Raw genomic sequence first — 57671 nt, forward strand, 5'->3', positions numbered from 1 at the left:
TCCACCTCGCGATGGACACCCTTGGTCTTGGCTGTACACTTCCCACTATCAGGGTGTGTTAGGGACTTTCACCCTTTAGACTATGCCCATGCAGGGCAAACCACAAAAACCCCGCAATTACTTGCGGGGTCTCGCTTTCCTATGGAGCCGATGGTCGGAATCGAACCGACGACCTGCTCATTACGAGTGAGCTGCTCTACCTCTGAGCCACATCGGCATTTTACGGACGATAGTAATCTTACTTTATTTTAGCGGTTTCGTCAATATTATTTTCACATTATTTATGTAAAATTGAGTTTAATCTTCTCTTTTAGGAAATAATATCCTTTCAAGGAGGATTAGATATGTTAAGCCGACGTGACTTTCTCAAATTAGTGGTCAAAGGTGCTGTATTAGGAAATTTTTATCAGCTTATCTCTCCTCCTCTAGCAGAAGCCGTAGCAACTGGTGAGGTGAAAAAACTTCCCGTGATCTTGATTGAGACTGGTACTTGTACCGGAGACAGTATCTCTCTTGATAATATTTGGACACCTACCTTTTCTGATATTCTTACCAACATAGTCGATTGGCGCTATGATTGGAGCATGAATCAAGCTCAAGGAGATGCTGTCTATGGCGTCCTTCAGGAAACCTATGAAAAAATGCCCAACGAATATATTCTTCTTGTTCAAGGATCCATGATCCAGCGTGACAACGGTAATTATAACCATGTTGCGTATGATGATGGTAAGTTTATCACTGGAATTGATCTTGTTCGCCGCATAGGACTAAAAGCAAAATACGTTGTTGCCATCGGCAGTTGTGCTACCTACGGCGGACCGGTTGCCGGTTATCCCAACCCAACTCAGGCAACTGGAGTTCAAAATATTCTGCCTGAACGAAAAGTCATTAATGTTTCCGGTTGCCCAGCTCATCCAGATTGGATCATGGGCACCTTGCTCCATTTGGCCTTATATGGTGAACCTGAGCTTGAGAAGTTTGGACGGCCAAAACTCTTTTACGGTGAAACTGTGCATAACCGCTGCCCTCGCAGGCGCGATTATGATCAGGGGATTTTTGCCACAGATATCGGGCAGAAAGAATGCCTTTTTCGCATTGGCTGTAAAGGTCCGGTGACCTATGCAGATTGCCCGATTCGCCGTTGGAATGACCGATTCAATTGGCCGATTGGCTGTAATACGCCGTGTATCGGTTGCACTGAACCCGGTTATCCCGATCTTATGTCCCCGTTTACAGCGCACTTGCCCGACATCCCCTTTCCGGGAGGGACAAAAGTAAACACGGACAAGATTGGGCTTGGGGTTTTAGGATTAACCTCCGCAGCTATTACTGGACATGTCGCAACATCTCTCTATAAAGGTCGCATCCAGAAGAATTTACTTAGAACCTCTGTCAAAGCTCAACATCGACCTATCGTTAAAAAAGTCAAGACTTCCCATCAGTATCGGCTCAAAAGACTTAAATAATTAGGAGTGAATATGCTAGAAAAGAAAATTATCTTTCCGATTTCTCGAATCCACAATCCTATGTTATTGGAAGCTTGGCTCGAAGAAGGAGAAATCAAAGACGCCTTCATTTCCGATACACTTTATCGTGGGTTTGAACAAATTCTAATTGGCCGCTCCGCCATGGACATGCCGTATTATACTCAACGCATCTGTGGCATTTGTTCGTCTGCCCATGCTATTACATCGGCACTGGCTGTAGAACAAGCTTTAGGCATGCACGTCCCTCCTAATGGGCTACTAATACGAAATCTGATTTTAGCCAGTGACTTTATTCAAAACCATATTCGTCACATCTATCTGTATACCTTACCCGACTATTTCCGCGGTCCAGATATTGGTCCATTTCTTCCCCATTCAGAAGCAGATTTGCGTTTATCAAGTAAAGAAAATACAACAATGACTGAGCACTATTTTAAGGCTTTAGAAGTCTCCCGAGATGCCCATGCAGCCTTTGCGGTTTTCGGAGGCAAAGCCCCTCATGGCCATGGTATCGTTCCCGGTGGGGCCAGTATGGAGGTCGATGCCGATAAAGTAAACCGTTATCGAGGATATATGATGATGATCCTCAGTTTTATCGACGATGTCCTGCTTCCGGATGTTACCCTGATTATGGAACGTTATCCTGAATACATTGACCTTGGCAAAGGAATCGGGAACTATATGTCAGTCGGGGGTTTTACAAGTCCAGAAGGAAGCACACTTTTCCCTCAAGGGGTCATTCTTCAGGGAAAACGAGAAAGCTTTGATGAAAAACATGTCACAGAAGATGTAACAAACGCTTGGTATAAACCTCACGGACCTCTTCATCCCATGGAAGAGGATACGGTTCCCGACAGAAGTCAAGCCAAAGGATACACCTGGGTTAAATCCCCTCGTTACCGAGGTCAACCCGTAGAAGTAGGTCCTTTGGCACGGGCCGTAATTAACAAGGAAAAGGTTATCGGCCATGGTGCACTCGGTCGGACATGGGTACGCGCACTTGAACTCAAAAAAATAGCTGAAACCACTTTAGAATGGCTTAAACGTCTCGAACCTGGGGCCGAAACCTTGGATCGAAAAATGGAACAAGACTCTGGGGTAGGTATCGGCCTCCATGAAGCCATGCGCGGTACCTTAGGACATTGGATTTCAGTAGAAAAAGGGCGGATCAAACACTATCAAATCATTACGCCCTCTGCCCTAAACTTTGGTGCACGTGATGAAGCCGGAACCCGTAGTGTCGGAGAAACATCATTACTCGGCTTAAAAATACAATCCGAAGATCTTAAGGAAGCAGGCCGAGTTATTCGCTCCTTCGACCCTTGCTTTTCTTGCAGTGTCCATATTATCGATGGAGAAAAAACACGCGCCTTAAAAATACAAGTCTGAATTGAATCAGAGTCCCAAACTCACCGTTCTACTGAGGCGTGAATCAACTATTCAAATAAAATGTACGTATAAGGCAAGGTAGTAACATGAAACACCATGTTAAATTAAGAAAACCTCTTATAAAAGAGCTTAAGAAAAGTAACGTGAAAGGAACAATTGTCCAATCTCAGCCCCTTTGGGTTAGAATTTTTCATTGGGGATTCGCCGTAAGTCTAACTATAGTAATTTTATCTGGCCTCCAGTTACATAAACCCGCGAGCTTCTTAGCCTTAAATTTTAGTAAAGTTTTGACTGCCCATATAGTTTTTGGCTGGTTTTCATTAGGATTTCTAGCAATACGCATTGCGGACGCTTTAATCCGTTGGGACGATTCTTTGATCCCTAAAGTCCAGGATCTCAGGCATTTCCCCCAACTCATGTCCTATTATTTTTTCCTGCGTTCTTCTCCGCCGCCAGCCAGAAAGTATAATAGTGGACAACTATTGATCTATTTCTCATGGTTCGTATTATTTCTATTGTCAAGTTTTCTCGGCCTGGTGTCTTATTGGCAAGGGGAACACCTTATATGGGTTTGGCGGCTAATAGGAGGTTTTCAGGTACTTCGATGGACTAAGTTTATTACCACAATCTATTTTCTAGCGACAATACCTGTCCACATTTATCTAAGTCTAACTGAGGATATTAGCCGTCTTCAAGCCATGGTCACTGGTTATGAACGAAAACCCTCGCCAAACAACCGTTAGTAAAAATTTTCCTCAAATAAAATGATACTTTTTGCTTAAAGTTTGGGTATAATGGGGGGTAGAGTTTTATACATGAAAGGGACGATTCGCCTTGGCATTACATATTCATTTTGTTGGTATTAAAGGGACCGGGATGAGCGCCTTAGCTCAAATCAGCACTCAGATTGACGGAGCAACTATTACCGGGTCAGATGTAGAAGAAAGTTTTTATACAGATAGTGTCTTAAAACGTGCTAATATTCCTGTTTTGGGTTTTTCTCCGACCAACGTAGAAAACGCTGATTTGGTTGTCACCTCTGCCGCCTATACCAATCAGCATCCAGAAATCGCCCGGGCTTTGGAGTTAAATATCCCCGTCTTGAGTTATCCACAATATCTTGGGCATTTACTTGCCAAAAAACGCGGGATTTGTGTTACTGGAACGCATGGAAAAACTACAACAACAGCCATGATGGGCCTTGTTATGTTGAAAGCCGGATTCGATCCAACGATTGTTGTCGGCAGTGATGTCCCCAGCATCGGTGGAAATGCACATACTGGAAAAGGGGAATTTTTCTTAGCAGAATCCTGTGAGTATCGACGCCATTTCCTTAATTACTCTCCAGAACATTTAATCATTACGAACATAGAATTTGATCATCCCGATTACTTTAAGGATCTCGAGGATGTCATCTCTGCATTTGCCGAACTGGCTGTAAAGGTACCTGAACACGGTCATATCTACGTATGGGATGAAGATCCAAATCGGAAATCCCTAAAATCAGATGCGCCTGTCACGACTTTTGGTCTGTCTGAATCTGCAGATATACGAGCAACGGAAATCCTGTTTAAAGACGAAAAGAGCTCTATGAAAATCATTATAAAAGGTCAGTATGTGGGGGATCTGGATCTGCATGTCGCGGGAAGACACAACATTGTAAATGCTTTGGCAACGATTGCTCTATGCTATGAAATTGGTATTCCCATTAAAGAAATCTTATCTAGTCTGAGTCAATTCAATGGGACGAAACGCCGTTTTGAACATGTCGGCAGTAATACAAATGGGGCCCTAATCGTTGATGACTATGCCCATCACCCAACAGAAATTCGCACGACCTTAGAGGGGGCTCGCCTTTCTTTCCCTGATCGTCGCATCCGTGCTATTTTCCAACCTCATACTTTTAGCCGAACGGAAAAACTCTTACTTGAGTTCTCGCAAGCTTTTCAGGGGGCAGACGAAGTTGTTATTGCAGATATCTTTGCCTCAGCGCGAGAACTTGATCATTACACTGTTTCTGCCCCAAATCTGGCCGAAATGATCTTAAAGCAAGGTATTCAGGCCCGCTACATTGGAACGTTGGATGACATTAAGCTTTATCTTAATGAAACTCTCGCACCCGAGGATCTTGTCCTTACTTTAGGGGCTGGGGATATCTACAAAGTGGGCTTAGAAATCGTTAGTTAATATTAGATTTATGATAAAGCAAAGGCCTTTCATACACTTCACAATAAAGTGGCGAAAGGCCTTTTAAACGTTAAAGATTTTTCGGGCAGAGTTCTTGTATGCCTGTAATTATTTCCTCCCAACTATGGCAACGGGTAATGCCTGGAGGAAGCTCTTCTTGATTATAACTTGCATTTAATAGAAACACTGGCACCCCACATTCCGCTATTAATTTAGCATTTACTTGGTAATCTTCGATAAAGGCCTCGATTCCCCATTCTTTAACGAAGTCCACCTTACTGCCAAACCCTGTGAAGAGCACATGCTTATGATGGATTTCTCTTAACGCAAACCAGCGCACTGTGAGATCCTTTTGTTCAGGGGTTCGGGCTGTGATATAAATTATTTCATGTCCTTCTTGAAGAAGAGTTTCTATCCCTTCTTTTGCGCCAGGTACAGGTTCTGGCATCATGAGCAAACGTTCTATATTGGTCTCGAAAAAGTCGTTCATATCCTCAGTTGTTACATCAAAAGCTACATGCATATTATAATCGTCGATGAACGGTATATTCTTACCGTAGTGGCGATTTAACTCCTGTAACCAAATTGGATAGCTATCGGAAATTACTCCGTCAATGTCTACTCCTATACGCACGTTAATCTAACCTCTTAAGTTTCGGAAGCTCAAGGCTTGGCGGCATATTACGTTTATGTTCACTCTGACGATGGAGAGACTCAATACGTTCTTGAACTTCAGGCGAGACCTCTTCCCCCAGCAGATAGCGATCTATCTGATCATAGGTAATTCCTAATTCAGATTCATCTGTCTGACCCGGCCATAGCCCCGCAGTCGGTACACGGGTAGCAATTCTCATAGGCAATCCCAACATCCTCGCCCAAGCGCGCACTTCTGTCTTTGTGAGTGAACTGATCGGTAAGAGATCGACACCGCCGTCACCATATTTAGTAAAATATCCGGTGTAGCTCTCAGGTGCATTGTCCGTTCCTACTACCATATAATTCATGGCATTAGCCACGGCATACAGTGTGGACATACGTAAACGAGCCTTCAAATTCCCTTGGCTCATCTTTTCAGCCACTAAATTACAACTTATACTTTCCAAGCCCTTTTTGACTTGCCCCATGACCTGTGTATGGGCACCGCTCAGGTTTACCTCTATTGTTCTTATTTCGAAGCCTTCTGCAATCCATAATGCATCTTCTGTATCATCTGGATTAGAATGACTGGGCATAACTACTCCAATGCAATTTTCCGAAAATGCTCGACTGCAGAGCCCCGCGACTACAGCAGAGTCTACCCCCCCAGAAATTCCCACCACTACTCCCTTAGCCTTGGCTTCAGTAACTTTTTTTTGTAACCATTCCACCGTTTGATCAATTCGTGCTGATAATTCATTATCTGTCCACATTCTTACTCCACTCCTTGTTCGTTTCTTTAATATCATTGTGAATCGTCAAAAGTAATTGTTGTTTTAACTCAAAGAGATTGGTCGACAAATCTACAATATAGCGGTGGGGATTCGTCAATCGTTTCACTTCATCCCAGAAAGAGTCTAATTCTTTTCGAGCATAAAGTTGAATTTCTTTGAGATTCGGTAAGTCATACACTCGTTTTCCATCTCTAAAGACAGGCTTCAAAAGTTCTTTGGTTCGGAAATTTTTCAATGTCTTTCTTTTCCACGTCTGAATAGGATCGAAAATTGTCAGCGGTTTATCTTCTTCAAAAACTTCATCTTCCAAGGCAATAAGATCTGCCATAGCTTTGCCTGCTCTATCGTAAAAGCGCACAACTTTCTTAATTCCAGGATTAGTGATCTTAGTAATGTTTTCCGAGACCTTCAAACGAGGATGGAAATTACCCGGTTCTCCTTCAGCGGCCAGTTTGTAGACCCCCCCTAAAGAAGGGTTATCCTTGGATGTAATGAGATTCGTTCCAACGCCCCAGGAATTAATCGCTGCCCCTTGGGCTCGAATGGCGAAGATAGTTTCCTCATCTAAATCATTTGATGCAACAATAATAGCATTCTTAAGTCCTGCTTCATCAAGCATGCGACGGGCTTCTTTAGACAAATACGTTAAATCTCCACTGTCCAGACGAATACCTAGGAAATGATGCCCTTCTGCCTCAAGCTCAAGCCCTACTTTAATCGCGTTAGGAACTCCAGATTTGAGGACATTGTATGTATCTACAAGCAACAAACAGAGATCCGGAAAAGTATGGGCATAGGCTCGAAATGCTTCCAGTTCTGTTGGAAAACATTGAATCCAACTGTGCGCCTGGGTTCCTGCCACAGGGATACCATAACGCATCCCTGCTAAGACATTGGAGGTGGATTGACATCCACCGATGAAGGCTGCCCTTGCGCCTAAGACCCCTGCGTCCGGGCCCTGGGCTCTCCGCAAGCCAAACTCCATCACTGGGCCACCATCTGCAGCCGTAACTACACGGGAGGCTTTTGTAGCAATGAGAGTTTCAAAATTAACTAAGTTAAGAATAGTAGTCTCCAACAACTGAGTTTCAAAAATACGCCCTTTAACACGCAATAGCGGTTCATACGGAAAGACAGGAGTCCCCTCTGGAATCGCATCGATGTCCCCCGTGAAGCGAAAGTTACTCAGCTCACTAATAAACTCCTCGTTAAATAAGTTTAGACTTCTCAGATACTTCAAATCCGCTTCCCCAAAGGTGAGGTTCTCAATATATTCAACGACTTGTTCAAGCCCTGCCGCCAAAGCATATCCCCCTTTAAACGGCAACGAGCGAAAGTAGACATCAAATACTGCCTCTTTATTCTGACAACCATTAACTAAATAACCCTGCATCATAGTTAATTGATAAAGATCTGTGAGCATTGTTCGGTTTTCCATTGATTATGCCTCGCTTCGTACTTTCAAACATAGTTCGATTTATTTCTATATAACTATAGGATGCAATATCTTTTTAAAATCATGCGTGAGAATTTCGACCTCTATGCAGGATTTTCCTGCTTTACGCTAAAAATAAAGAAACTTGACACGTTCTATGCCGACAAAAAAGGACCGCCAGCGCTACCAAGTTACATTTATACTAGCAAAAGAAGTGATATTTTCCTGACTGTTAACAGTAAACTTTTACTTTATGCTAGATATAAAAGGAAACCTAAAGGCCTTGCTTTAGGTTTTTGTGTTTTTATGTCGGATTTTCGCGTACAAGAAAAATAGTTATCCACAAGAAAAGTCTAATTGTCCACTTTTCATCCCATGCTTATCCACCATAAATACATTGAATTTCGACCTTATCCACAGGTTTATCCACACTGTACACAGTTATTATCCTCATTCTGTTGAAAAGCATTGGTTTATATCCTTTGATGGTGCTTGGTACAGACTTTTCTAAAACCCCATACCGGTATGAATACTCCTTTTAAGTACACAATTCCAAGTTAAGACTTATTTTCCGCGCATATCCTCTATTAACAATTATTCAGTTTATTCCGTTCGACATAATATTTCGTTTAGTCAAGACCTGGTAACCTAAGTCAGTAGACCCTACCAAAGCAAGTTTTCTAAAGCTTTACGACTAACCTTGATTGCCTCAGCAACAGTTTCTGGTGAAGGGCCGCCTGTAATCTTTCGAGCACGAACGCAATATTCGATTCCAATCGATCTAAACAGATCCTCTTCAAAAATTGGGGAGAGTTCTTGGTAGTCGCTTAAACTTAAGTCTTCCAAGCCAATTCCTTTTTTGCTGCACTGTAAAACTATGCGACCGACTAACTCATGAGCTTCCCGGAAGGGTATCCCTTTCTTAGCCATGTAATCTGCTAAATCTGTGGCATTGGTAAACCCGCCTTTTGCCCCAAAGGCCATCGTGTCTCGATTTACCTGCATAGTCCTTATCATTGGTTCTACAACCAATAAGCATTTTTGAATTGTATCCACTGCATCAAAGACCTGTTCTTTATCTTCTTGCATATCTTTGTTATAAGCGAGCGGAAGCCCTTTCATAACGGTTAGGAGTGCTACTAAATCACCATAAACGCGTCCGGTTTTTCCCCTCACTAATTCTGCGACATCAGGATTTTTCTTTTGAGGCATGATACTGGACCCTGTTGAATACCCGTCATCCATCGAGATAAACTGGAATTCTCCGCTGGACCAAATAACCAGTTCTTCACACAGTCGGCTCAAATGCATCATGAGGATCGACGCGCTTGCTAAAAATTCCAGCGCAAAATCCCGATCGCTCACTCCGTCGAGACTGTTTAAGGTGACTCCATCTAATCCCAGTTCTATGGCCACTTGCTCTCGGTCAAGTGGAAACGTCGTTCCAGCCATAGCGCCTGAACCCAGTGGGGATATATTTAACCGTTTCCGTGTATCTTTAAGTCGACCCAAGTCACGTAAAAACATTTGCACGTAGGCCATCAGATGATGCGCCAGCGTAATAGGCTGTGCCTTTTGCAAATGAGTATACCCAGGCATCCATGTTTCAAGATGCTCTTCTGATAATAGGAGAAGAGTTTGAATTAGCTGTTCTGCCAGGTTCTTAGTTTGGTCGATTTCACTTTTTAAAAAGAGTCTTAAATCTAAAGCAACCTGATCATTTCGACTGCGTCCCGTATGCAGTTTTTTTCCTACGGGCCCAATCCGCTCGGTTAAAAGCTTTTCGACATTCATGTGGATGTCTTCTGCACCAATCTCAAACTCAACTTTTCCCGCTTGAATGTCTTCTAGTATTCCAGTCAACCCCTGTATCAATTGGTTTGCTTCCACTTCAGAGATAACTCCGACCGTCCCAAGCATTCTTGCATGGGCTATACTTCCTTGAATATCTTGTTTGTACAGGCGTTGATCGAAACGAATTGAGGAATGAAAGTCTTCCACCAATCCCTCTGTACTTTTTTCAAAACGTCCGCCCCAAAGCTTCACGTTACATCTCCCTTTCATCTATTGTATTACTCCATTTAGTACTAAAAAGAAAGCGCCGGGTGCCGGCGCTACTCTTTCACTGCTCTTATTTACGCAACCCTGATTCTTTCTCCATTAAAGCTCTTACTTTAAGTGGCAACCCGAAGAGGTTAATAAAGCCTCCCGCATCTTTTTGATCATACACACCATCTTCTCCAAAGGTTGCATATGCCTCATTATAGAGAGAATAAGGAGATTTCACACCTGCTAAAGTGCAGTTTCCTTTGTATAATTTCACCCGTACTGTCCCTGTAACATTTTTCTGGGTCACATTAACAAAGGCATCCAAGGCTTCGCGCAACGGAGAATACCACACTCCATCATACACGATTTCAGCATATTTTAAAGCAATTTGTTCTTTATAATGGAGCGTTAAGCGATCAAGCGTGAGACGTTCCAGCGCTTGGTGAGCCATATAGAGAATCGTTCCGCCTGGAGTCTCATAGACACCGCGCGATTTCATGCCCACAAGCCGATTTTCAACCATATCAACGATTCCGACCCCATTTTTGCCGCCTAGTTCGTTGAGGGTTTCCAATAAAGCTACAGGGGCGATTTTCTGGCCATTCAAAGATGTAGGAACCCCTTGTTCAAATCCCAGTTCGAGATAGGTTGCCTCATCTGGTGCATCCTCGGGAGAAACTCCTAATAAATATAAGTCACGTTTTGGTTCATTCCAAGGATCTTCTAAATCCCCTCCCTCGTGGCTTAAATGCCAAAGGTTGCGGTCCATGCTATACGGACGGTCCTTAGTCACTGGAACAGGAATTCCACGTGCTTGGGCATAGTCAATGCAATCCTCGCGAGACTTGAGATCCCAAATCCGCCATGGTGCAATGATCTCCAAGTCTGGATTAAGCGCTTTGACACTCAGTTCAAAACGGACTTGGTCATTCCCCTTGCCTGTTGCTCCATGGGCAATCGCCACCGCGCCTTCCTTTGCCGCGATTTCTACTAAACGACGAGCAATCAACGGACGGGCAAACGAGGTCCCTAAGAGATAGCTTCCTTCATAAACTGCTCCAGCCTTTAGCGTTGGAAAAATAAACTCCGTAAGAAATTCCTCTCTCAGATCTTCTATATACAGTTTGCTTGCACCGCTTTTAATCGCCTTTTCCTGTAGGGGAGCCAGCTCTTCTCCTTGCCCAAGATCAGCGGCCATAGCAATCACTTCATACCCATATGTCTCCTTAAGCCAAGGAATAATAATGGAAGTATCTAATCCCCCGGAATACGCTAAAACAACTTTTTTCATTTCTAATCTCCCTCTTTATTAAAGTAAATGTCCAAGTATTGTGTATAGTATACTACTATACTTTTTAGATTACACGCAAGTCATCCAGAAATCTAAAGCTAATGAGAAATACATTAAGCCATAACTAACGCCATGATCGCTTTTTGAGCGTGCAGACGGTTTTCTGCCTCGTCAAAGACGACGGATTGGGCTCCTTCAATTACATCCTCCGTAATCTCCTCACCACGGTGAGCAGGGAGACAATGCAACACAATAGCAGATTGATTGGCCCGTTTCAGCGAATCTGAATTAATCTGATAGCCTTTAAAAGCCTCCATACGTTCCTTTGCCTCAGCTTCTTGACCCATACTTGCCCAAACATCCGTGTAAAGCACATCGGCCCCTTTTACCGCTTCTGAGGGATCATCTACAACTTCTACTAAACCACCGTTATCCTTGGCATCAGCTTGAGCCTTGGCAATAATTAGTGGATCGGGCTTATAACCCTGAGGAGAAGCGATGACAACATGCAATCCCATCTTGGCACCGCCAAACATTAGAGAATGAGCCATATTGTTTCCATCTCCCACGTAGGCAAGCTTCAGGCCCTCTAAGCGACCTTTATGCTCCTGTATTGTCATGAGATCTGCCAAGACTTGACAAGGGTGAAGCAGGTCTGTAAGTCCATTAATAATCGGAATCGTAGAGAACTCTGCCAACTCTAAGACCTCTTGATGACTAAAGGTTCGAATCATAATCCCGTCGACCATCCTGGAAAGAACACGTGCTGTATCAGAAATGGGCTCTCCTCTTCCTAGTTGGATATCCCGTCCACTTAGAAAAAGTGCATGCCCCCCAAGTTGATACATACCAACCTCAAAAGAAACACGAGTTCGCGTTGATGACTTCGTGAATACCATTCCCAGCGTCTTTCCTTGAAGAATTGGATGAGGGCGTCCAGCTCTTTGCTCTGCCTTAAGGTCTTTAGCTACATCTAAAATAAAACTTAATTCATCTTGATTGAAATCATGAAGGGAAATAAAGTCCCGTCCTTTAAATAGTGATTTATCGATTGTTTTCATATTGCACCCACTCCTTTAATATGAATTATTATACAAGGCCATGTATAATAATTCAATAGCTAAATTCTTTTTTCCTTAGTCTTATTATCGTAATAATGGTTGGTTGGGTCCATCTTTTAGATGATTATTTTAACTTAACAGCTACGGCTTATCGTTCTTCCAGAAAGCAATCATTTCTGGCCGGCAAAAGTCAGTTTATTTAGTCTAGGACAAAAAAGCTCCTTCTGAGACGAACTCCATTACAACTTTATTATATCATCGAGGAGTATTGCTATATTATTTCAAACTTTTGACCACTTATAACTATCTCCACTAACATTAATGAAAACCTTGTTATTTAAATCTGCAACCATTACTTCGTGTAGCTAACGAATTGTGACAAAATCTTCTTTATCATTTCTCTATAAGCAATGCATGGGTATGATTAGCAGTTTTCTACAGTTATCTGACTTGAGATAGGTTTTACCTATTTTATTTGGTAAAACTATGATTTAACCACTAAATGTTGACAGGAAAATCAGAATTGTATAGGCTAATGACAGGAGTAACGAATAAAATACTTATATAATTAAACCTAGAGAAATCGACAATGAAAGACCTGAAAAATACCTGTTTTATATGAAATTATGCCTTCCCTTTTGTTTGAGTAATGATGGAGGTTGACAACATGAAATTAATTAAAGAAATAGATTTACCGGGTATTGGCAAAAAGTTTCAGCTCCAAACCCGCAGCGGAGAAAAGATCGTTATCGTGGTACATGATGACGGACGAAGGGAAATCTATCATTTTTATCGTGAGGACCCGGATGATTCTATCTCGATGGTAACCTTAGATGACGAAGAATCGCGCAATATAGCCGCTATACTCGGAGGAATGAATTATCGCCCTAAAGCATTAGAGACTGTGGATGTTGCCTTAGGCGATATGCTTATAGAATGGTACAAAATTGAGCCTGATGCTTATGCTATAGGAAAAACCATCGGGAATATGCGTATCCGAAAGGATACTGGCGGGACAGTTATTGCAATAGTAGAACATGATCAGAGCAAAATAGTCAATCCCGGTCCCGAGGCAACCTTTCAAAGCGGCGCTACAGTTGTAATTCTTGGTGAAAAGCACCAGGTTAAAGCGTGTAAAAAACTATTATTTCACGGATGTGTTCAATAATGGAACACTTGATACTGGAAATAGGGCTTGCACTGGCTTTAATTGCGGGTGCAGGAATTCTGGCCGGTAAACTCAGGATTTCTATTGTGCCAATTCTAATTCTGACTGGCATGGTAGTTGGTCCACAGGCACCTCACATAAGCGTCTTTGACTTTAGATTTATTCAGAGCGCCCCGTTAATTGACTTCATGGGACGTTTAGGTGTGCTGTTTCTCCTGTTTTCCTTAGGGTTGGAGTTCTCAATTAAACGTCTTTTGACTGCAGGTCCATCCATAATCAGAACCGGGATAATTTATATGGTTATTAACTTATCCATAGCTATTATATTTCCTTTACTGTTGGGTTGGCCGGTCAAGGAAATACTTGTTGTGGCAGGGATTATGACTATTTCCTCCAGCGCAATTGTAGCGAAAGTAATTGTTGATTTAAAGAGAGCAGCTAATGATGAAACTGAGATCATTTTGGGTTTGATGATGTTTCAAGATGTCTTCGTTGCTATTTATTTCTCTGTTGTTTCCGGCCTGGTTCTTGCCGGTTCAACCTCCGTTTCAGAGATAGTAACAAGCGCCCTAATGGCCCTTTTATTTATCGGTGGTTTTTTGTTCGTGGGGCATAAGTTGGTTCCAAAACTAGACCGTTGGTTGGATATCCCTTCCGACGAAACCTTTATGCTTGTAATTTTTGCTATTTTGGTTTTGGTAGCGGGTTTTTCCGAAACTTTGCACATTGCTGAAGCCATCGGAGCTTTATTAATTGGTCTGGTTCTGGCAGAAACAGACCATTCCGAACGCATAGAGCATTTAATTGTTTCCTTTAGAGATTTCTTTGGTGCCCTTTTCTTCTTTAGTTTTGGTCTAAGTATCGACCCCTTTGCCTTAGGCGGGGCAGTTTGGCCTGCAGTAGCTGCTGTCATTTTAACCCTTTTAGGCAATGTTGTGTCGGGTGTTTGGGCTGGGCGGAAAGCTAGTCTCTCCTACAGAGCCTCACTCAATATTGGTCTGACTATTATTTCGAGGGGTGAGTTTTCTATCATTTTAGCCACTCTTGCGAAAGCAGGCGGATTATTGACTTCGTTGCAACCATTTGCCGCCTTGTATGTTCTTATTCTCGCCATACTGGGACCCCTCTTGACGAAGGAATCACGTTGGGTCTATAACCGAATAAGGCCACTCCTGAAATGGCCGCAAATTCCAGATAGAAGAAAGCTAAGAAAAAATGCAGGTCAATGAGTTCACACTCAATTTGACCTGCATTTTTCATAATAATACGCTGAGCTTAAAGCCTCTTGTATCCATTAACTATTCCCCTACATAACCAAATACTCCTGTAAAGAAAGCACCTGAGGAGCGGTATTACTCCGTATCTCTTGAAACGCTCGTACAACCGCTTTCGCCGTATCCATTGACGAGAAACAAGGCACCCCGTGTTCAGCCGCTAACCTCCTCAACAAATAACCCGTTCTCTCCGGGGTTCCTTTAGTGGACGTGCTGAGGATGAAGGAGAATTCTCGTTGCCTGATGGCTTCTTGAAGGGCCTCGCTTGCTTCACTTACAACTTCGACTTCTACCCCGCACAGGGCCAAAGCCTTGGCAGTGTCTCCGGTTCCTTTGACGCCGAACCCTAACTGAGCCAACTGTCGAGCCAGAGTAATAGCTTCTGGACGATCCGTTTCTGCTACGGATACTAAAATATTCCCATCATTAGGCAACGGAATACGGGAGGCCGCAAAGGCTTTTGCCAACGCATGCCCAAATTGTGTGTCCATCCCTAAGACCTCACCCGTTGATTTCATTTCAGGTCCCAAGGAGGTTTCGACCTTAGTCAACTTCTCGAAGGAAAAGACAGGGGCCTTTACCACGACGAACGGTACTTCAGGCGCAAGACCATGAGCATAGCCCATTCCCTTTAAGGTTTTGCCAAGGGCAACTTGCACCGCCAAGTTGACTAAAGGAATCCCAGTGACTTTAGAAAGAATCGGCACTGTACGGCTTGCACGAGGGTTCACTTCTAAAACATACACTTTACCTCGCACGACAACAAATTGAATATTGATAAGTCCCCTAATCCCGATTCCTTCTGCCAGACGACAGGTGAAGTCCTCAATTTGTTCAATTTCTGCGGGAGTTAAACTCTGGGGAGGATAAACTGCCAGACTGTCCCCCGAGTGGACGCCGGCGCGTTCGATATGCTCCATGATGCCTGCTATTACAGTTGTCTCTCCGTCTGAAACTGCATCAACTTCGACTTCTTTTCCTTCCAAATACCGATCCACCAAGATTGGATGTTCTTGAGACAGGTTGATCGCGCGCCTTAAATAATCTTCCAGTTGACCTAAGTTCTCTACCACTTGCATGGCTCGACCTCCGATCACATAGGATGGGCGGACGATCACTGGAAATTCGAGCTCCTCAGAAATTTTCTTGGCCTGATCAACTGAAGTAACACTTCGTCCTTCAGATTGAGGGATTCCTAGACGGCTTAATAACTCAGCAAAACGCTCTCGATCCTCAGCCATATCAATCGCATCAACCGGGGTTCCTAATACTTGAACGCCGGCAAGCTTCAGGCGGCCCGCTAAATTTATAGCCGTCTGTCCTCCAAATTGGACTAAGACTCCATCCGCTTTTTCTTTATTCAAGACATGAAGCACGTCTTCAATGGTCAACGGCTCAAAGTACAGTTTATCTGCGATATCAAAATCTGTGGATACCGTTTCTGGATTATTATTGATCATAATGGCTTCTACACCTGCTTCTTGCAAAGCTGTAAGCGCATGTACAGAGCAATAATCGAACTCAATTCCTTGCCCAATTCGAATAGGGCCTGAACCTAAAACTACTACTTTTGGGCCAGTACTTACCTTGCCCTCATCCTCTTCCTCATAGCTGGAATAGTAATAAGGGGTTGCCGAAGCAAACTCTGCTGCACACGTATCAACGGTTTTATAAACCGGAATGATTCCGCAGTCCATACGCATGGCACGAACCGTCTCTTCCGAGCGTCCCGTAAGCTTGGCAATCGCTAAATCAGAGAACCCTAGAACCTTTGCCAGGCGCAGTAACTCAGTGGTTAATGGTTCATTTTGTAAGCGCTGTTCCAGTAAAACGAGTTCTTTAATTTTATGCAAATAGAAGGGATCAATCTGGGTGAGCATCTGTACTTCAAGTATAGACCAATCTCGGCGAAACGCTTCGGGAATCGCAAAAAAACGCTCATGATCTGCCGTAGTAAGTTTGTCTTCAATCTCCATCTCTGTCCAGCCCCCGGAAGCCTTAATCCGAAGACCAACAGTACCAACTTCCAAAGATCGAGTCGCTTTTAGGAGGGCCGCTTCCAACGTCCGCTCCATCGCCATAACCTCTCCGGTTGCTTTCATTTGCGTACCCAGACGATGATCAGCGGCAGGAAATTTATCGAAAGGCCATCTGGGGAATTTAACTACCACATAGTCAAGGGCCGGCTCAAAACAAGCACTGGTGTGCCCTGTCACAGGGTTCGTCAATTCTGGAAGAGTAAAGCCGACGGACAAAAGAGCAGCCATCTTGGCTATCGGATATCCGGTCGCTTTAGAGGCGAGTGCGCTTGAGCGACTGACCCGAGGATTTACTTCAATAACAACATACTCTTTATTTAGCGGATTCAAGGCAAATTGAACATTACACCCTCCGTTAACTCCCAGAGCCCGAATAATCTTTAAGGATGAGGCACGCAACATCTGATATTCAACATCACTTAAGGTTTGCGACGGGGCAACTACAATACTGTCCCCAGTGTGTATCCCTACCGGGTCGATATTTTCCATATTGCAAATCGTAATACAGTTATCTGCCGCGTCTCGCATGACTTCATACTCAATTTCCTTCCAGCCGGCCACACTCCGCTCTACAAGGCATTGCCCAATGGGGCTGGCTTGCAGCCCTTTCTGCAAAATTTCCTCCAATTGTTTGGCGTTTTTGACAATCCCGCCGCCTGTTCCTCCAAGAGTATAGGCAGGGCGGACAATCAGTGGAAAACCTTGCTTACTAGCGAACTCCTCCCCTTCTTCCAGGGTCGTTACAATTACACTTTCAGCCACCGGTTCTCCCAGCGTGAGCATTGTTTCCTTGAATGCATCTCGATCTTCTGCTTTGTAAATGGTTTCCGAGTCACAGCCTATGAGGTCCACGTTATAATGTTTTAAAAGCCCGCCGCGCTCCAACTCCATAGCTAGGTTCAGGCCCGTTTGACCACCTAATGTAGGGAGTAAAGCATCTGGGCGTTCTTTGCTGATAATTCGCTCCAAAATTTCAGGTAACAGGGGTTCGATATAGGTAATATCTGCTGTTTGCACATCCGTCATGATGGTTGCTGGATTACTGTTAACCAGTACTACTTCCACCCCTACCTCACGAAGAGCTCTGCACGCTTGGGTCCCTGCATAATCAAATTCTGCGGCTTGCCCAATCACTATCGGCCCAGACCCAATGACAAGGACCTTCTTCCACGACGGATTAAGAGGCATAACCAGCCCTCCATTCCTGCATTAATCGCGCAAACTCATCAAAAAGATAAAGGGATTCACTCGGTCCAGGCCCTGCTTCCGGATGATATTGAACCGAAAAAACAGGTAAATCCCGATGCTTGACGCCTTCCACACTTTGATCATTTAGATTGCGATGGGTTACGTAAAGAGGAGTCTGTCCCAAACTTTCCTCCGAGATGGCATAGCCATGATTTTGCGAAGTAATCGTCACTCGTTTGGACTCTAGATCTTGTACGGGTTGATTTCCGCCCCGATGCCCAAACTTCATCTTATAGGTGTCTCCCCCTAAAGCGAGGGATAAAAGTTGATGTCCCAGGCAAATCCCAAAGATAGGGCGTTTGCCCATCAGCCCTTGAATCGTTTCTATCCCCGTTATGACCTCCTTAGGGTCCCCTGGTCCATTGGATAGAAAGACTCCATCTGGTTGGAGATTAAGGATCTGCTCTGTAGGGGTTGTATGCGGAACAACTGTCAGACGAAACCCGTTTTCTTGCATCGCCTGCAAAATATTCTTCTTAATCCCAAAATCCATGACTACGACATGAAATAATTCCTTCTCGGTTCCGACAGCTGGTAAGGTGTATTGCTTCGGAGTACTGACCTTAGCCACAACATCGGTTGGAACAGACCACGTTTTCAAGCGGGGGGCCCATTCATTTAATCCCTCTGCCTCGGTGGTAATAACACCGCGCAGTACGCCATGCTCTCGAATAATCCGCGTTAAGGCACGGGTATCTATCCCCTTTATTCCTACAACTCCGGATTGCGCCAAGGTCCTGGAAAGATTCTTTTCCATCTGCCAATGACTGGGATTACGTGCGGACTCTTTTACAATGAACCCTTGGACCTGTGGTTTATCCGATTGGTCATCCACTTTGTTGATCCCGTAGTTCCCGATGAGTGGATACGTCATACACACCATTTGTCCAGCATATGATGGATCGGTTAACACCTCTTGATAACCGGTCATTCCAGTGTTAAAGACGACTTCTCCAAAAGCCTCTCCCGTCGCCCCAAAAGACTCCCCTAATAAAATTTTCCCAGTTTCAAGTATGAGTGCTGCTTTCATTCCATCCCTCCTCGGATATAGAAAACTTGGCTAGCGTCCGAAGACACCGTCTTCGCACGAGTTAACCTTCTTGCAGGCGAAGGCGATTGCCTTAGTTGCACTTATGCTTCCGAAAGTATTAACGCTAGTTATACTTTCGGGCTAGTATATAGAAAACTTGGCTAGCGTCCGAAGACACCGTCTTCGCACGAGTTAACCTTCTTGCAGGCGCAGGCGATTGCCTCAGTTGCACTTATGCTTCCGAAAGTATTAACGCTAGTTATACTTTCGGGCTAGTATATAGAAAACTTGGCTAGCGTCCACGAAGACACTGTCTTCGCACGGATTAGCCTTCTTGCTGGATGGCGGGAAGGGACCGCAGGCGGTCGCCTTAGTTGTACTAATGCTTACATAAGCTCACGTGTCCTCTGATTCTCTGGCTTCTGACCTCCGATTTCTGGTTTACCAAATCTTCGAAAGGGTTTCGTCCAAAATCCCCAAAGCTTTATCCATTTCTTGCTTCTCAACAGTAAGCGGGGGGAGGAATCGTAATATCTTTCCTCCAACACAGTTGATCAAAAGCCCATTTTCCAAGCAGGCCTCGACTATCTCGGGACCCAACTTGGAGACGGGCCACCCCACAATAAATCCTTGTCCTCGGACCGGACCGCCCGTCTGATATTTCTGTGCTAAGCGCTCTAGTCCTTGTTGGAAATACGCTGCGCGCTCTTGAACTCCCTCAAAAAATCCGTCTGCAAGCATTACATCTAAAACAGCACACCCTGCCGCAGTGGCTAGAGGATTTCCTCCAAAGGTTGACGCATGATCTCCCGGCTGAAAAGCTTTAGCAACTTTATCTGTGGCTAGCATTGCTCCAATCGGTACTCCTCCGCCCAAAGCTTTTGCTAAAGTCATAATATCTGGGACCACACCGCTCGACTCATAGGCAAAGAGCTTTCCAGTCCGGCCAACTCCGCACTGCACCTCATCAAAAATCAACAAGACTCCATGTTGGTCACATAGCTCACGCGCTGCCTGGAGAAACTCTATAGAAGCAGGGATTACCCCTCCCTCTCCTTGAATGGGTTCGATAAAGACTGCCGCCGTATTGTCACCAATCTTTGCTCTTAGACCCTCAATATCATTTAGGGCAGCGTAAGTCACGCCGACAGGAAGTGGATCAAACCCTTCCTGATATTTTATCTGTCCAGTTAGTGTAAGGGTGGCTAAGGTTCGCCCATGAAATGAGTTTTCAAGCGAAATCACCTCATATTTATGCTCACCATAATTTTTCCTGGCGTACTTACGAGCGAGCTTGAAGGCTGCTTCATTAGCTTCTGCACCACTGTTGCAAAAGAACACTTTATCCGCAAAGGAATGCTTCACTAAGCGCTCAGCGAGAGCAACTTGATTCGGTATCCAGTAGATGTTTGAGGTGTGCAGAATTTCTTTAGCCTGTTCCTCAATAGCACGGACAATCGCAGGATGGCTATGTCCCAAGGAATTAACTGCTAGTCCCGTTACGAAATCTAAATATTGCTTTCCGTCAGAATCCCAAACCCATGCCCCGTCCCCTTTGACCATCGTCATAGGCAATCGTCCGTAGGTATTCATTACCACATTTTTCCCGCGCTCAATAATCGCTTCGCTTGTTAAGCCTTCTAACATTTCATTTCATCCCCCTATCTATCAAATATAGGAAACTTACTTCAGTGGAGTTCCACTCCACCTGGAGTTTAGTTGAACTTATCGAGGGACTAACCGCCACTTATCTCTAACTATAACTGAGAGTCTAGTGGCGGTTAGTCATCGTGTGAACATTGTGCCAATCCCGCCATCTGTAAATAATTCCAGTAGAATTGCATGGCTTAGTCGTCCATCAAGGATATGCACACTGCCAACCCCGGCGTCTAAGGCAGAGACTGCACATTCTACTTTAGGCAACATTCCACCGCTTAATATTCCTTGTTTCTTGAGGGTAGTGACTTCCCCTCCCGAAATCGTAGAAATAAGTGATCCAGGATCAGAAACATCACTCAGTATTCCTCGTACATCTGTTAAAAGAAGCAACTTATCTGCCTTTAGCGCCTCAGCTATTTTCCCCGCAGCTGTATCAGCATTGACATTGTAAGTTTCCCCTTCTTCGCCGCTGGCAACCGGAGAGATAACGGGAATATATCCCTGTCCCAATAACGTGTTCAATATATCGGGAGTAACCGTTTGGATTTCTCCCACAAGCCCTAGATCAACATCTTCCATTTTCCCTAGACTATTTGGCATCTGCATCGGCTTCTTAACAGCCATGAGCAACTTAGCATCTTTCCCTGATAATCCAACACCTTTCCCCCCAAAGCGATTGAGGAGAGAAACCATTTCAGTATTCAACTTCCCTAATAAGACCATTTGAGCGATCTCCATAGTTTGAGCGTCCGTGACTCTCAAACCCTGTATAAATTGACTTTCTATTCCGACCTTCTTCAACATTGAGTTAATCTCTGGTCCACCGCCGTGAACGAGCACCGGACGAATTCCTACAGAATGCAAAAGAAGAATATCTAACATGACCGATTCTTTTAGAACTGGATCAACCATGGCGTGTCCGCCATACTTAATCACGACGGTCTTTCCTGCAAATTTCTGGATATACGGAAGGGCCTCCACTAATACCCGTGCTTTTCCTAATCCTTGTTCCATCGGGGTCATCTCTTCTACCTCCAATTTCAACACTTGACTTCTTGACTTTAGATCTTAGTTTTATAACCTTAGAACTACTCCTCAGTCTTCAGTCATAATCACAGCTTATGAACCTCAAGATCAAGTCCTATAACTCCCATTGATCGTGACGTACTCATGGGTCAGATCACACCCCCATGCAGTTGCTTGTTCTTCCCCGCTGTGAAGATTTAAACTTATATGAACCTCTTTAAGCGCTAGAATCACTTTAGCTTCTTCTTCCGAAAAAGTGACACCTTTTCCCGCTTGAGCAACAATTAATTTCCCTAAAAAGACGTCGACTATGTTGGGATTGAACTCAGCTCCTGAATATCCTGCTGCGGTCAAAATACGCCCCCAGTTCGCATCCTCTCCAAAGAGTGCAGCTTTAACCAAGCTGGAGCCACAAATACTCCGAGCAATTTTACGAGCATCCTCTTTGGTTTTGGCTCCAGAAACTGATACTTCCATTAACTTAGTAGCGCCTTCTCCATCTCGAGCAATATCTTTTGCCAGTTCGATGCACATTGATTTAACCATTTCTTCAAAATTGGTTCGGTCTTCCCCGCTCAGAGTTATTCCAGAGGCTCCATTTGCCATTAAGACAACCATATCATTTGTACTCGTATCTCCATCGACGGTCACCATATTAAAGCTTTCTTCCACCGCTTCACGCAGGATATGTTGTAAATCTTCGGACGGAAGAAACGCGTCTGTCGTCAAGAAGCCTAACATAGTACCCATATTAGGGTGAATCATTCCAGACCCTTTGGCGATCGCACCCAGATGAATCACGCCTCCCTGTGAACAGGAAAGCTCATAGGCATATTCCTTAACCATCGTATCCGTCGTCATAATTGCCAGGGCTGCTCGATGCGCCCCTTCATCGGCCTCTTCCTTCTGACCGCGAATTCCTTTGACCACATCATTTAGAAGCAACGAGCTCGCCATCCGAATACCATTCAGGACTTTATCAAGCGGCATTTCGACCCCGATTACGCCTGTGGAAGCCACCAGAACATCCTCGGGCGGTACTGCCAAAAATGTGCCTGCTACTTCAGCCATGGCAAATGCCGCTTGGTCGCCAAACTCGCCAACACAAGCATTGGCATTGCCGCTATTAATGACAATAGCACGTGCCAGACCGTTTTCCAGATGGCGTTGGGTTAAATATAGCGGGTGGGCTTTAACTAAATTTCGAGTGTATACTCCAGCTGCCTGTGCTTGCACCTCGGAAAAAATTAGTGCTACATCATACTTATCCTTATATTTAATACCCGCTTGGACACCAGTTGCATAAAACCCTTTAGGGACTGCTATACCGCCGTTAATTAACTTCCAAGCCTTTTTAGAATTATCCACTTAATTCACACGCTCCTTCACTTAGTCCATCAAAATCGTTGCTTGTGCTAAGAACCGTCCCCCAATTTGATGTCTTATGGCCATAGTGCTGTTGCCTTTAGCCCTTGCGCCTCAGGCCAACCCATAGCGAGATTCATATTCTGAACAGCCTGCCCTGCTGCACCCTTTAATAGATTGTCAATTGTAGCAACAATGACCACATTCCCGGTTCTTTTATCTAACGTCAATTGTAAAAAAGCATGGTTGCTCCCACTGGAGAATTTTGTCTGGGGCCAAGTCCCCGGCGGCAAAAGATGAATAAATTCTTCTTCCTTATACTGGTCTAACCAACAGCTTCGCAGGTCTTCTTCTTGAACCCCTTCTGATACTTTAGCATAAATTGTCACCAGCATCCCGCGCGTCATAGGAACCAAATGTGGCGTAAAGTTGACAGTTAGAGGCAACCCTGCGGCGCGAGACAGCTCTTGTTCTATTTCTGGCGTATGACGATGGCTTGCAACCCCGTACGCTTTAAAGTTCTCGTTTACCTCGCCATAGTGCGTACCTAACGAGACCCCTCGTCCTGCTCCCGATACACCGGATTTGGCATCAATGATCAAATAGCCTGTTTGAAGTAATTGCTTACGCAACAAGGGAACGAGCGCCAGCAAAGTTGCCGTTGGATAGCAACCTGGATTGGCAATTAAAGATTGTCCCTGAATTTTCTCACGATAAAGCTCTGGTAATCCATATACCGCGTCTTTGAGTAATTCTGAAGCTGGATGTTTTATTTTGTACCATTCCTCGTAAATCTCTGCTGAATTCAAACGAAAATCGGCACCCAGATCAATTACCTTAATCCCGCGCGCCAAGAATGTGCTTGTTCTTTCTGCCGTCAACCCATGAGGAAGAGCACAAAAGAGAACATCCATATCAGGTATGTTTTCGTCTTGCAAGATCCCTATATTTTGACCTAGCCAATGTGGGTAGACTGTTTCATAATCCTCTCCTGCTACACTGGACGAGCCCAGATATAATTCTTTCACCTCTTCATGGCGATGTAATAGCCGCACCAATTCCTGTCCTGCGTATCCTGTAGCGCCAAGAATACCGACTTTCATATCTTGAACACCCTCTCTAATCATTTCTATTTTAATAATTATACATATACTTGCATAAACATTCAACCATTATCGTAAAAAAGAAAGGGCCATCCCTTTCTTAATGACTTTTTTATTCTATTTATAATTCCTATTTTTTTACTATTTATGCTCTCTCATTCTTTAGTCAATAAGAGAAACTCACGTTTGATCTGTTGCAACAACTTATTATTGCTTAAAACATCCCAGCCTGTAAAGGCTAGCACCTGCATAGCCAACAAAACTAATCTTTCTCCGTCTGGTGACAGCGATACCTGGGCAAAGTCCCGAGTATGAGGAATCTCAGTGCCTGTTCCTAATGTTAAATAGGGATGGATTGACGGAACAGCACGACTGACATTTCCCATATCTACTGACCCCATTGCCGTTTGAGGAGAAGCTATCTGATGGATACCCATCTCCCCCAGATTTCTAGTAAAGCATTCAGCCAAAGATAGATTAGTATGCATTTCATCATATGAAAATTCAAACTTATGCCAAGTCATTTTTGCAGAAACCATGGAAGCAGCCCCTTCGGCACAACGTATTACTTGCTCTCTCCATTCATCCAATTCTTTACGTTTTCGAGCACGCAGATAAAACTGTGCCACCGCACGTTCCGGAATAATATTCGGGGCTGTCCCCCCCTCTGTAATAATCCCATTGATTTTCACATCCTGTGAAACCTGCTTTTTGAGTGCATTGATTCCGACAAAAAAGTTAATCACGGCATCTAAAGCATTAATTCCAAAACCAGACGCTGCTACAGCATGTGCAGAACGTCCGTGAAACGTAAACTCCAAAGCGTCTAAAGCCAGGCTGGAAATGACAGGGACGTTTTGACTGCCAGGATGAAACATCATCGCAGCATCGACGTCCTTAAAAATCCCCTTCTCAACCAATGTTACTTTTGCCCCACTGGTCTCTTCTGCTGGAGCACCGATTACTAAGACCTCACCTGCTAATTCTAAACTCTTACTTAAAATCACCGCTGCTCCCGCGCTGGCCGCTCCTATCAAGTTGTGCCCACAACCATGCCCTATAACTGGCAAGGCATCATATTCTGCCAAATATGCAATTGTCGGCCCTGGACGCGGACCCTTAAATCTTGCTAAAAAAGCGGTCTCCATCCCAGCAATCCCACGATCCACTATAAACCCATGCTTCTGCAGAAAACTGCTTAGGCTATTGGACGCAAAGTATTCCTTATAACCAAGCTCAGGACGCTCCCCTATCTGGCGGGAAACTTCCCATACTTCTTTGCGTAAATGCAGGGCCTGATCTCTAAAAAAAGCCTTAATTGCATCCATGGGTAATCCATCTCTTTCCTCAAATTCTATCTCTAGTAACTTAGCTCTATCAACCATTCATATTCATTCAATAATTATGCTTCTTCGATTGTAGAATCTTCGTAAATAGAATGAGGGTTTCTAAAAACAACTATTACACACAGCACCCCCATTAATGGCCAAGAAACAACACCCCAGAGGAGATCTATCCCGATCTTTAGCTCTTTAAATAATATGAGGCTTTGTAGAATTCGCTGTCCAAATTGCTGAAACTCTGAAACATAAGGGAACCCAGCGAACATAACCAGCAGTGAATTCAGCCCTTGATAAAGCATTTCGCTTCCGAACCATAAAACTGTCCCCAGCAATAATCCTGTAAACATTAAGCTAAAAGCTAACCCTAACCCCCACTTTCGCCGCGCAGCCAGGCGACTTTCTGCTCCGAAATCAACAGGTTGTGCTGCAATTTGAGCCATGAGCTGAGCTTGGAAATTTTCCAGAGCTGCTTTGGGAATAGGTTCATCTCTAAACAGTTTAATCCATTGCAGGTTGTCCTTCTCCTCCATGGGTCTCCCTCCTTTCCAGGTTCTGGCGAAGCTTTTCTTTTCCTCGATGAATGTATGTCTTGACTCGACTTACAGGAACCTCCAGCACTACTGCTATTTCTTTGTACGAAAGTTCTTGATGATAACGCAAATAGAGTGCTTGAGTGTAATGTTCAGGAAGTTCATGTAAAACCTCAGATAAAAGGGTTGCCTGCTCTTTAGCCAACAATATTTCCTCTGGGCCAGGTTGATGATCAACTGTGTTTTCATCTGGAGTTATTAAAACTTCTTTACGCCTCTTACGCAAAAGATCAAGAGCCCTATTACGAGCAATGGCATATAGCCAGGCCCGAAACGGATATTCTTTTGAGTACCGATTCAGATTTCGATAGGCTGCCAGGAAAGCATCCTGAGCGCAGTCAAAAACATCCTCTTCTGAACCAAGGATTCGGCACAAGAAATGAATCAAGGGCTCCTGGTAACGTTGGACAAGGACAGCATATTGTTGGTGATGACCTGCTAGTACTTGCCGAATGACCTCGGCATCTTCCATTAACTTAGGCTCCTATCCTGAGTACTTTTAAACTCGCATTATCCTCTCACTCTTAATACGTTTTAATAGTCTAAAAAGTTTCAAGGGGATTTGCGCAAGATACTATAACCATTTTAACCTACAACCTGTTTTATTCGCAACGAACAATTTAGAAAATACTCTATATTTAAATATCTCAATTGCAATTTTACTTCACCCCTTAGAAAATTTGTTCTCCAAAAGCTGAACATATTAGCCCTACGGCTAGCTTAGCTGTTTTATTATGATTATCTAAAATCGGATTCACTTCTACGACATCCATACTTGAAATACGTCCTGAGTCAGCCAAGAGTTCCATCGCCAGATGTGCCTCCCGATATGTAATTCCTCCTGCTACCGGCGTTCCAACACCTGGGGCCTCCTCAGGATCAATCACATCCAAATCAAAACTGATATGAATCCCATCCGTCCCTTGTGAAGCAATATTAATCCCTTGTTTGACCACTTCCGTCATTCCTACTTGATCGATATCTCGCATCGTAAAAACAGTTATTTTCGACTTACGAAGCAGTTCCTTTTCTTGAGGATCCATTTCACGCGCTCCAATAATCACGGTATTTTCCTCACGCAATTTTTTCTTTGCCCCGCCAATGGACGTTAATTCCGGAGCTCCGATCCCATTAGCTACTGCCAAGGGCATACCATGAATATTACCACTTTCAGTCGTGTCAAGGGAATTATAATCACCATGTGTATCAAACCAAATTAATCCAAACGATTTTTCACTTAAGGCCAATCCTGCTAGAGTCCCAATTCCTAAACTATGGTCTCCCCCAAGGATTAAGGGGACCACCCCTTCCTTTATTGCCTCAGAGACTATGAGATGAAGACGTTCATTAATCGTAACGATTTCCTCCAGATATTTAAGACGCTTGTCCTTGATTACACGCGTCTCAGGAACCGGAACCTCCAGATTGCCGTAATCCTCAACCTTCCAACCTAGCCCCTTTAATCTGGCATTTAAACCAGCATATCGAATAGCACTTGGACCCATGTCCACTCCACGACGATCTGCACCCAAATCAATAGGTACTCCAATAATCCTAATGACCTTTTTTTGCATAGCTTTATACTCCCTGCTTTTATTCGCTACTCCGAGTGATTTTAGGCAAAGATGCCAAGCCCCTTGGTTCAAAATATTGCCTAATTTCTCGATACATATTAATGTTCCCCAAAAAGAAAAAAGCTTGCAAATAATTTGCAAGCATATATTCAATTCAAAATCACGCCCACCCCGGCTTGCACACCTTTACACAAGACCCAAGGTGCACATAAAATGTGCCTTCTCCTAAGCAACGCTCCTCGTACCTCGTACCAAGACCCAAGACACAGTGTGACACGAGCGCGACGTCTTTACGTAAGCAGAATAGCAAACTTCCGTTTATGCTCCCGGCCCCAGACGCGGCCAGTGTACAGGGTCCCCTCCCGCCATCCTGCAAGAAGGCTAATCCGTGCGAAAACAGTGTTTTCGTGGGTTCCGGGGACACTTGGCCATCCATGGCCTGAGGACGACGGCACAGGACGTGCCTAGTGCAGGGTGCGCCATGGATGGCATAGCACACTGCCGGATCATCTGGCACGATAGTCTCCAGTGGAGAGTATCGCCGAAGCCGTGATCCCCAAAGGAATACATACCGGCGTAGGATAGATTATCGCCGTAGGCGGGTTCTTTAAAATGATACTATCGCCGAAGGATGAACCCCGCTCCCCTAAGCCAGGAGAGCTTAAACGGTTAGTTTGCTCTGCGTCGTAAGCACCGAGCGCTGTGTCACACAAGTCCCCTACTTTAGCAACCTAAAAATCACTTCTTCCTCACTAAGACCTACTGACAATTTAAAAGTTCCTGCTCTAAACCGCCGCTCTGCTCTCATTTGACGAGTAAACGCTAAGAAAGCCTCTTTATCCTTAATTAATTCCTGAGCAAACAACAAATCAGCTATTTGTTCAGCACTGGCTCCCTTCGGAATAACAAAATCCCGATCAATTTGGGGTGAAACTTGGGGATCAGGCGGCAGACTTTCTTTTTGATCAGATTCGATGGGCTGAACAGGCGGCGGAGAATCAGGTTCTTTTGTCGATTCATTTTTTGGAAGCGCTGTTTGTGGATTTAATTGAACATCTGAGGGCTTCTGCTGTGGAGAGAAGAGCAGAGTCAACATAGCACTCAAAATTAGCCCTGAACCTAACCCAAGCCAAAAGGATCGTGTCACTTTCAACTGTTCTTACCTCCATCTGGTTGCATTCGCAATACCATCCTTACCGCATCTTGGCTTAAAAACAAACGTTGGGCAATTTCCGGTATACGTTGCCCATTTGCGGCGAGTTCCAATACTTCTTGGTATTTTGGTGAGAGATGGGGGTGGGGTTCAACTTCACTTTGCATTATCTCTTTTTGCGTTTTAAACAAACTAAAATCATAAGTTTCTTTGGCTTGGATTTCTCCAGCTTCAAGTTCCTCAGGGCTAGGTTCCTCCGCATTGGTTTCTTTTTCTATAGATATAATTTTTCTGTTTTCAACTTCTTGAATATCTTTCACTCTAGCTTCTAACAGTTTACTTTCGAGCTCATAAACCTGATCTTGGACCCGAATAACTTCTCTCTTCAAATACGCTAACCCTTTCAAGGCTGTCAAGGCTTCTTCGTTGGGTGGATTCTGCCAACGCCAACCCAAAAATAAGAAACAAACTCCTAGAAGAAATAATATAATGGGCAGAATGTCCACAAATACTCCCTACTTTCACAGATATCTTTATTTTAATTAGACATTCGCGAAAAGAAAATAGTTTCCCTGCAAAAACTAATATTATTCAACGAAATTCTCTAATTTATCTGGAACCTTTATTACCAGCTTGTTTACTAAAATAAGTACTTACACCTTGAAAAATTGCAATTGCTAACCTTTGTTGATATTCGGGAGTGGTCAACAACTGTTCTTCTTGAAGGTTTGAAAGAAATCCTAGTTCGACAGTCACGGCTGCCTGATTTGCCTTCTTTAAGACGTAAATATCTTGATTTCCTTTAGCAACTCTTTTGGTATCTGTCATACTGTTTAGCTCTTGCTGAATCGATTGAGCTAAGAGCTTTCCTTCCGGAGAATCTGAATGATAAAATGTTTGTGCCCCTGTGAGTTTCGCATCAGGAAAACTATTGGCATGAATACTTAAATATACTTCAGCTTTAGAGTCCATCGCCAATTGAATGCGTTGGGCTAAATCCTCTCTCTTCCGCCTCAAAAGCCCTTGAGAATTACCTAGGTCTCGGTCATCTTCGCGAACCATAATTGTCTTAGCTCCACTTTGCTGAACCAACGCTTGCAAGCGTTTGGACACAGCCAAGGTAATATCTTTTTCTAATACTTTGCTTATTCCAACGGCACCGGGATCCACACCTCCGTGACCGGCGTCAATTACCATGACTCGATCTCCCAAGGTCCAGCTCCATATTTCTTTATCCTGTCCACTAAATCCAGCTACCATAGCTAACGTCAAAAAAAGTGTAAGCACAATTCCTAAAAATATCTTGCGGCGTTTCACACTTATAACCCAAATCGGTTTCATTCCTATCCCTCCCCTAGTCTATTCCGTCTTACCTTATGGGGGAGACCTCCAGAATATTCGTTTGGCTTGTCACAAAAAGTTTTACTAACCCAGTTCAAACTATTATCTTTTCGGATAATGAACATTCACCTGACAATATAGGACCCTTTCTCTAACATTTAAGTATCCAATTTACAAGTGAAAGGATAACTCTATTGTGAGCAAATATATGTTTCCTAATACAAAAAGGAAGGGATAAATCCCTTCCTTTGAATTGCACTGTATTAACGTTTCGAAAATTGTGGAGCTTTACGAGCTTTCTTCAAGCCGTATTTGCGACGCTCTTTCATACGTGGGTCACGTGTAAGAAAGCCAGCTCTCTTAAGACTTGGACGGAGACTAATATCTGCCTTTAACAAAGCACGAGCAATTCCTAAACGAATCGCACCAGCTTGGCCAGTAGTTCCCCCCCCATGAGCGAGAGCAATAACATCATATTTAGCAAGTGTATCTGTAATATTAAATGGTTGTTGAACAATCATTTCCAGAGTTTTCTTACCAAAATACTCCGCTAATTCACGCTTATTAATGATGAATTTTCCTTCACCGGGAATAAGACGAACACGAGCAATTGCATTTTTGCGTCGTCCAGTCGCTGCGTATTGTAATTGAGTTGCCATGTTTTACTTCCTCCTTCCTACTGAATTGTCCAGATTTCAGGTTGTTGAGCTTGATGGGGGTGTGTATCTCCCTTGTACACTTTTAACTTAGTGTACATTTGGGCGCCCAACTTGTTATGAGGAAGCATTCCCTTCACAGCATGTTCCATAGCTCGTTCTGGCATGATTTGCATTAACTTTTTGTAAGGAACTTCTTTTAACCCGCCAGGATATCCTGAGTGACGACGATACATTTTATCGTTTAGTTTGTTACCTGTTAAGACTAATTTTGCAGCATTAATAATAATGACATGGTCCCCCGTGTCAACATTAGGGGTGAATGTCGGTTTATGTTTACCTCTCAGGAGACGTGCTGCTTCAGTAGCAATACGACCCAAGGGGATTCCCTCAGCGTCAATAATATACCATTTACGCTCCTGTTCTTGTGCTTTCGCAAAAAACGTGGACATGACTTTCCCTCCAATTTAGAAGTTTTGCTGTTTTTCCTCACTCGCATGGGGCTCAATCATGCTTGCGTATGCCAAGGGCATGGGGCTCAATCATATCCAAGGCATAAAAACTCATATTGATATTCTATTTAAAATTGAACCTAATGTCAAGCTTTATTTAAAAAGCTCTTTAAAGACCTCAAATGGGCTTTCATCCGTATAATTTACATGGACTAATGTTAAGCCGTGCGCAGGTGCAATCATGCGAGCGCGCTTCCGATCATGACTGGCAATGATTTCGGGAATCTCTCCAGGGAGAGTACGTCCCTTACCTACCTCCATAAGTGTTCCGACAATAATACGGACCATGTGGTATAGAAACCCATCTCCCACGCAGGATACTCTAATTAATCGGTTGTCCTCTTCTCTTACTTGACACCTATAAATCGTTCGTTCAAACCTCTTACTATCACCACCTGCAGCTGCAAAGGTTTTGAAATTATGTCGTCCTTCCAGAAAGGCAGCCGCTTGTTGCATGAAGTCAGTATTTAAGGGTATGGGCATATGGGATGCATAAAGACGCTTAAATATATCCGGTACACGCTTATTATCAATCAGATAATCATAGCGCTTCCATTTTGCTGACCATCGGGCATTAAACTCGTCCGCAACACACTCCGCCTCGAGTATGCGAATGTCCCTTGGAAGCAGACTGTTAAATGCCTTAGGGATTTTTTCCTCGGGAATTCTAGCGGCTGTCATGAAATTTACAATTTGACCGGAGGCGTGCACCCCCGCATCCGTCCGACCTGCCATAGCTAGAGTTATCTTTTCCTCGATGAGTCTCGCCCATACAGATTCCAAGGTTCCCTGAACTGTGGGCCCATGGGCTTCATCCTGTCGTTGGAATCCATGATAGTTTGTTCCGTCATAGGCTAGTTTTAGACGAATGTTTCGCATGATAAGCATAGCCTCCGCTACATACTAAGGTGTACCACAAAGGCTGGGAATGCTTAACCTTGTAAGCAACCCAGCCCTTAAGTACCGCATTATACGAGTTCGATGATTACCATTGTGGCAGCATCTCCTCGACGTAAGCCGAGTCTCATGATCCGAGTATAGCCGCCTTGACGGTCAGCATATTTCGGCGCGATAGTATCAAATAACTTCGTAACAACATCTTCATCCATTAGATAAGCCATTGTTAAACGACGGGCAGCCAAATCTCCTTGCTTGCCAAGTGATATCATCTTTTCAGCAATAGCATTCAGTTCCTTGGCGCGTGCTTCTGTCGTTTGAATACGCTCATGTCTTAACAGGGAAGTGACAATGTTACGCAACATTGCCCCGCGATGACCAGTGTTTTTTCCTAACTTGCGGTAAGCCAATTACATTCCCCTCCTTTTGCACCGAATTAGTCTTCAGCAGGCCGGAAAGATAAACCTAAGTCCTTAAGTTTAAATTCCACTTCTTCTAAAGACTTGCGACCAAGGTTACGTACTTTAATCATGTCTTCTTCCGTTTTTTGGGTCAACTCTTCAACAGAGTTAATCCCTGCCCGTTTCAGGCAGTTGTAAGAACGAACAGACAGATCTAATTCCTCAATCGTCATCTCGAGGATTTTATCTTTGGCTTCCTCTTCTTTTTCCACCAAAACCTCAATACTATTGAGTTTATCAGTGAGTCCCATGAAAAGGCGCAGATGATCACTTAGGATTTTGGCTGCCGAACTGGTAGCTTCTTCCGGTGAAATACTGCCATTAGACCATGCTTCAAGGGTTAACTTGTCATAGTCTGTGATCTGACCAACCCGGGTATCCTCTACCGTGTAGTTGACCTTGTAAATCGGGGCAAAGATGGAGTCAATGGGGATAACTCCGATGACATGATCTGGCTTCTTGTTTTTGTCAGCAGGAACGTAGCCACGGCCGCGTTCTACCGTCATTTCCATAAATAGCCGACCATCTTTATCTAATGTCGCAATCTTCAAGTCATTGTTTAAAATCTCAATATCTGGGTCAGTTATAATATCTCCTGCCAAGACAACCCCTTCACCCTGGGCTTCAATACGTATAACCCTAGACTCATCCGTATAGCCCTTCAGAGCAAGAGACTTCAAATTGAGAATAATGTCTGTAACGTCTTCCAAAACACCCGGAATCGTTGAGAACTCGTGTAGTACTCCTTCGATTTTGACTGATGTTACCGCTGATCCCTCGAGAGAGGACAGGAGAATCCGCCTTAAAGAATTTCCTAAGGTGATCCCATATCCTCGCTCAAGAGGTTCAACAATGAATTTTGCATAGGAGTTATCTTCAGAACGCTCGATACACTCGATTCTGGGCTTCTCGATTTCTAACATCGGAATGCACCTTCTTTCTCGAGAACTTGATATACAAACCATCCGACCCAAATGGGTTGAACGTCAACATTAACGGGAGTATTTCTCCACGATGAGGTGTTCTTGGATAGGCAGTTGAATATCTTCACGAGTAGGCAGTGCAACTACAGTTCCAGCAGCAGTATTGGCATCCAAGCTCAACCAACCGGGAACCGAACGCGTACCCAGGTTTTCGAGGAGTTGTTTCATACGTGGCGAGCTCTTACTGCCTTCTTTGACAGCAATGACTTCACCAGCACGTACCGAATAGGAAGCGATATCAACTTTTTTACCATTTACGGTAAAATGACCGTGATTAACGAGTTGACGAGCTTCTGGGCGCGATGATGCAAAACCCAAATGGAAAACGACATTATCAAGTCGACGTTCCAGCAGAACCAACAAGTTTTCACCGGTTACCCCTTTACGACGGGCAGCCTCGTCAAAATAACTACGGAATTGTTTTTCCATGACGCCGTACATGCGGCGTGCTTTTTGTTTTTCTCGCAACTGAAGACCATACTCAGTGGGCTTCTTTGCACGGGCTTGGCCGTGTTGGCCAGGAGCGTAAGCACGACGGTCGATCGCGCACTTACCAGTATAACAACGTTCTCCTTTAAGGAATAACTTCATTCCTTCACGACGACATAAGCGACAGACTGGTCCAGTATATCTAGCCATGATTACACACCTCCTATACCCTTCTGCGTTTCGGTGGCCGACAGCCATTGTGTGGAATCGGTGTCACGTCTTTAATTAAATTAACTTCTAAACCTGCAGCTTGCAGGGCTCGAATAGCAGCTTCTCGTCCAGCTCCAGGTCCTTTTACATAGCATTCAACATCTTTTAAGCCATGTTCCATTGCAACTTTAGCACAGGTTTCGGCAGCCATTTGGGCTGCAAAAGGTGTACTCTTACGAGAACCCTTAAATCCAAGAGAACCTGCACTGGACCAGGAGAGTGCGTTCCCGCTGGTATCCGTAATGGTCACCATGGTATTGTTGAAAGTAGATTTGATATGAGCAATTCCACTTTCAATATTCTTGCGTTCCCGGCGTTTTGTCCGGACAACTTTACGTGCCATCTCGGTTATCCCCCCTTATTACTTTTTACGTTTTGCTCCAACAGTCTTAGCCGGACCCTTACGGGTTCGGGCATTGGTTTTCGTGCGTTGCCCCCGAACCGGAAGTCCGCGACGATGGCGCAGCCCGCGATAAGAACCAATTTCCATAAGACGTTTGATATTGAGGGAAACTTCGCGACGCAAGTCGCCTTCAATTTTAATCTCTTTATCAATAAATTCCCGAAGCTTGCTGACTTCATCTTCTGACAAGTCACGCACTCGGACATCCGGGCTTACACCCGTTTTAGCGAGAATCTTATGTGAAGTTGGTAGCCCTATCCCAAAAATATAGGTCAAAGCTATCTCTAAACGTTTCTCGCGCGGTAAGTCAACTCCAGCGATACGTGCCATCTAAAATTTACACCTCCACTATTTCAGTTCTGGAAACAATATAAAATCGGTGCATTGGAGATTTTCTCCAATCAGCCGCGCAACCGAAACTTTTTAGCCTTGTCTTTGCTTGTGTTTCGGATTTTCACAAATGATCATGACTTTACCATGGCGACGAATAATTTTACATTTTTCACAGATCTTTTTAACAGAAGGCTTTACTTTCACTGTAATCCCTCCCTTTGGTCATTACTTAAACCTGTATGTGATTCTTCCTCGAGACAGATCATAAGGGGAAAGCTCCACAGTGACCCGATCTCCCGGCAGAATTCTAATAAAATTCATGCGGATTTTTCCAGAGACATGCGCTAATACCTTGTGTCCATTCGCCAACTCAACTTGGAACATGGCATTTGGCAACGGCTCTAAAACTTTACCTTCAACTTCAATCACGTCTTCTTTTGACATAATTATTTACCCCTCCTCTGGCATTCCCTACGCCTCGCACCTAACATCGAGTTAGAATTTCTAGGCCATTTTCCGTAATTGCAACTGTGTGCTCGAAATGGGCCGATGGCCGGTTATCTTTCGTAACCACAGTCCAGCGATCCTTTAGCGTCTGCACTTCATACGTACCCATGTTCACCATGGGCTCAATAGCCAAGGCCATACCAACCTCGAGTCGTGGCCCCCGGCCTGGTTTGCCAAAATTCGGGATCTGAGGATCCTCATGCATGGCTTTTCCAATCCCGTGCCCAACATAATCGCGCACTACTGAAAACCCATTTGCTTCAACATGCGTTTGAACCGCATTAGAGACGTCATAAAGGCGATTGCCTACTTTAGCTTGTGCAATACCCTGCATCAAGGACTCTTCAGTCACTCTCAAAAGTTTTTGGAGGTCTTCACCAACTTCTCCAATTGGTAAAGTCACAGCCGCATCTCCAAAGTATCCCTCTATGAGTGCACCGCAATCTATACTTATAATATCTCCAGATTCTAGAATCCTTAAACCGGGTATTCCATGAACTACTTGTTCATTTACAGAGGTACACAGCGTTGCCGGAAAACCATTATATCCTTTAAACGCTGGTATGGCACCCTGCGCACGAATATATTTCTCAGCTATGCGATCCAGTTCCAGAGTTGTAACACCGGGTTTAGCGTGCTCACGGATAAGGGCAAGTGTCTCAGCCACGATCCGCCCTGCATTACGCATTAGAACTAATTGGTTCGCATTTTTCAGCTCAATCATGCTGATTAGCCCAAAGCTTTCAGAATATCCTGAAACACTTGGTCAATTGCTTGATCCCCATTAATACGCTTTAACAGTCCCTTTTCCTCGTAAAAAGCTATCAAAGGTTCTGTTTGCGTATTGTAAACATTTAAGCGATTCTTAGCTGTTTCAACAGTGTCATCAGAACGCTGATAAAGCTCTCCTCCACATTGACCGCAAACTCCTTCTTGCTCAGGAGCGTTGAAGATCATATGGTAAGAAGATCCGCATTTCCGGCATACACGTCGTCCAGTTAATCTGGGAATTAACACCTCTTCGTCAACTTCAATGTTGATAACACCATCGAGCTTCATGCCAAGGCGCTCTAAAATACCAGCTAAAGCACTGCCTTGAGCAAGTGTCCGTGGAAATCCATCAAGAAGAAATCCATCCGCACAATCAGGCAGTGCTAACCGCTCCTCAACAATCCCAATTGTCACTTCATCAGGAACCAAGCCGCCTGCATCCATGAAGGATTTAGCCTTAAGACCTAAGGCAGTTCCCTCTTTAATAGCTGCTCTAAACATGTCCCCTGTTGAAATATGTGGGAAATGAAAACGTTCTACGAGCGGATTTGCCTGCGTTCCCTTACCTGCACCTGGGCCACCCATTAATATTATCTTCATTGCTCTTCCTCCTCTTACTTCATAAATCCTTGATAATGCCTCGACATAAGTTGGGATTCAATTTGTTTCATCGTATCGAGGGCAACCCCAACCACGATCAGAAGGGATGTTCCACCAAAATAGATGTTCTTGAGTCCTGTAAGTCCAATAACTAGTGTCGGTAGGACTGCAATCAAAGCTAGAAATAAACCACCTGCGAGAGTTATACGGTTTAATACTTTAGACAAATATTCTGCCGTTGGTCGCCCAGGTCGAAGGCCGGGAATGAATCCCCCATACTTCTTCAGATTATCAGCTACATCAATTGGGTTAAAGGTGATAGAAGTGTAGAAGTACGTGAAGAATAATATGAGCGCACCGTAGAGCAGTAGGTATGGGATTGAGGTAATGCTGCCATTCATGGTAAACCATGTGGTGACAAATCTTGCGAAACCTGATGTCGGCGTCCAAGACGCAATCGTCTGTGGGAAAGCAAGCAAGGACATTGCGAAAATTACTGGGATAACCCCTGCTTGGTTAACCTTGAGCGGAATATGGCTGCTTTGGCCTCCATACACTCGACGACCGACTACTCTCTTCGCATATTGAACTGTTACACGACGTTGCCCTTCTTGAACATAAATAACACCCGCTGTGATAAAGGCAACGATGAGCAACAATCCGATAAGTGAGAGAGCATTGATTTCCCCTACCCTTAACATCTCAAACAAGGATGTAATTGCTGATGGGACTCTTGAAACAATTCCTGCAAAGATGATGAGTGAGATACCGTTTCCAATCCCCTTCTCGGTGATTGCCTCTCCGAGCCACATTAGAAAGGCGGTTCCAGCTGTTAGAACAAGTGCTATCAGCAGGAATGTCGGCCATTTCATAGCTGGACTGGGGATATTAACTGCAGCCCTGATCCCGTAGGTAAGTCCAAATGCTTGAATGAATCCAAGAGCAACGGTACTATATCGCGTATATTGTGTTATCTTCTTACGCCCATAGTCGCCCTCTTTAGAAAGCCGTTCAAGCGAGGGAATGACAATCGTCAGAAGCTGAAGAATGATGGATGCGGTAATATAGGGGGTAATACTCAAAGCAAATACAGATAGACTTTTAAAGGATCCTCCAGAAATCGTGTCCATGAAATTCATCATGGCACCAGAACCAAACATTTGGTTCAGCATTTCTCGATCAATAAAGGGAGTTGGAATATGTGCTCCGATACGAAAAATCAGGAACATCAGCAAGGTATAACCGATTTTCTTCCTGAGATCCGCTACATTCCATGCATTCTTCAGGGAATCGACAGCCATCCTACTCCACCTCTACTTTTCCACCCGCCGCAACTATCTTCTTTGCCGCTGCTGGGCTGACTTTGTCAATTTTGACGGTCAGTGCTTTGGTCAAGTCCCCTGTTGCCAGAATCTTAACGCCATCTTTAGCGGCTTTGATCAAACCAATTTCAAAGAGGCTTTCAATCGTAACTTCAGCACCATCTTCAAAACGTTCTAAGTCACGAACATTCAATGCAACAATTTCTTTTCTGGAAATATTATTAAAGCCGCGCTTTGGCGCTCTGCGAAACAGAGGATTTTGTCCACCTTCAAAACCCGGACGTACTCCACCGCCTGCTCGCGAATTTTGCCCCTTGTGTCCTTTACCGGAAGTTTTACCATGTCCGGAACCAATGCCGCGACCCAAGCGCTTAGGTGCATGTGTTGATCCTTCAGCAGGCTTTAGTTCATGCAATTTCATGCTGGCCTACACCTCCTTCTATTGAGCTAGTGTTTCTACCGTAACCAAATGCATGCATTTATGAACCATTCCCAGAATCCCAGGACTGTCCTCATGAACTGCACTTGATCCAACTTTTCCTAAGCCAAGTGCTTGTAACACTTTGTGCTGTGCTTTAGAATATCCGATTGGGCTCTTTGTTAGTGTCACTTTAATTTTCATGACCAACCCTCCTTAACCTAGAACTTCTGCTACGGTCTTGCCTCGGAGTTTGGCAATCTCTTCTGGACGTTTGAGAGATTTTAAGGCTGTCATCGTCGCATTAACCATATTATGCGGGTTTGCTGAACCCAATGACTTCGTTAGAATGTCATGAACTCCGGCAACCTCGAGAACTGCACGAACAGCTCCTCCAGCAATAACTCCGGTTCCTTTGGAAGCCGGCTTTAACAGCACGTGTCCCGCACCAAATATTCCATTGATGGGATGAGTAATTGTGGTTCCGTGCATAGGAACGCTTATGAGATTCTTTTTAGCATCTTCGATTCCTTTACGAATTGCTTCAGGAACTTCTCCAGCTTTTCCCAGTCCAGCACCAACACGTCCGTTGCCGTCTCCGACCACAACCAGAGCGCTAAAGCTAAAGCGGCGTCCACCTTTAACAACCTTGGCCACACGGGCAATATGAACAACCTTTTCAATCATGTCTGATTTATTAGCTTCGAACTTCGCCAATTTGAAAATTCCTCCTTTACCCAAGCTTAGAAGCTGAGTCCAGCTTCTCGCGCTGATTCCGCCAATGCTGAGATTCGCCCGTGATAGACATTTCCTCCACGATCGAATACTACTTGCGTGATTCCTTTTTCAAGGGCTTTCTTCGCAACCAGTTCGCCAACCTTTTGAGCGCCAGCGGTGTTACCACCTGACAATTCTGCTGCTTTGAACTCTGGATCGAGAGAAGAAGCCGCAACAAGTGTTACTCCGAGCTCGTCATTGATAACCTGAGCATAAATATGATTCAAGCTCCGAAACACTGCTAAGCGAGGACGCTCGGCAACTCCGATAACATTCTTGCGGATACTCTTATGCTTTTTCAAGCGAATAGCCTTACGATCAATGCGCTTAATCAAAGGGAACACACTCCTTTCACGTTGGCAAGAGATTTTGCCCTTGCCTAATTTGTATTACTTCTTGGCGCCTTTTTTGCCACCTGTCTTACCTACTTTACGACGGATGACTTCACCTTCGTATTTAATACCTTTGCCTTTATAGGGTTCAGGCAGCCGTTCGGAGCGAACAACAGCGGCAAAAGCACCAACGAGTTCTTTATCCATTCCTTTAACCAAAATTTTATTGGGTGCAGGAACTTCAAAGTCAATCCCCTCAAAGGGAGTAAGTTCAACTGGGTGTGATTTTCCAACCGTTAAAACCAACTTGTTTCCTTGCTTCGCAGCACGATATCCAACCCCAACCATATCCAGACCCTTGGTAAACCCATTCGTAACGCCCTCTACCATGTTGGCGATTAACGTGCGAGTCAGTCCATGCAGAGAACGGCTTAAAGGTTGATCATCTGGCCGTGTAACAATGATTTGTGAGTCTTCTACGGCAATGTTCATTAATGAATGAATTTCTCTTGTTAAGGTGCCTTTCGGACCCTTAACTGTAACAACGTTACTCTCTATTTTGAAGTCCACACCACTGGGTATTCCAATGGGGCGCTTGCCAATTCTGGACATTCACTGCACCTCCGCCTTAGAAAATTACCAAATGTAGGAGATTACTTCTCCACCAAGGCCCTCTTTTCGGGCTTTCTTATCTGTCATTATCCCCTTGGATGTTGAAATAACTGCGACTCCAAGTCCACCAAGGACTTTCGGAATTTCATCCTTTTTCGCATAAACACGCAGTCCCGGACGGCTTATCCGCTTCAGCCCGGTAATAACACGCTCACGGTTTGGACCGTATTTCAAATACATCCGAATCACGCCTTGTTTGTCGTCGGCAATGAATTCTACATCCTTGATGTACCCTTCTGATTTAAGCAATTCCGCAAGCTCTCTCTTAATACGAGATGCTGGCACCTCAACTTTATCGTGATAAACCATTCCCGCGTTGCGGATACGAGTTAAAAAATCTGCTATCGGATCTGACATTGACACTTCAGTCGTCCCCCTTCCTTACAATGTTTTACCAACTGGCCTTCGTGATTCCAGGAAGTTCCCCTTTGTGAGCCAACTCCCGGAAGCAAATCCGGCAAATTCCGAATTTCCGCATGTAAGCATGGGGACGTCCACAAAGCTTGCAACGGTTATGCGAACGTACTGCGAATTTTTGTCCACGATTTTGGCGGACAACCATTGATGTCTTAGCCACGTTCTTGAACCTCCTTTTCTCTAATCACGGTATGGCATTCCGAATCCACGAAGCAACTCTCGCGCTTCCTCATCGGTTTTTGCCGTTGTTACAAAGACTACATCCATCCCACGAAGCTTGTCGATCTTATCGTACTCCATTTCAGGGAAGATCAGTTGCTCCTTGATTCCTAAGGTGTAATTTCCACGTCCGTCAAACGCCTTTGCTGAAATACCGCGGAAGTCTCGAACACGAGGCAACGCCACGTTTAAGAGTCGATCCATGAATTCATACATACGTTGACCACGTAAAGTGACTTTACAACCAATGGGCATTCCTTCGCGAAGCTTAAATGCCGCAATAGATTTCTTAGCTCGTGTGACAATCGGCTTTTGTCCAGCAATCTTCATAAGATCACCAACCGCGGAATCAATCGCTTTGGAGTTTTGAACCGCTTCACCAACACCCATATTGATAACGATTTTATCAACTTTTGGAATTTGCATCACATTTTTATAAGCAAACTTCTGCTGTAAGGCAGGAGCTATTTCGGTTAAATATTTATCATGCAGACGAGCCACTAAGGTCCCTCCTTTCGCGATTAGTGTTTATCCGGTAGATTCACACCGCACTTTTTACAGACGCGGAATTTACCGTCTTCCGTTACCTTATAACTGACACGAGTCACGGATTTACACTCTTGGCAATATAACATTACATTTGAGCTGGCCATTGGAGCTTCTTTTTGAACGATGCCGCCTTGAGGCATGCTTTGAGAAGGTTTTGTATGACGCTTGATCATGTTGGCCTTCTCAACCACTATACGGCCCTTCTTAAGAATCACATCAATGACTTTGCCTTTTTTGCCGGCATCCTTGCCGCTGATTACCATGACATAGTCGCCTTTTCTAACGTGTATCTTGCTAGGTTGTACCTTATGCTTAGTAGCAGCCACTTTCTTCACCTCCACCCATCATGGGTCTTAGATAACTTCCGGTGCTAAGGAAATAATTTTCATGTAGTTATCACGCAACTCGCGCGCTACTGGTCCAAAGATACGGGTGCCGCGAGGACTTTTGTCATCCTTGATGAGGACTGCCGCGTTTTCGCTAAACCGTATATAAGATCCGTCGGTACGCCGAATTTCTTTCTTCGTTCGTACTACTACAGCCTTAACAACGTCTCCCTTTTTAACAACGCCCCCTGGCGTTGCTTGTTTAACAGAAGCAACAATAATATCTCCAATCGTTGCATATCGGCGCATTGAACCGCCGAGCACACGAATACACATCAACTCTTTAGCGCCTGAGTTGTCGCCAACTCTAAGCCTAGTTTGTACTTGGATCATTCCATTGACCCCCTTCCGAACTAAATATCAAAGATTTAGAGAGCAATTGATCTCTGAGTTATCTCAACTACGCGCCAGCACTTATCCTTACTTAAGAGGCGTGTTTCCATGATCGTGACAGTATCCCCGATGCGGGCTTCATTGTTCTCGTCATGAGCCTTATAGTTTTTTGTGCGTGTGATTGATTTTTTATAAATCGGATGACTCTCTGTGATCTCAACTGACACAACAACAGTTTTGTCCATCTTGTCACTGACAACTTTGCCAGATCGAACCTTACGTTGGGCTCTTTCCACGTTAAAATGCCTCCTTTCTCACCTTAGGCACGTTCAATCTTTAACTCGCGCTCACGAAGAATCGTTTTACCGCGGGCTATTCCTTTGCGGACTTCACGAATTCGCATCGGGTTATCTAATTGTCCCGTTGCCAACTGGAAACGCAAATTAAACAGTTCTGTTTTGAACTCGTCGATTTCCTTTAATACTTCTTCATTCGTTAGGTCTCGGAAATCCTTAGTTTTCATTTGCGTCACCTCCTTCTTGATCTGCACGGGTAACGAACTTGCACTTGATCGGGAGTTTATGCATTGCAAGACGTAAGGCCTCGCGTGCTTGTTCCTCCGTTACGCCGTTTAATTCAAACATTACACGGCCTGGCTTTACTACAGCTACCCAATATTCCGGGGAACCTTTACCACTACCCATGCGTGTTTCAGCAGGTTTAGCTGTAATAGGCTTGTCCGGAAAGATTTTAATCCAAACTTGACCGCCACGTTTAATGTAACGGGTCATAGCAATACGAGCAGCCTCAATTTGTCGATTCGTAATCCAGCCTGCTTCCATAGCCATAAGGCCAAATTCACCAAACGTGATTTTATTACCGCGTGTAGCCTTACCTGATAAGCGTCCACGATGTTGTTTCCGATGTTTCACTCTGGCTGGGACTAGCATCTAGTTTCCTCCTTCCACCTGAGCGACGGCCTTTTTGGCGGGTAGAACCTCACCTTTATAAATCCAAACCTTGATACCAATTTTTCCGTACGTGGTATTGGCTTCGGCAAATCCGTAATCAATATCTGCACGCAGGGTGTGAAGGGGTACTTTTCCTTCATGATACCATTCGGTTCGGGCAATTTCGGCTCCAGCCAAACGACCGCTGCATTGAATTTTAATACCTTGAGCGCCCTGCCTCATTGTCCGTCCAACTGTTTGCTTCATGGCCCGACGAAAGGATACGCGTTTCTCAAGTTGTAGTGCAATGTTTTCTGAAACCAATTGGGCGTCAAGCTCAGGTTTCTTAATTTCTACGATATTTACTGCTACTTGCTTGCCTGTTATGGCTTCAAGTTGTTTGCGCAGATTTTCGACTTCAGTGCCACCACGTCCGATAACAATACCAGGCTTTGCAGCGTAGACAGATACTTTAACACGACTGGCTGCCCGCTCAATTTCGACTTTAGGGCATCCCGCTTGTTTAAGTTTATTCTTTACGAACTCACGAATCTTCAAATCTTCATGAAGAAGTTCCATGTAGTTCTTATCTGCATACCAACGGCTTTCCCAGTCCCGGATAATTCCGACGCGGAGGCCTTTGGGATTAACCTTTTGACCCACAGTTTAGCCCTCCTTCTTCTCGCCTACAACCACGGTAATGTGACTCGTCCGTTTCCGGATTTGGTCAGCACGTCCCATAGCTCGAGGCTTGATACGTTTTAAAGTCGGTCCTTGATCCACACATATTTCAGTAATATACAGATCATCAACATTCATGTCATAATTATGCCCTGCATTTGCGACTGCAGACTTCAGTACCTTGGTCACATCATCAGTGGATCCATTAGGGGTAAACTGAAGGATTGCGAACGCATCACTGATCTTTTTGCCACGAATCAAATTAACAACTTGGCGTACCTTACGAGGAGAGATACGTACATATTTTGCCACTGCTTTTGCTTGCATGTGCCTTAACCTCCTCTCGAATTATCGTAAGCCGCTGGATTTTTCGCTGCCAGCATGGCCCTTATAGGTGCGAGTAGGCGAAAACTCTCCGAGTTTATGCCCAACCATGTCTTCTGTAACATAGACCGGAACATGTTTTCGTCCATCGTGAACCGCAATGGTGAGTCCGACCATTTGCGGGAAAATTGTTGAGCGTCTGGACCAAGTCTTGATGACACGTTTGTCACCTGATTCGTTCATCGCTTCTACCCGTTCGAGTAAACGAGATTCGACGAAAGGTCCTTTTTTCAGAGATCTGCTCATTCATGGGCCTCCTTTCGACTACTTACTGCGCCGCTTCACAATAAAGCGATTCGACGGATTCTTCTTCTTGCGGGTTTTTGCACCCAGAGCTGGTTTTCCCCAAGGAGTACATGGGTTGCGACCTATTGAGTTACGGCCTTCACCACCACCGTGCGGGTGATCCACAGGGTTCATTACAGATCCGCGGACTGTAGGACGAATGCCCATCCAGCGTGATCTGCCGGCTTTACCAATATTAATGTTCTCATGGTCAAGATTTCCTACTTCACCGATAGTTGCTCGGCACTCAATACGGATCATTCGCATCTCGCCCGATGGAAGTCTTAAGGTTGCATAAGATCCTTCTTTAGCCATAAGTTGAGCTGATCCACCAGCTGAGCGAACCATTTGTCCACCCTTGCCAGGTTTCATTTCGATGTTGTGTAACAAAGTACCGACTGGAATGTTCTGAAGCGGTAGGCAGTTGCCTACTTTAATGTCAGAATCCGGACCAGAAACAACCATCTGATCAACACTTAAGCCATTAGGCGCTAAAATATAGGTTTTAAAGCCATCCTGATAAAACAACAATGCAATGTTAGCTGAACGATTTGGATCATATTCAATACTCGCAACACGAGCAGGAATTCCATCTTTGTTGCGCTTAAAGTCAATGATACGAAGCTTTCGCTTATGTCCGCCGCCTTTATGGCGAACACTCAAGCGACCGTCGTTATTACGACCCGCTTTCTTAGTCAAAGGCTTGACTAAAGAGCGCTCAGGCTCAGTTCTGGTAATCTCTTCATACGTCGAACCAGTCATATTTCGACGGCTTGGAGAGGTAGGTTTATAAGTCTTTATTGCCATAGGTCTTCATTATCCTCCTTTGCTTCAAGCTGCTTACAGGCCCGCGAAGTTTTCAATCTTATCTCCAGCTTTAAGCGTAGCAATCGCTTTTTTACGGTTCGATGTTTTGCCAAGATATTTCCCAACCCGCTTCATTTTACCTTTTACGGATAATGTACGGATTTCCACTACGGATACTTTAAACATCTTTTCCACCGCAGCTTTGATTTCAATCTTGTTCGCAGCTGGATTTACCCAGAAGGTGTATTTGTTTTCTTCAACAAGTCCTACGGACTTCTCAGATATTACCGGACTTTTGAGGACATCTCGTGCGTCGCGCATTACGCTAACACCTCCTCTGCTTTAGTTACTGCCGCTTTGGTCATCACTAGGATGTCATGATGAAGCAGGTCGAAAACATTCATTCCAGCGACATCCATTGCTTTTACACCCTCGATATTACGGGCTGAACGGAATATTGCCTCATCAGCATTATCCATCACAATCATAGCCTTCTTATCAATATTAAGAGCTTTGAGCACTTGAACGATCTCTCGAGTTTTTGCCTCATTTATGCTTAAATCATCAAGGACAATCAGCTGTTGCTCTAAGACTTTCGAAGAGAGCGCCGAGTACAAAGCTAATCGGCGTACTTTCTTAGGTAATTTAAAACCATATTTGCGTGGTTTAGGAGCGAAGATTACACCGCCGCCCCTCCACAATGGAGAGCGCGTACTTCCAGAACGTGCACGGCCCGTTCCTTTTTGACGCCACGGTTTGCGTCCACCTCCGCGAACTTCACCGCGTAACAAAGCAGACTGAGTTCCCCGTCTTTCTCCTGCTAATTGCGAGACAACTGCTGAGTGAAGAACGTGGACATTCGGAGTAATTCCAAACACATTTTCACTGAGTTCAATTTCTCCGACAGCTGCGCCTTGCATATTTACTACTTGAACTTTCGGCATTGCTTATTCCTCCTTTCCCAGTGTTACTTCGCCTTGACAGAAGGCTTCAGAATGAGCAACGACTTATTCGCTCCAGGGAGAGCCCCTTTAATCAAGATCAAGTTTTTATCCATATCAACCCGGATAACTTCCAGGTTTTGTACTGTTACACGTTCGCCACCCATACGTCCTGGCAACTCACGACCTTTAAAGACTCGAGCCGGGCCTTTCGCGCCAAGGGAACCTGAACGACGATGATACTTGGATCCATGTGCCATCGGTCCGCGACTTGCGTTATGACGCTTGATCATACCGGCAAACCCTTTCCCTTTAGAAGTACCTACAACATCAACTTTGTCGCCAACTGTGAACAGATCTACAGTCACTTCTTGCCCAACCTCATAGCTCTCGATATCATTGACTCTGAACTCACGAACATATCGCATAGGCTTAAGAGAAGCCTTTTGGAAATGTCCTTTTCGAGGCTTATTGCTCAAGCCATCGCGAAGGATAGAAAAGCCCACTTGGATAGCGTTGTAGCCATCTGTTGCAATCGTTTTCTTCTGCACTACCGGGCAAGGACCCGCTTCAACGACAGTAACCGGAACCACACGTCCTTCAGCTGTAAAAACCTGAGTCATACCAATTTTTTTACCTAAAATTCCTTTTGACACGAATGCCACCTCCTAAACGCTTTGAAGTGCGCTAGATTCCTCTAGAGCACGAGAGCGCTATTTTATTTATATTATGCCAGCCACCCGGTAGCAACTCCACGCTACCGGGTGTTTCGCACAACAAACATAACGATAGTATATCACAAAGTTAAATGATTTGCTACTCTAATTTTAGCCAATTACAACTTAATTTCGATATCCACACCGGCTGGCAGATCTAAGCGCATGAGCGCATCCACTGTCTTAGGCGTCGGTTCAAGAATATCAATTAGGCGTTTATGAGTGCGCATCTCAAATTGTTCCCGTGAATCTTTATTGACATGTGGCGAGCGCAAAATGGTGTAGATGCTTTTCTCTGTTGGAAGAGGAATTGGTCCACTAACCTGTGCGCCCGTACGTTTTGCAGTTTCAACTATGCGTTCTGCTGATTGGTCAAGTGTTTTGTGATCAAATGCTTTAAGCCGAATTCTGATCTTTTGGCTCATAAGTTACAACCTCCTCATAATTCCCGTTATACGGGTTTCGAGCGTAAAAATTCCCTGACCAAGCGGAGTCACTCGTCCAGCAACCTTTTACGCCATTCCTGGTGTCAGAAGTCAGAGGCCGGAAAGTGTGTTTCTCATTTAATCCAACCTTCCGTCAACTGGCGACTACTGACTGGCTTTTAATGACGAGAGGAAAAGTGACTTTTCCTCTCGTCATTAAGTCTAAAAAATATTTCTTAGCTGTTAATTTTTGCAACGATACCTGAACCAACAGTACGGCCACCTTCACGGATAGCAAAGCGAAGTCCTTCTTCCATAGCGATTGGAGTGATAAGTTCAACTTCAATCGTTACACGGTCGCCAGGCATAACCATTTCAGTGCCCTCTGGAAGAGTGATTACTCCAGTTACATCTGTTGTGCGGAAGTAAAATTGTGGGCGATAGTTATGGAAGAACGGGGTATGACGGCCACCTTCTTCTTTATTAAGAACGTATACTTCACCAGAGAACTTGGTGTGAGGCTTGATTGATCCGGCTTTAGCCAAAACCTGTCCGCGCTCAATATCTTTACGCTCAACTCCACGAAGGAGAGCTCCAATGTTATCTCCAGCTTGAGCTGAATCAAGGAGTTTACGGAACATCTCTACGCCTGTTACGACAGTCTTACGGGCAGTGTCAGTCAAACCAACGATTTCAACCTCGTCACCGACTTTAACTCTACCACGGTCAACACGACCTGTAGCAACCGTTCCACGTCCAGTAATAGTGAAGACATCCTCGACAGGCATTAAGAAAGGCTTGTCAGTGTCACGCTCTGGAGTTGGGATATAGGAATCAACAGCATCCATGAGATTCCAGATCTTGCCGCACCATTCGCAATCACGTTTTCCGCAACCGCACTGAAGGGCTTTTAGACCAGAACCAGGAATGATAGGAACATTGTCACCATCATACTCCTGGGCAGTTAAGAGTTCGCGAAGCTCCATTTCAACGAGCTCGATTAACTCTTCATCATCAACCATGTCTACCTTGTTAAGCCAAACTACAATACTAGGAACACCTACTTGGCGAGCCAAGAGAATATGTTCACGGGTTTGTGGCATAGGGCCGTCAGCGGCAGAAACACAGAGGATGGCTCCGTCCATTTGAGCCGCACCAGTGATCATGTTTTTAACATAGTCAGCGTGTCCTGGGCAGTCCACGTGTGCATAGTGACGATTGTCAGTCTCATACTCAACGTGTGCAGTGGAAATGGTGATTCCACGTTCGCGTTCCTCAGGAGCCTTGTCGATTTGGTCAAACGCTGTAGCTACAGCGCCACCGTGCTTGGAAAGAACAACGGTGATTGCCGCTGTCGTAGTAGTTTTACCATGGTCAACGTGACCAATGGTTCCTACGTTAACATGTGGTTTTGTACGTTCGTATTTAGCTTTTCCCATTTTAATCACTCCTTTAATATACTATAAAGTTATATGATTCAGGGAGGTTACGAAGCCCGAACAAAAGCTCGTGCTTCGCGCCTCAAACTTCGCCTATGACCCTTGGCGCTTAGCAATAATGCCATCCGCAATGCCTTTTGGGACTTCTTCATAGTGATCGAACTGCATCACATAGACTCCACGGCCTTGAGTTGCTGAGCGTAAGTCGGTTGAATACCCGAACATTTCGGAAAGTGGAACAAATCCACGAACAACTTGAGTATTGCCACGCGCTTCCATTCCTTCAATCCGACCACGACGTGAGCTTATATCTCCAATGACATCTCCCATATATTCTTCAGGAACTGTCACTTCGATTTTCTCGATCGGTTCAATGATCGCAGGATCAGCTTTGAGCGCACCGGCTTTAAATGCCATAGATCCAGCAATCTTAAAGGCCATTTCTGAAGAGTCAACATCATGGTAAGAACCGTCATACACTGTTGCACGCATGTCAAGCAGAGGATAGCCAGCAAGAATACCATTTTGCATCGCTTCTTCGATACCGGCTCCAATCGGATTAATGTATTCCCGAGGGATAACTCCTCCGACTACCTTGTTAACGAATTCGAAACCGCTACCGGGCTCAAGAGGTTCCAACTCGATCCAACAATGTCCATATTGACCGCGTCCACCAGACTGGCGAACAAATTTCCCTTCGGACTTAACAGTCTTCCGAATGGTTTCTTTATAAGCAACTTGTGGACGACCTACATCACATTGTACCTTAAATTCTCGCTGTAAGCGGTCAACGATAATCTCCAGATGAAGTTCACCCATTCCTTCGATGATCGTCTGCCCAGTTTCTGTATCGGTGTGCATTCTAAAGGTCGGATCTTCTTCAGCCAAACGGCCGAGTGCCCCGCCCATTTTTTCTTGGTCGGCTTTAGTCTTAGGCTCAATCGATACAGAGATAACAGGCTCTGGGAATACCATTTTCTCCAGAATGATTGGAGTCTTCTCGTCGCATAAGGTATCCCCTGTCGAGGTATCCTTTAAGCCGACGGCAGCAGCGATATCACCTGAACGCACTTCTTGTATATCTTCGCGGTGGTTGGCATGCATTTGAAGGATCCGTCCGATGCGTTCGCGCTTGCCCTTAGTCGAGTTGTAGACGTAAGAACCGGCACCTAAAACTCCAGAATAGACCCGGAAGAATGCAAGTTTACCCACGAATGGGTCAGCCATGATCTTAAAGGCTAAAGCGGAGAAAGGTTCAGTATCTGAGGCTGTCCGCTGATCTTCTGCCCCGGTATCAGGATGTACTCCGTTAATTGGCGGTACATCTAATGGCGATGGCATATAATCAACTACAGCATCCAGCAAAGGTTGAACTCCTTTGTTCTTGAATGCAGAACCACAAATGACCGGGATAAATTTGTTCCCGATGACTCCGCGGCGTATGCCGTCGCGAATTTCTTGTTCTGTGAGTGCTTCCCCTTCAAGATACTTCATCATGAGTTCTTCGCTTGTTTCAGAAACCGCTTCAATTAACTTTTCACGGTATTCACTGGCTAATTCAGCTAGGTCTTCTGGGATCGCACTATGCTCTTCAGTCGTACCTAGGTCATCTGTATAGATTGTCGATGTCATTGTCACTAGGTCGACAATTCCTTTGAAGTTTTCCTCAACACCAATCGGCAATTGGATCGGTACAGGGTTAGCACCCAATCGGTCAGTTATCATGGAAACTCCGCGGAAGAAATCCGCACCCAATCGATCCATTTTGTTAATAAAAGCGATCCGCGGAACTTTGTATTTATCCGCTTGACGCCATACAGTCTCCGATTGAGGCTCTACGCCACCGACTGAACAAAACACTGCTACAGCACCGTCTAGTACACGCAAGGAGCGTTCAACTTCCACAGTGAAGTCCACGTGCCCTGGTGTGTCAATGATATTAATCCGGTTGTTTTTCCATTGGCATGTTGTAGCCGCAGAGGTGATAGTAATACCGCGTTCTTGCTCCTGGACCATCCAGTCCATCGTCGCAGCGCCATCATGAACTTCTCCAATTTTATGCACACGTCCGGTATAAAAAAGGATACGTTCAGTTGTTGTCGTTTTTCCTGCGTCAATATGAGCCATAATACCTATATTGCGCGTATTTTCTAGTGAAAATTGTCTTGCCATTGAGAATCCCCCTTTCTGTCAAAATCAGTGTGTCTCAAATTACCATTTGTAATGCGCAAAAGCCTTATTTGCTTCAGCCATTTTGTGCATATCATCTTTTTTCTTTACTGAACCCCCTGTATTGTTAGAGGCATCAAGTAATTCTCCGGCAATCTTCTCTTGCATTGTCTTCTCGCCCCGTTTACGAGCCATAGCGACAAGCCAACGCAGAGCTAGGGTAGTACGGCGCTCAGCACGTACTTCGATAGGGACTTGATAGTTTGCTCCCCCAACACGGCGTGCCTTTACTTCCAATACCGGCATAACATTCTTTAGCGCAGTACTGAAGACTTCAAGAGGATCTTTGCCAGACTTTTCCTGAATCATATTAAATGCGCCGTAGCAAATTGCTTCAGCCGTTCCCTTTTTACCATCTAACATAATTTGATTGATAAACTTGGTTAGAGTTTGATTCTTGTAAATCGGATCTGGCAGAACATCGCGTTTGGCAACATATCCTTTACGTGGCATTTGGTAACCTCCTTTGTATCATAATATTAACATTTCGAGACAATTTAAGAGCACTTATTAGGCTTTCTTAGGACGTTTTGCACCATACTTCGAACGACCTTGCGAACGTTTTTGAACAGCAGTTGTGTCCAAAGCACCACGAATAACGTGATAACGCACACCAGGAATGTCCTTAACACGACCGCCACGAATAAGAACCACGGAGTGTTCTTGTAAGTTGTGTCCGATTCCAGGAATATAGGTGGTTACCTCAAGCCCATTAGTTAAACGCACACGAGCAACCTTCCGGAGTGCTGAGTTAGGTTTTTTAGGAGTGGTAGTATAAACCCTAGTACAAACTCCTCGTTTTTGAGGGGATCCTCCTGAGGGATATTGCTTACGTTTAAGTGAGTTATATCCCCACTGTAAAGCCGGAGCTGTTGATTTTTTTTCGATTGTGGCACGTCCCTTACGGATAAGTTGATTAATTGTCGGCATGTCTCCGCCTCCTTTCTAATGAAATCAATATACAAGGAATTGCTTGCTGCAGCATTTAACAAGCAATTCCAAACTCAGCTTTATTGGGTAGCCAGACGGGCGTTACTCTCGCAATATGGCCGCTATTGCTGTACCTACTTCAATCCCGCACGCTTTCCCTAATTCCTTCATAGTAGGAACTTCAACGTACTCCACGCTATGACTCTCGCACCATTCAAAAATAGGGCGACGAACATGCGTTTCGGCATCTTTAGCCATATAAACGCGCCGAACGCACCCTTTTTCAAGGGCTCGTTGGGTTTGCTTTAACCCAACAGTTTTTTGTTTGGCGTGTTTGAAGGTTTCATCAAGCATCAAAATGCTTTCCCCCTTAATCACACTATAGTAGTTTAGCATTTGAGTTCTAGCGTGTCAACAATTCGGTCGGATTTGTTTCCAAAGATTTTACATTTTGATATCTTAACATGCCTGTTCCGGCAGGAATCAACTTTCCGATAATGACATTTTCTTTTAATCCAAGCAAAGGATCTACTTTTCCTTTTATAGCCGCTTCAGTAAGAACACGAGTAGTTTCTTGGAAAGAAGCCGCCGAAAGGAATGAGTCCGTAGCCAATGAGGCTTTGGTAATTCCTAAAAGTACTGGGTGCGCGACCGCTGGCTCTCCGCCTTCAGCAATAGCTCGTGCGTTCTCATCTTGGAAATCAAAAACATCTATCAGCCCACCGGGAAGCAGACTTGTATCCCCGGCATCGTCGATTTTTACCTTGCGTAACATCTGACGTACCATCACTTCAATATGCTTGTCGTTAATATCTACCCCTTGCAGACGGTAAACTCGTTGAACCTCTCCTAGAAGATAGACCTGAACACCGCGTTGACCCTTAACTTTCAGCATATCATGGGGGTTAATACTTCCTTCAGTCAACTCATCCCCAGCTTCGACCATCTGGCCTTCCTTGACACAAAGGCGCGAACCGTAAGGAATCGTATAGACTATGTGTTCTTCAGTTTCAGTTAGGAGATCCACTTCACGTCGCCCTTTAACTTCGCTGATTGACACTTTTCCAACAGCTTCTGAGATGATCGCTTGCCCTTTAGGTTTACGTGCCTCAAAAAGCTCTTCTACCCTCGGAAGACCTTGGGTTATATCGTCTCCCGCAACCCCTCCGGTGTGGAACGTACGCATGGTCAGCTGAGTACCGGGTTCTCCAATGGATTGGGCAGCGATAATCCCTACTGCCTCTCCCATTTCTACTGGGCGTCCTGTAGCCAGGTTGCGACCATAGCATCTCTTGCAGACTCCGTACCGCGATTTGCAGGTTAGGACTGAACGAATTATCGCCGTATCAAAGCATTTAGCAATTTCCGCGGCTTGTTCTTCTGTCATTTCAGTATCCGGTACAGCAAGCACTTCTCCTGTTTCCGGGTGGTGTAGCTCCTCTAATACAAAGCGCCCGACAAGACGATCTACTAATGGTTCAATTATTTCTGGACCGTCCTTAATATCCTCGACCATAATGCCGTTTAATGTTCCACAATCCTCTTCGCGCACAATCACATCTTGAGAGACATCTACCAATCGACGGGTCAGATAACCTGAGTCAGCCGTTCTCAAAGCAGTATCTGCCAGACCTTTACGTGCACCGTGAGAAGAAATAAAGTACTCTAAAACTGTGAGTCCTTCACGGAAATTAGCCTTAATTGGCAACTCAATGGTCCGTCCAGACGGGTCCGCCATAAGTCCCCGCATTCCTGCTAATTGTCTCAACTGTTGAATATTTCCTCTGGCACCTGATGTCGCCATCATATAAACAGGGTTAAATACATCTAAGGTATCCATCAAAGCTTGGGTTACAGTTTTAGTTGCTTTAGCCCATGTATCAATGACCAGATTATAACGTTCTTCATTCGTGATCAAACCACGTCTATATTGAAGTTCGGTTTTAGCAACTGCAATGTCTGCTTTGGCGAGAATTTCTGTTTTCTCTTTGGGAACCGTAATGTCTGTCAATCCGACAGTCATTCCAGCTCTAGTGGAAAATTTAAACCCTTGACTCTTAAGCCCGTCTAATAAGTTAGCAGTAGCTTCATAGCCCGCCTTGCGATAAGTTTTAGCTACAATGTCAGCGAGGCCCTTTTTGCCTACTACTTCATTGAAATAACCAATTTGAGGAGGAATGACAGAATTGAATATCAATCGACCAACGGTTGTTTCCAAGAGTTCTCCGCCCCGGCGAACTTTAATGCTGGCCTGCAAGTGAACTGCTTTGGAATCATAAGCTAAAACAGCTTCGTCATAGTCTTTGAATATTTTCCCTTCTCCAAAGGCGCCCGGACGCTCCATAGTTAAATAATACGATCCTAAAACCATATCTTGAGTAGGAGTGGCCACCGGTCGTCCGTCTTTGGGGTTAAGGATATTATGCGCTGACAACATAAGCAATCTTGCTTCAGACTGAGCCTCTGCTGATAACGGAACATGTACAGCCATTTGGTCACCATCAAAGTCAGCATTGTACGCTGTACAAACTAACGGATGGATCTGTAAAGCTCTGCCTTCAACCAGGATTGGCTCGAATGCCTGGATACCCAAGCGGTGAAGAGTTGGTGCACGGTTCAAGAGAACTGGATGATCCGTGATTACTTCTTCGAGAACATCCCACACCTCAGGCCGCACCCGCTCAACCATGCGCTTAGCGCTTTTTATATTGTGTGCATGGCCCTCATTGACAAGCTTTTTCATCACGAAGGGTTTGAAGAGCTCTAAAGCCATTTCCTTTGGCAGACCACACTGATGAAGCTTAAGATTTGGTCCAACAACGATAACGGAACGTCCGGAATAATCAACACGTTTTCCTAAGAGATTTTGTCGGAAACGACCTTGTTTTCCTTTTAACATATCGCTGAGAGACTTAAGAGGTCGGTTTCCCGGCCCAGTCACAGGACGTCCGCGACGGCCATTGTCAATCAAGGCATCAACCGCCTCCTGGAGCATCCGTTTCTCGTTTCTCACGATAATATCTGGTGCACCGAGATCCAAGAGACGCTTTAAGCGGTTGTTCCTATTAATCACTCGTCGATAGAGATCATTGAGGTCCGACGTTGCAAAACGACCGCCATCCAACTGGACCATTGGTCTCAGTTCGGGTGGAATCACAGGAACAACGTCCATAATCATCCAATCAGGGTGGTTTCCTGAAGATTTAAAGGCTTCCACAACCTCGAGACGACGAATGGCACGGATTTTCCGCTGTCCGGATACCTCTTTGAGCTCTATTCGCAGTTCTTCATTTAATTTGTCTAAATCCATCTCGGCGAGCAATTGTTTAACCGCTTCCGCTCCCATGCTGGCTTGAAAACGATCCCCATATTTATCACGATATTCCCTGTACTCTGTTTCTGTCAGAAGCTGTTTCTTCATTAGAGACGTATCACCAGAGTCTGTCACAATATAAGAGACAAAATAGAGGACTTTTTCCAAAGCGCGAGGAGACATGTCCAAAAGCAGCCCCATACGGCTCGGGATTCCCTTGAAATACCAGATATGAGATACCGGTGCAGCAAGAACTATGTGCCCCATACGCTCACGACGAACTTTTGAACGGGTTACTTCAACACCGCAACGGTCACAGACTATCCCTTTATAACGAACCCGTTTATATTTTCCGCAATGACACTCCCAATCTCGAGTAGGGCCAAAGATTTTTTCACAAAACAAACCTTCACGTTCCGGCTTTAAGGTCCGATAGTTAATGGTTTCAGGTTTCTTTACTTCTCCAAATGACCACTCACGAATCATATCCGGAGAAGCCAAACCGATACGCATACGGTCGAAGTTATTGACGTCTAGCAATCCTTATCGCTCCTTTCGTCCGGGGACTATTTGAGATCGCCAAGATCTATATCTTCTTCCTCAAGGACTTCAACATTTAATTCATCGAGAGGATCTTCCTCGTCGACCATGGTGTCTTCCTCATCCTTCGCCCCAACTATTCGAGTTGAAGGAAGCGGGAGTTCTTCATGCAGATCAATGCCAAGTTCCTTTGCGGTTTCCGTTATATCCTCATCGGTATCATGAATCTCAATTTCCCTGTCATCTGCTGACAAGACTCTAACATCAAGTCCCAAACTCTGCATTTCTTTAATCAAAACCTTAAACGATTCGGGGATTCCTGGTTCAGGAATGTTCTCTCCTTTAACAATCGCTTCGTATGTTTTTACACGTCCAACGACATCGTCTGACTTAACCGTTAGGATTTCTTGTAAAGTATAAGCTGCTCCATAAGCCTCCAACGCCCAAACTTCCATTTCTCCAAAGCGTTGCCCACCGAATTGAGCTTTACCGCCCAAAGGTTGCTGGGTTACGAGGGAATATGGACCTGTGGAACGGGCATGAATCTTATCGTCAACTAAATGGTGAAGTTTGAGAACATACATATAGCCAACAGTGATTTTGCTGTCGAACGGATCTCCTGTCCGTCCATCATACAACATCGTCTTCCCATCTCTTGAGATGCCGGCCTTCTCTAAAGTTTCAAAAATATCATCCTCAGTAGCACCGTCAAAGACCGGGGTTGCAATACGTATCCCTAAGGCCTTAGCCGCCATGCCTAAGTGAGTCTCAAGCACCTGTCCGATGTTCATCCGAGAAGGAACGCCCAATGGATTAAGGACTACTTCAATCGGCGTGCCATCCGGCATAAAAGGCATATCCTCTTGACGCATAATGCGTGAAATTACCCCTTTGTTACCGTGGCGTCCCGCCACCTTGTCACCCACAGATATTTTCCGTTTTTGAGCGATGTAGACACGAACAAGTTGATTTACACCAGGGGATAATTCATCCCCGTTTTCGCGGGTAAACACTTTAACATCGACAATTTTTCCAGCTTCTCCATGGGGTACACGCAACGAAGTGTCACGCACTTCACGCGCCTTTTCCCCGAAAATAGCTCGAAGCAAACGTTCTTCTGCCGTTAGCTCTGTCTCACCCTTCGGTGTCACTTTACCAACTAAGATATCTCCCGGACGAACTTCAGCTCCGATACGAATAATTCCACGCTCATCAAGATCTTTCAGAACATCTTCCCCAACATTCGGAATGTCGCGAGTGATTTCTTCTGGTCCAAGCTTAGTATCGCGGGCATCTGATTCGTATTCTTCAATATGAATAGATGTATAATAATCCTCTCGAACAAGCTTTTCGCTTATCAAGATAGCATCTTCGTAGTTATACCCTTCCCATGTCATAAAAGCTACTAAAACGTTGCGGCCTAAAGCGAGTTCTCCATGGTCAGTTGATGGACCATCCGCAATGATTTGGCTGGCCTCTACCCGCTCCCCTTTCATAACAATGGGTCGCTGGTTAATACAGGTTCCTTGATTAGAACGAGAA

Annotated in this window: 67 protein-coding genes and 1 tRNA gene (1 of these 68 running past the window's edge); 6 read left to right on the forward strand and 62 right to left on the reverse strand. The window is 44.7% G+C overall.

The genetic code is table 11. The features are described 5' to 3' along the window. Positions 1-142: 142 nt before the first annotated feature. Positions 143-217 (reverse strand) — tRNA-Thr (locus BUB11_RS21350). 127 nt (positions 218-344) lie between these two features. On the opposite strand from BUB11_RS21350, the gene BUB11_RS21355 reads away from it, so the two are divergent. From BUB11_RS21355 to murC, 4 genes are all read left to right on the forward strand, one after another. Then, the gene (locus tag BUB11_RS21355) at positions 345-1466 is read left to right on the forward strand and encodes a hydrogenase small subunit (RefSeq protein ID WP_073032109.1); all 1122 of its coding nucleotides are present in this window, start codon (positions 345-347) and stop codon (positions 1464-1466) included. Between the two features lie 6 nt (positions 1467-1472). Next, positions 1473-2876, forward strand: coding sequence for a nickel-dependent hydrogenase large subunit (locus BUB11_RS21360; RefSeq protein ID WP_200797966.1), 1404 nt, complete (start codon positions 1473-1475; stop codon positions 2874-2876). Positions 2877-2962: 86 nt separating this feature from the next. Beyond that, positions 2963-3619, forward strand: coding sequence for a cytochrome b/b6 domain-containing protein (locus BUB11_RS21365; RefSeq protein ID WP_073032113.1), 657 nt, complete (start codon positions 2963-2965; stop codon positions 3617-3619). Positions 3620-3710: 91 nt separating this feature from the next. Beyond that, positions 3711-5063 carry a UDP-N-acetylmuramate--L-alanine ligase gene (gene murC / locus BUB11_RS21370; RefSeq protein ID WP_073032115.1) on the forward strand — a complete coding sequence of 451 codons (1353 nt, stop codon included), beginning with the start codon at positions 3711-3713 and terminating at the stop codon, positions 5061-5063. Positions 5064-5133: 70 nt separating this feature from the next. On the opposite strand, the gene BUB11_RS21375 is transcribed toward murC, so the two are convergent. The 6 genes from BUB11_RS21375 to argF form a co-directional block, all read right to left on the reverse strand. Then, complete coding sequence (locus BUB11_RS21375; RefSeq protein ID WP_073032117.1) at positions 5134-5697, reverse strand: 5' nucleotidase, NT5C type; 564 nt, start codon at positions 5695-5697, stop codon at positions 5134-5136. Position 5698: 1 nt separating this feature from the next. Then, a complete protein-coding gene (gene nadE, locus BUB11_RS21380; protein WP_073032118.1) occupies positions 5699-6472 on the reverse strand; it encodes an NAD(+) synthase in 774 nt (257 codons plus the stop codon). Further along, positions 6459-7931, reverse strand: a complete 1473-nt coding sequence (locus BUB11_RS21385) for a nicotinate phosphoribosyltransferase (RefSeq protein ID WP_073032120.1) — start codon at positions 7929-7931, stop codon at positions 6459-6461. Before BUB11_RS21385 ends, nadE begins: the two co-directional genes overlap by 14 nt. 660 nt (positions 7932-8591) lie before the next feature. Then, positions 8592-9974 (reverse strand): argininosuccinate lyase, encoded by a 1383-nt coding sequence (argH, locus tag BUB11_RS21395; protein WP_073032124.1) that lies wholly within the window; start codon positions 9972-9974, stop codon positions 8592-8594. A gap of 85 nt (positions 9975-10059) precedes the next feature. After that, positions 10060-11268, reverse strand: coding sequence for an argininosuccinate synthase (locus BUB11_RS21400; RefSeq protein ID WP_073032126.1), 1209 nt, complete (start codon positions 11266-11268; stop codon positions 10060-10062). Between the two features lie 113 nt (positions 11269-11381). Continuing rightward, complete coding sequence (gene argF, locus BUB11_RS21405; protein ID WP_073032128.1) at positions 11382-12329, reverse strand: ornithine carbamoyltransferase; 948 nt, start codon at positions 12327-12329, stop codon at positions 11382-11384. A 667-nt stretch (positions 12330-12996) separates the two neighbouring features. On the opposite strand from argF, the gene BUB11_RS21410 reads away from it, so the two are divergent. Both BUB11_RS21410 and BUB11_RS21415 read left to right on the forward strand, forming a co-directional pair. Next, on the forward strand, positions 12997-13497 hold the full coding sequence (locus BUB11_RS21410) for a cation:proton antiporter regulatory subunit (RefSeq protein WP_073032130.1): 501 nt from the start codon (positions 12997-12999) through the stop codon (positions 13495-13497). Continuing rightward, positions 13497-14726, forward strand: coding sequence for a cation:proton antiporter (locus BUB11_RS21415; protein WP_073032131.1), 1230 nt, complete (start codon positions 13497-13499; stop codon positions 14724-14726). Before BUB11_RS21410 ends, BUB11_RS21415 begins: the two co-directional genes overlap by 1 nt. Positions 14727-14803: 77 nt before the next feature. Here the strand turns inward: BUB11_RS21415 and carB are convergent, their stop codons facing one another. The 55 genes from carB to rpoB all read right to left on the reverse strand — a co-directional run. Continuing rightward, positions 14804-17998 carry a carbamoyl-phosphate synthase large subunit gene (carB, locus tag BUB11_RS21420; RefSeq protein WP_073032132.1) on the reverse strand — a complete coding sequence of 1065 codons (3195 nt, stop codon included), beginning with the start codon at positions 17996-17998 and terminating at the stop codon, positions 14804-14806. Then, positions 17988-19088, reverse strand: a complete 1101-nt coding sequence (gene carA / locus BUB11_RS21425; RefSeq protein ID WP_073032133.1) for a glutamine-hydrolyzing carbamoyl-phosphate synthase small subunit — start codon at positions 19086-19088, stop codon at positions 17988-17990. Before carA ends, carB begins: the two co-directional genes overlap by 11 nt. A gap of 441 nt (positions 19089-19529) precedes the next feature. Continuing rightward, entirely contained in the window at positions 19530-20735 is a 1206-nt protein-coding gene (locus BUB11_RS21430) for an acetylornithine transaminase (protein ID WP_073032134.1), read from the reverse strand. Between the two features lie 138 nt (positions 20736-20873). Continuing rightward, positions 20874-21770 carry an acetylglutamate kinase gene (argB, locus tag BUB11_RS21435; protein WP_073032135.1) on the reverse strand — a complete coding sequence of 299 codons (897 nt, stop codon included), beginning with the start codon at positions 21768-21770 and terminating at the stop codon, positions 20874-20876. 111 nt (positions 21771-21881) lie between these two features. Continuing rightward, positions 21882-23141 (reverse strand): bifunctional glutamate N-acetyltransferase/amino-acid acetyltransferase ArgJ, encoded by a 1260-nt coding sequence (gene argJ, locus BUB11_RS21440; protein ID WP_073032136.1) that lies wholly within the window; start codon positions 23139-23141, stop codon positions 21882-21884. Between the two features lie 74 nt (positions 23142-23215). Continuing rightward, positions 23216-24241 (reverse strand): N-acetyl-gamma-glutamyl-phosphate reductase, encoded by a 1026-nt coding sequence (gene argC, locus BUB11_RS21445; protein ID WP_073032137.1) that lies wholly within the window; start codon positions 24239-24241, stop codon positions 23216-23218. A 155-nt stretch (positions 24242-24396) separates the two neighbouring features. After that, a complete protein-coding gene (locus BUB11_RS21450; RefSeq protein ID WP_073032243.1) occupies positions 24397-25569 on the reverse strand; it encodes a M20 family metallopeptidase in 1173 nt (390 codons plus the stop codon). 74 nt (positions 25570-25643) lie between these two features. Next, a complete protein-coding gene (locus BUB11_RS21455) occupies positions 25644-26114 on the reverse strand; it encodes a hypothetical protein (protein WP_073032138.1) in 471 nt (156 codons plus the stop codon). Further along, a complete protein-coding gene (locus BUB11_RS21460; RefSeq protein WP_073032139.1) occupies positions 26083-26646 on the reverse strand; it encodes an RNA polymerase sigma factor in 564 nt (187 codons plus the stop codon). Before BUB11_RS21460 ends, BUB11_RS21455 begins: the two co-directional genes overlap by 32 nt. A gap of 199 nt (positions 26647-26845) precedes the next feature. After that, complete coding sequence (rocF, locus tag BUB11_RS21465; protein WP_073032245.1) at positions 26846-27748, reverse strand: arginase; 903 nt, start codon at positions 27746-27748, stop codon at positions 26846-26848. 506 nt (positions 27749-28254) lie between these two features. Continuing rightward, positions 28255-28461, reverse strand: a complete 207-nt coding sequence (locus BUB11_RS27210; RefSeq protein WP_143187686.1) for a hypothetical protein — start codon at positions 28459-28461, stop codon at positions 28255-28257. Positions 28462-28466: 5 nt separating this feature from the next. Then, positions 28467-28895 carry an endolytic transglycosylase MltG gene (locus tag BUB11_RS21470; RefSeq protein ID WP_242947641.1) on the reverse strand — a complete coding sequence of 143 codons (429 nt, stop codon included), beginning with the start codon at positions 28893-28895 and terminating at the stop codon, positions 28467-28469. Positions 28896-28897: 2 nt separating this feature from the next. Next, on the reverse strand, positions 28898-29356 hold the full coding sequence (locus BUB11_RS21475) for a helix-turn-helix domain-containing protein (protein ID WP_242947640.1): 459 nt from the start codon (positions 29354-29356) through the stop codon (positions 28898-28900). Between the two features lie 154 nt (positions 29357-29510). Continuing rightward, the gene (locus BUB11_RS21480; protein ID WP_073032144.1) at positions 29511-30242 is read right to left on the reverse strand and encodes an N-acetylmuramoyl-L-alanine amidase; all 732 of its coding nucleotides are present in this window, start codon (positions 30240-30242) and stop codon (positions 29511-29513) included. Between the two features lie 263 nt (positions 30243-30505). After that, the gene (gene rpsI / locus BUB11_RS21485) at positions 30506-30901 is read right to left on the reverse strand and encodes a 30S ribosomal protein S9 (RefSeq protein WP_045574862.1); all 396 of its coding nucleotides are present in this window, start codon (positions 30899-30901) and stop codon (positions 30506-30508) included. Positions 30902-30918: 17 nt separating this feature from the next. Next, the gene (rplM, locus tag BUB11_RS21490; RefSeq protein WP_073032145.1) at positions 30919-31350 is read right to left on the reverse strand and encodes a 50S ribosomal protein L13; all 432 of its coding nucleotides are present in this window, start codon (positions 31348-31350) and stop codon (positions 30919-30921) included. Between the two features lie 153 nt (positions 31351-31503). Then, positions 31504-32289, reverse strand: coding sequence for a tRNA pseudouridine(38-40) synthase TruA (truA, locus tag BUB11_RS21495; protein ID WP_200797967.1), 786 nt, complete (start codon positions 32287-32289; stop codon positions 31504-31506). 89 nt (positions 32290-32378) lie between these two features. Next, the gene (rplQ, locus tag BUB11_RS21500) at positions 32379-32717 is read right to left on the reverse strand and encodes a 50S ribosomal protein L17 (RefSeq protein WP_073032149.1); all 339 of its coding nucleotides are present in this window, start codon (positions 32715-32717) and stop codon (positions 32379-32381) included. A gap of 26 nt (positions 32718-32743) precedes the next feature. Beyond that, entirely contained in the window at positions 32744-33691 is a 948-nt protein-coding gene (locus BUB11_RS21505; RefSeq protein ID WP_073032151.1) for a DNA-directed RNA polymerase subunit alpha, read from the reverse strand. 69 nt (positions 33692-33760) lie between these two features. Further along, positions 33761-34390: a 30S ribosomal protein S4 gene (gene rpsD, locus BUB11_RS21510; RefSeq protein WP_073032153.1), complete on the reverse strand. Its 630-nt coding sequence runs from the start codon at positions 34388-34390 to the stop codon at positions 33761-33763. A gap of 13 nt (positions 34391-34403) precedes the next feature. Beyond that, complete coding sequence (rpsK, locus tag BUB11_RS21515) at positions 34404-34793, reverse strand: 30S ribosomal protein S11 (protein WP_007778485.1); 390 nt, start codon at positions 34791-34793, stop codon at positions 34404-34406. An 18-nt stretch (positions 34794-34811) separates the two neighbouring features. Next, a complete protein-coding gene (gene rpsM / locus BUB11_RS21520; RefSeq protein WP_073032155.1) occupies positions 34812-35183 on the reverse strand; it encodes a 30S ribosomal protein S13 in 372 nt (123 codons plus the stop codon). Positions 35184-35276: 93 nt separating this feature from the next. Next, positions 35277-35390: a 50S ribosomal protein L36 gene (gene rpmJ, locus BUB11_RS21525; protein ID WP_007778480.1), complete on the reverse strand. Its 114-nt coding sequence runs from the start codon at positions 35388-35390 to the stop codon at positions 35277-35279. A 21-nt stretch (positions 35391-35411) separates the two neighbouring features. Next, complete coding sequence (gene infA / locus BUB11_RS21530; RefSeq protein ID WP_007778476.1) at positions 35412-35630, reverse strand: translation initiation factor IF-1; 219 nt, start codon at positions 35628-35630, stop codon at positions 35412-35414. Positions 35631-35670: 40 nt separating this feature from the next. Further along, a complete protein-coding gene (gene map, locus BUB11_RS21535) occupies positions 35671-36417 on the reverse strand; it encodes a type I methionyl aminopeptidase (protein WP_073032156.1) in 747 nt (248 codons plus the stop codon). Positions 36418-36422: 5 nt separating this feature from the next. After that, positions 36423-37064: an adenylate kinase gene (locus BUB11_RS21540; protein ID WP_073032158.1), complete on the reverse strand. Its 642-nt coding sequence runs from the start codon at positions 37062-37064 to the stop codon at positions 36423-36425. A gap of 14 nt (positions 37065-37078) precedes the next feature. Then, positions 37079-38365 carry a preprotein translocase subunit SecY gene (gene secY, locus BUB11_RS21545; protein WP_073032160.1) on the reverse strand — a complete coding sequence of 429 codons (1287 nt, stop codon included), beginning with the start codon at positions 38363-38365 and terminating at the stop codon, positions 37079-37081. Between the two features lies 1 nt (position 38366). Then, complete coding sequence (gene rplO, locus BUB11_RS21550) at positions 38367-38807, reverse strand: 50S ribosomal protein L15 (protein ID WP_073032162.1); 441 nt, start codon at positions 38805-38807, stop codon at positions 38367-38369. Positions 38808-38825: 18 nt separating this feature from the next. Further along, complete coding sequence (rpmD, locus tag BUB11_RS21555) at positions 38826-39008, reverse strand: 50S ribosomal protein L30 (protein WP_073032164.1); 183 nt, start codon at positions 39006-39008, stop codon at positions 38826-38828. Positions 39009-39020: 12 nt separating this feature from the next. Then, entirely contained in the window at positions 39021-39491 is a 471-nt protein-coding gene (rpsE, locus tag BUB11_RS21560; RefSeq protein WP_373887458.1) for a 30S ribosomal protein S5, read from the reverse strand. Positions 39492-39547: 56 nt separating this feature from the next. Further along, on the reverse strand, positions 39548-39916 hold the full coding sequence (rplR, locus tag BUB11_RS21565) for a 50S ribosomal protein L18 (protein WP_073032168.1): 369 nt from the start codon (positions 39914-39916) through the stop codon (positions 39548-39550). Between the two features lie 54 nt (positions 39917-39970). After that, positions 39971-40525, reverse strand: coding sequence for a 50S ribosomal protein L6 (gene rplF / locus BUB11_RS21570; protein ID WP_073032170.1), 555 nt, complete (start codon positions 40523-40525; stop codon positions 39971-39973). Between the two features lie 24 nt (positions 40526-40549). Beyond that, complete coding sequence (gene rpsH / locus BUB11_RS21575; RefSeq protein ID WP_073032173.1) at positions 40550-40948, reverse strand: 30S ribosomal protein S8; 399 nt, start codon at positions 40946-40948, stop codon at positions 40550-40552. 28 nt (positions 40949-40976) lie between these two features. Then, positions 40977-41162: a type Z 30S ribosomal protein S14 gene (locus tag BUB11_RS21580; protein WP_045574846.1), complete on the reverse strand. Its 186-nt coding sequence runs from the start codon at positions 41160-41162 to the stop codon at positions 40977-40979. Positions 41163-41182: 20 nt separating this feature from the next. Then, entirely contained in the window at positions 41183-41722 is a 540-nt protein-coding gene (rplE, locus tag BUB11_RS21585; protein WP_073032174.1) for a 50S ribosomal protein L5, read from the reverse strand. Between the two features lie 20 nt (positions 41723-41742). Next, the gene (rplX, locus tag BUB11_RS21590) at positions 41743-42096 is read right to left on the reverse strand and encodes a 50S ribosomal protein L24 (protein ID WP_073032176.1); all 354 of its coding nucleotides are present in this window, start codon (positions 42094-42096) and stop codon (positions 41743-41745) included. A gap of 27 nt (positions 42097-42123) precedes the next feature. Further along, positions 42124-42489, reverse strand: a complete 366-nt coding sequence (gene rplN, locus BUB11_RS21595) for a 50S ribosomal protein L14 (RefSeq protein WP_073032178.1) — start codon at positions 42487-42489, stop codon at positions 42124-42126. Between the two features lie 35 nt (positions 42490-42524). Continuing rightward, on the reverse strand, positions 42525-42785 hold the full coding sequence (rpsQ, locus tag BUB11_RS21600) for a 30S ribosomal protein S17 (RefSeq protein ID WP_073032180.1): 261 nt from the start codon (positions 42783-42785) through the stop codon (positions 42525-42527). Positions 42786-42808: 23 nt separating this feature from the next. After that, entirely contained in the window at positions 42809-43012 is a 204-nt protein-coding gene (gene rpmC, locus BUB11_RS21605; RefSeq protein ID WP_014901242.1) for a 50S ribosomal protein L29, read from the reverse strand. Next, complete coding sequence (gene rplP, locus BUB11_RS21610) at positions 43002-43439, reverse strand: 50S ribosomal protein L16 (protein WP_073032182.1); 438 nt, start codon at positions 43437-43439, stop codon at positions 43002-43004. The genes rpmC and rplP overlap by 11 nt, the downstream gene beginning before the upstream one ends. Further along, a complete protein-coding gene (rpsC, locus tag BUB11_RS21615; protein WP_073032184.1) occupies positions 43440-44102 on the reverse strand; it encodes a 30S ribosomal protein S3 in 663 nt (220 codons plus the stop codon). Between the two features lie 3 nt (positions 44103-44105). Continuing rightward, the gene (gene rplV / locus BUB11_RS21620; protein WP_073032186.1) at positions 44106-44447 is read right to left on the reverse strand and encodes a 50S ribosomal protein L22; all 342 of its coding nucleotides are present in this window, start codon (positions 44445-44447) and stop codon (positions 44106-44108) included. A 21-nt stretch (positions 44448-44468) separates the two neighbouring features. Beyond that, entirely contained in the window at positions 44469-44750 is a 282-nt protein-coding gene (gene rpsS, locus BUB11_RS21625) for a 30S ribosomal protein S19 (protein WP_073032188.1), read from the reverse strand. A gap of 18 nt (positions 44751-44768) precedes the next feature. Continuing rightward, entirely contained in the window at positions 44769-45596 is an 828-nt protein-coding gene (gene rplB, locus BUB11_RS21630; RefSeq protein WP_073032190.1) for a 50S ribosomal protein L2, read from the reverse strand. 33 nt (positions 45597-45629) lie between these two features. Beyond that, on the reverse strand, positions 45630-45917 hold the full coding sequence (gene rplW, locus BUB11_RS21635) for a 50S ribosomal protein L23 (protein WP_073032191.1): 288 nt from the start codon (positions 45915-45917) through the stop codon (positions 45630-45632). Next, the gene (gene rplD / locus BUB11_RS21640) at positions 45917-46540 is read right to left on the reverse strand and encodes a 50S ribosomal protein L4 (RefSeq protein ID WP_073032193.1); all 624 of its coding nucleotides are present in this window, start codon (positions 46538-46540) and stop codon (positions 45917-45919) included. Before rplD ends, rplW begins: the two co-directional genes overlap by 1 nt. A 23-nt stretch (positions 46541-46563) precedes the next feature. Then, positions 46564-47193 (reverse strand): 50S ribosomal protein L3, encoded by a 630-nt coding sequence (gene rplC / locus BUB11_RS21645; protein WP_073032195.1) that lies wholly within the window; start codon positions 47191-47193, stop codon positions 46564-46566. A 179-nt stretch (positions 47194-47372) separates the two neighbouring features. Continuing rightward, positions 47373-47678 carry a 30S ribosomal protein S10 gene (gene rpsJ, locus BUB11_RS21650; protein WP_007778414.1) on the reverse strand — a complete coding sequence of 102 codons (306 nt, stop codon included), beginning with the start codon at positions 47676-47678 and terminating at the stop codon, positions 47373-47375. 236 nt (positions 47679-47914) lie between these two features. Continuing rightward, on the reverse strand, positions 47915-49117 hold the full coding sequence (tuf, locus tag BUB11_RS21655; RefSeq protein ID WP_073032197.1) for an elongation factor Tu: 1203 nt from the start codon (positions 49115-49117) through the stop codon (positions 47915-47917). Positions 49118-49210: 93 nt separating this feature from the next. Beyond that, positions 49211-51289 carry an elongation factor G gene (gene fusA / locus BUB11_RS21660; RefSeq protein WP_073032198.1) on the reverse strand — a complete coding sequence of 693 codons (2079 nt, stop codon included), beginning with the start codon at positions 51287-51289 and terminating at the stop codon, positions 49211-49213. 39 nt (positions 51290-51328) lie between these two features. Continuing rightward, complete coding sequence (rpsG, locus tag BUB11_RS21665) at positions 51329-51799, reverse strand: 30S ribosomal protein S7 (protein ID WP_073032200.1); 471 nt, start codon at positions 51797-51799, stop codon at positions 51329-51331. A gap of 57 nt (positions 51800-51856) precedes the next feature. After that, entirely contained in the window at positions 51857-52276 is a 420-nt protein-coding gene (gene rpsL / locus BUB11_RS21670; RefSeq protein ID WP_073032202.1) for a 30S ribosomal protein S12, read from the reverse strand. A 102-nt stretch (positions 52277-52378) separates the two neighbouring features. Next, positions 52379-52630: a L7Ae/L30e/S12e/Gadd45 family ribosomal protein gene (locus tag BUB11_RS21675; RefSeq protein WP_073032204.1), complete on the reverse strand. Its 252-nt coding sequence runs from the start codon at positions 52628-52630 to the stop codon at positions 52379-52381. Positions 52631-52679: 49 nt separating this feature from the next. Beyond that, positions 52680-56129, reverse strand: a complete 3450-nt coding sequence (rpoC, locus tag BUB11_RS21680; RefSeq protein ID WP_073032206.1) for a DNA-directed RNA polymerase subunit beta' — start codon at positions 56127-56129, stop codon at positions 52680-52682. A gap of 26 nt (positions 56130-56155) precedes the next feature. Then, positions 56156-57671: the 3' portion of a DNA-directed RNA polymerase subunit beta gene (gene rpoB, locus BUB11_RS21685; RefSeq protein WP_073032208.1), read on the reverse strand. Its footprint extends 1856 nt past the window's final position; only the last 1516 of its 3372 coding nucleotides appear in the window; its start codon lies off the right edge, out of view — the gene reads right to left on this strand; the stop codon is at positions 56156-56158.

The organism is Desulfosporosinus lacus DSM 15449 (assembly GCF_900129935.1).
Lineage (GTDB): Bacteria > Bacillota > Desulfitobacteriia > Desulfitobacteriales > Desulfitobacteriaceae > Desulfosporosinus > Desulfosporosinus lacus.

Excerpts from the sequence above, each read along its gene's own strand:
- rplD (WP_073032193.1), bottom strand. The coding sequence starts at position 46,540 with ATGCCGAAAGTTCAAGTAGTAAATATGCAAGGCGCAGCTGTCGGAGAA.
- rplW (WP_073032191.1), bottom strand. The coding sequence starts at position 45,917 with ATGCGCGACGCACGAGATGTCCTCAAAAGTCCGGTAATATCTGAGAAG.
- rpsG (WP_073032200.1), bottom strand. The coding sequence starts at position 51,799 with ATGCCACGTAAAGGATATGTTGCCAAACGCGATGTTCTGCCAGATCCG.
- rpsL (WP_073032202.1), bottom strand. The coding sequence starts at position 52,276 with ATGCCGACAATTAATCAACTTATCCGTAAGGGACGTGCCACAATCGAA.
- rpsJ (WP_007778414.1), bottom strand. The coding sequence starts at position 47,678 with ATGAGCCAAAAGATCAGAATTCGGCTTAAAGCATTTGATCACAAAACA.
- rplN (WP_073032178.1), bottom strand. The coding sequence starts at position 42,489 with ATGATCCAAGTACAAACTAGGCTTAGAGTTGGCGACAACTCAGGCGCT.
- rplB (WP_073032190.1), bottom strand. The coding sequence starts at position 45,596 with ATGGCAATAAAGACTTATAAACCTACCTCTCCAAGCCGTCGAAATATG.
- BUB11_RS21675 (WP_073032204.1), bottom strand. The coding sequence starts at position 52,630 with ATGCTTGATGAAACCTTCAAACACGCCAAACAAAAAACTGTTGGGTTA.
- rplV (WP_073032186.1), bottom strand. The coding sequence starts at position 44,447 with ATGCAAGCAAAAGCAGTGGCAAAATATGTACGTATCTCTCCTCGTAAG.
- BUB11_RS21415 (WP_073032131.1), top strand. The coding sequence starts at position 13,497 with ATGGAACACTTGATACTGGAAATAGGGCTTGCACTGGCTTTAATTGCG.
- nadE (WP_073032118.1), bottom strand. The coding sequence starts at position 6,472 with ATGTGGACAGATAATGAATTATCAGCACGAATTGATCAAACGGTGGAA.
- tuf (WP_073032197.1), bottom strand. The coding sequence starts at position 49,117 with ATGGGAAAAGCTAAATACGAACGTACAAAACCACATGTTAACGTAGGA.
- BUB11_RS21365 (WP_073032113.1), top strand. The coding sequence starts at position 2,963 with ATGAAACACCATGTTAAATTAAGAAAACCTCTTATAAAAGAGCTTAAG.
- BUB11_RS21455 (WP_073032138.1), bottom strand. The coding sequence starts at position 26,114 with ATGGAGGAGAAGGACAACCTGCAATGGATTAAACTGTTTAGAGATGAA.
- rplO (WP_073032162.1), bottom strand. The coding sequence starts at position 38,807 with ATGAAATTGCATGAACTAAAGCCTGCTGAAGGATCAACACATGCACCT.
- rplF (WP_073032170.1), bottom strand. The coding sequence starts at position 40,525 with ATGTCCAGAATTGGCAAGCGCCCCATTGGAATACCCAGTGGTGTGGAC.
- rpsM (WP_073032155.1), bottom strand. The coding sequence starts at position 35,183 with ATGGCACGTATCGCTGGAGTTGACTTACCGCGCGAGAAACGTTTAGAG.
- rplM (WP_073032145.1), bottom strand. The coding sequence starts at position 31,350 with ATGTCCACGTTTTTTGCGAAAGCACAAGAACAGGAGCGTAAATGGTAT.
- rpsE (WP_373887458.1), bottom strand. The coding sequence starts at position 39,491 with ATGATTGAAAAGGTTGTTCATATTGCCCGTGTGGCCAAGGTTGTTAAA.
- argB (WP_073032135.1), bottom strand. The coding sequence starts at position 21,770 with ATGACCCCGATGGAACAAGGATTAGGAAAAGCACGGGTATTAGTGGAG.
- secY (WP_073032160.1), bottom strand. The coding sequence starts at position 38,365 with ATGGCTGTCGATTCCCTGAAGAATGCATGGAATGTAGCGGATCTCAGG.
- BUB11_RS21450 (WP_073032243.1), bottom strand. The coding sequence starts at position 25,569 with ATGGATGCAATTAAGGCTTTTTTTAGAGATCAGGCCCTGCATTTACGC.
- rpsD (WP_073032153.1), bottom strand. The coding sequence starts at position 34,390 with ATGGCTAGATATACTGGACCAGTCTGTCGCTTATGTCGTCGTGAAGGA.
- rpmC (WP_014901242.1), bottom strand. The coding sequence starts at position 43,012 with ATGAAAACTAAGGATTTCCGAGACCTAACGAATGAAGAAGTATTAAAG.
- BUB11_RS21540 (WP_073032158.1), bottom strand. The coding sequence starts at position 37,064 with ATGAAGATAATATTAATGGGTGGCCCAGGTGCAGGTAAGGGAACGCAG.
- BUB11_RS21410 (WP_073032130.1), top strand. The coding sequence starts at position 12,997 with ATGAAATTAATTAAAGAAATAGATTTACCGGGTATTGGCAAAAAGTTT.
- BUB11_RS21355 (WP_073032109.1), top strand. The coding sequence starts at position 345 with ATGTTAAGCCGACGTGACTTTCTCAAATTAGTGGTCAAAGGTGCTGTA.
- BUB11_RS21505 (WP_073032151.1), bottom strand. The coding sequence starts at position 33,691 with ATGTTAGAAATCGAGAAGCCCAGAATCGAGTGTATCGAGCGTTCTGAA.
- rplP (WP_073032182.1), bottom strand. The coding sequence starts at position 43,439 with ATGCTAGTCCCAGCCAGAGTGAAACATCGGAAACAACATCGTGGACGC.
- argF (WP_073032128.1), bottom strand. The coding sequence starts at position 12,329 with ATGAAAACAATCGATAAATCACTATTTAAAGGACGGGACTTTATTTCC.
- rpsK (WP_007778485.1), bottom strand. The coding sequence starts at position 34,793 with ATGGCACGTAAAGTTGTCCGGACAAAACGCCGGGAACGCAAGAATATT.
- BUB11_RS21430 (WP_073032134.1), bottom strand. The coding sequence starts at position 20,735 with ATGTTAGAAGGCTTAACAAGCGAAGCGATTATTGAGCGCGGGAAAAAT.
- BUB11_RS21460 (WP_073032139.1), bottom strand. The coding sequence starts at position 26,646 with ATGGAAGATGCCGAGGTCATTCGGCAAGTACTAGCAGGTCATCACCAA.
- rpmD (WP_073032164.1), bottom strand. The coding sequence starts at position 39,008 with ATGAAAATTAAAGTGACACTAACAAAGAGCCCAATCGGATATTCTAAA.
- infA (WP_007778476.1), bottom strand. The coding sequence starts at position 35,630 with ATGTCAAAAGAAGACGTGATTGAAGTTGAAGGTAAAGTTTTAGAGCCG.
- BUB11_RS21480 (WP_073032144.1), bottom strand. The coding sequence starts at position 30,242 with ATGAAACCGATTTGGGTTATAAGTGTGAAACGCCGCAAGATATTTTTA.
- truA (WP_200797967.1), bottom strand. The coding sequence starts at position 32,289 with ATGCGAAACATTCGTCTAAAACTAGCCTATGACGGAACAAACTATCAT.
- carB (WP_073032132.1), bottom strand. The coding sequence starts at position 17,998 with ATGCCTCTTAATCCGTCGTGGAAGAAGGTCCTTGTCATTGGGTCTGGG.
- rpsS (WP_073032188.1), bottom strand. The coding sequence starts at position 44,750 with ATGAGCAGATCTCTGAAAAAAGGACCTTTCGTCGAATCTCGTTTACTC.
- fusA (WP_073032198.1), bottom strand. The coding sequence starts at position 51,289 with ATGGCAAGACAATTTTCACTAGAAAATACGCGCAATATAGGTATTATG.
- rpsI (WP_045574862.1), bottom strand. The coding sequence starts at position 30,901 with ATGGCAACTCAATTACAATACGCAGCGACTGGACGACGCAAAAATGCA.
- BUB11_RS21385 (WP_073032120.1), bottom strand. The coding sequence starts at position 7,931 with ATGGAAAACCGAACAATGCTCACAGATCTTTATCAATTAACTATGATG.
- argC (WP_073032137.1), bottom strand. The coding sequence starts at position 24,241 with ATGAAAGTCGGTATTCTTGGCGCTACAGGATACGCAGGACAGGAATTG.
- carA (WP_073032133.1), bottom strand. The coding sequence starts at position 19,088 with ATGAAAGCAGCACTCATACTTGAAACTGGGAAAATTTTATTAGGGGAG.
- rocF (WP_073032245.1), bottom strand. The coding sequence starts at position 27,748 with ATGCAAAAAAAGGTCATTAGGATTATTGGAGTACCTATTGATTTGGGT.
- map (WP_073032156.1), bottom strand. The coding sequence starts at position 36,417 with ATGATTGAGCTGAAAAATGCGAACCAATTAGTTCTAATGCGTAATGCA.
- BUB11_RS21400 (WP_073032126.1), bottom strand. The coding sequence starts at position 11,268 with ATGAAAAAAGTTGTTTTAGCGTATTCCGGGGGATTAGATACTTCCATT.